General features: G+C 54.4%; 50 protein-coding genes and 1 riboswitch (1 of these 51 running past the window's edge). Of the genes, 18 read left to right on the top strand and 32 right to left on the bottom strand.

Features of this window, described 5'->3' with window-relative positions:
* Positions 1–4681 carry the 3' portion of a deaminase domain-containing protein gene (locus tag QN378_RS20535; RefSeq protein WP_323548870.1) on the top strand. Its footprint begins 74 nt before the window's first position, so only the last 4681 of its 4755 coding nucleotides appear in the window; its start codon lies off the left edge, out of view; its stop codon occupies positions 4679–4681.
* A gap of 35 nt (positions 4682–4716) precedes the next feature.
* Here QN378_RS20535 and pssA read toward each other — a convergent pair whose 3' ends face one another.
* Positions 4717–6060: a CDP-diacylglycerol--serine O-phosphatidyltransferase gene (pssA, locus tag QN378_RS20530; protein WP_323548869.1), complete on the bottom strand. Its 1344-nt coding sequence runs from the start codon at positions 6058–6060 to the stop codon at positions 4717–4719.
* Between the two features lie 266 nt (positions 6061–6326).
* On the opposite strand from pssA, the gene QN378_RS20525 reads away from it, so the two are divergent.
* Both QN378_RS20525 and QN378_RS20520 read left to right on the top strand, forming a co-directional pair.
* The gene (locus QN378_RS20525; RefSeq protein WP_322202029.1) at positions 6327–7868 is read left to right on the top strand and encodes a sensor domain-containing diguanylate cyclase; all 1542 of its coding nucleotides are present in this window, start codon (positions 6327–6329) and stop codon (positions 7866–7868) included.
* 101 nt (positions 7869–7969) lie between these two features.
* Positions 7970–9043, top strand: a complete 1074-nt coding sequence (locus QN378_RS20520; protein WP_323548868.1) for a diguanylate cyclase — start codon at positions 7970–7972, stop codon at positions 9041–9043.
* 7 nt (positions 9044–9050) lie between these two features.
* Here the strand turns inward: QN378_RS20520 and QN378_RS20515 are convergent, their stop codons facing one another.
* The 5 genes from QN378_RS20515 to QN378_RS20495 all read right to left on the bottom strand — a co-directional run bounded on the left by QN378_RS20515 (position 9051) and on the right by QN378_RS20495 (position 15317).
* Positions 9051–10184 carry a glycerophosphodiester phosphodiesterase gene (locus QN378_RS20515; RefSeq protein ID WP_323548866.1) on the bottom strand — a complete coding sequence of 378 codons (1134 nt, stop codon included), beginning with the start codon at positions 10182–10184 and terminating at the stop codon, positions 9051–9053.
* A gap of 91 nt (positions 10185–10275) precedes the next feature.
* Entirely contained in the window at positions 10276–10845 is a 570-nt protein-coding gene (locus tag QN378_RS20510) for a DedA family protein (RefSeq protein WP_322202035.1), read from the bottom strand.
* Between the two features lie 250 nt (positions 10846–11095).
* Entirely contained in the window at positions 11096–12796 is a 1701-nt protein-coding gene (locus tag QN378_RS20505; protein WP_322202037.1) for a TrkA C-terminal domain-containing protein, read from the bottom strand.
* Between the two features lie 74 nt (positions 12797–12870).
* A complete protein-coding gene (locus QN378_RS20500) occupies positions 12871–14286 on the bottom strand; it encodes a glutamate decarboxylase (RefSeq protein ID WP_322202039.1) in 1416 nt (471 codons plus the stop codon).
* A 308-nt stretch (positions 14287–14594) separates the two neighbouring features.
* Positions 14595–15317, bottom strand: a complete 723-nt coding sequence (locus QN378_RS20495) for a phospholipase (RefSeq protein ID WP_322202041.1) — start codon at positions 15315–15317, stop codon at positions 14595–14597.
* Between the two features lie 160 nt (positions 15318–15477).
* Here QN378_RS20495 and QN378_RS20490 point away from each other — a divergent pair, with 160 nt between their 5' ends.
* On the top strand, positions 15478–15993 hold the full coding sequence (locus tag QN378_RS20490; protein ID WP_322202043.1) for an N-acetyltransferase family protein: 516 nt from the start codon (positions 15478–15480) through the stop codon (positions 15991–15993).
* Positions 15994–16004: 11 nt separating this feature from the next.
* Here QN378_RS20490 and QN378_RS20485 read toward each other — a convergent pair whose 3' ends face one another.
* Positions 16005–16577 carry a histidine phosphatase family protein gene (locus QN378_RS20485; RefSeq protein WP_323548864.1) on the bottom strand — a complete coding sequence of 191 codons (573 nt, stop codon included), beginning with the start codon at positions 16575–16577 and terminating at the stop codon, positions 16005–16007.
* Between the two features lie 14 nt (positions 16578–16591).
* Positions 16592–16733: riboswitch (cobalamin riboswitch) on the top strand.
* A gap of 30 nt (positions 16734–16763) precedes the next feature.
* Here QN378_RS20485 and QN378_RS20480 point away from each other — a divergent pair.
* The 5 genes from QN378_RS20480 to QN378_RS20460 all read left to right on the top strand — a co-directional run bounded on the left by QN378_RS20480 (position 16764) and on the right by QN378_RS20460 (position 19988).
* Positions 16764–16976, top strand: a complete 213-nt coding sequence (locus QN378_RS20480) for a CbtB domain-containing protein (RefSeq protein ID WP_322202047.1) — start codon at positions 16764–16766, stop codon at positions 16974–16976.
* A 15-nt stretch (positions 16977–16991) separates the two neighbouring features.
* Complete coding sequence (locus tag QN378_RS20475; protein ID WP_322202049.1) at positions 16992–17735, top strand: CbtA family protein; 744 nt, start codon at positions 16992–16994, stop codon at positions 17733–17735.
* Between the two features lie 84 nt (positions 17736–17819).
* On the top strand, positions 17820–18761 hold the full coding sequence (locus QN378_RS20470; protein WP_323548862.1) for a 2-hydroxyacid dehydrogenase: 942 nt from the start codon (positions 17820–17822) through the stop codon (positions 18759–18761).
* A 161-nt stretch (positions 18762–18922) separates the two neighbouring features.
* A complete protein-coding gene (locus tag QN378_RS20465; RefSeq protein WP_323548861.1) occupies positions 18923–19654 on the top strand; it encodes a CTP synthase in 732 nt (243 codons plus the stop codon).
* 4 nt (positions 19655–19658) lie between these two features.
* The gene (locus tag QN378_RS20460) at positions 19659–19988 is read left to right on the top strand and encodes an antibiotic biosynthesis monooxygenase (protein ID WP_323548860.1); all 330 of its coding nucleotides are present in this window, start codon (positions 19659–19661) and stop codon (positions 19986–19988) included.
* A gap of 18 nt (positions 19989–20006) precedes the next feature.
* Here the strand turns inward: QN378_RS20460 and QN378_RS20455 are convergent, their stop codons facing one another.
* Entirely contained in the window at positions 20007–21572 is a 1566-nt protein-coding gene (locus QN378_RS20455) for an MFS transporter (protein WP_323548858.1), read from the bottom strand.
* 172 nt (positions 21573–21744) lie between these two features.
* Between QN378_RS20455 and QN378_RS20450 the strand changes: the two genes are divergently transcribed.
* A complete protein-coding gene (locus QN378_RS20450; RefSeq protein WP_322202059.1) occupies positions 21745–22227 on the top strand; it encodes a MarR family winged helix-turn-helix transcriptional regulator in 483 nt (160 codons plus the stop codon).
* Between the two features lie 24 nt (positions 22228–22251).
* Here the strand turns inward: QN378_RS20450 and QN378_RS20445 are convergent, their stop codons facing one another.
* Positions 22252–23187 carry a DMT family transporter gene (locus tag QN378_RS20445; RefSeq protein ID WP_322202061.1) on the bottom strand — a complete coding sequence of 312 codons (936 nt, stop codon included), beginning with the start codon at positions 23185–23187 and terminating at the stop codon, positions 22252–22254.
* A 103-nt stretch (positions 23188–23290) separates the two neighbouring features.
* On the opposite strand from QN378_RS20445, the gene QN378_RS20440 reads away from it, so the two are divergent.
* The gene (locus QN378_RS20440) at positions 23291–24184 is read left to right on the top strand and encodes a LysR substrate-binding domain-containing protein (protein ID WP_322202063.1); all 894 of its coding nucleotides are present in this window, start codon (positions 23291–23293) and stop codon (positions 24182–24184) included.
* Between the two features lie 16 nt (positions 24185–24200).
* Here QN378_RS20440 and QN378_RS20435 read toward each other — a convergent pair whose 3' ends face one another.
* The 3 genes from QN378_RS20435 to QN378_RS20425 form a co-directional block, all read right to left on the bottom strand.
* Entirely contained in the window at positions 24201–25619 is a 1419-nt protein-coding gene (locus tag QN378_RS20435) for a short-chain fatty acid transporter (RefSeq protein WP_322202065.1), read from the bottom strand.
* 251 nt (positions 25620–25870) lie between these two features.
* Positions 25871–26527, bottom strand: a complete 657-nt coding sequence (locus tag QN378_RS20430) for a CoA transferase subunit B (protein ID WP_322202067.1) — start codon at positions 26525–26527, stop codon at positions 25871–25873.
* A 59-nt stretch (positions 26528–26586) separates the two neighbouring features.
* Positions 26587–27288: a CoA transferase subunit A gene (locus tag QN378_RS20425; protein ID WP_322202069.1), complete on the bottom strand. Its 702-nt coding sequence runs from the start codon at positions 27286–27288 to the stop codon at positions 26587–26589.
* A gap of 127 nt (positions 27289–27415) precedes the next feature.
* On the opposite strand from QN378_RS20425, the gene QN378_RS20420 reads away from it, so the two are divergent.
* From QN378_RS20420 to QN378_RS20405, 4 genes are all read left to right on the top strand, one after another.
* Entirely contained in the window at positions 27416–28318 is a 903-nt protein-coding gene (locus QN378_RS20420; RefSeq protein ID WP_322202071.1) for a LysR family transcriptional regulator, read from the top strand.
* A 178-nt stretch (positions 28319–28496) separates the two neighbouring features.
* Positions 28497–29843, top strand: coding sequence for a gluconate:H+ symporter (locus QN378_RS20415; protein WP_407074060.1), 1347 nt, complete (start codon positions 28497–28499; stop codon positions 29841–29843).
* Positions 29844–30166: 323 nt separating this feature from the next.
* Positions 30167–30580: a DUF4398 domain-containing protein gene (locus tag QN378_RS20410; protein ID WP_322202076.1), complete on the top strand. Its 414-nt coding sequence runs from the start codon at positions 30167–30169 to the stop codon at positions 30578–30580.
* Between the two features lie 10 nt (positions 30581–30590).
* Positions 30591–31364, top strand: coding sequence for an OmpA family protein (locus tag QN378_RS20405; protein ID WP_322202078.1), 774 nt, complete (start codon positions 30591–30593; stop codon positions 31362–31364).
* 247 nt (positions 31365–31611) lie between these two features.
* Here the strand turns inward: QN378_RS20405 and QN378_RS20400 are convergent, their stop codons facing one another.
* From QN378_RS20400 to QN378_RS20330, 15 genes are all read right to left on the bottom strand, one after another.
* The gene (locus QN378_RS20400) at positions 31612–32691 is read right to left on the bottom strand and encodes a polysaccharide biosynthesis/export family protein (RefSeq protein ID WP_322202080.1); all 1080 of its coding nucleotides are present in this window, start codon (positions 32689–32691) and stop codon (positions 31612–31614) included.
* Positions 32692–32825: 134 nt separating this feature from the next.
* Complete coding sequence (locus QN378_RS20395) at positions 32826–34235, bottom strand: undecaprenyl-phosphate glucose phosphotransferase (protein ID WP_322202082.1); 1410 nt, start codon at positions 34233–34235, stop codon at positions 32826–32828.
* 13 nt (positions 34236–34248) lie between these two features.
* Positions 34249–35472: a glycosyltransferase family 4 protein gene (locus QN378_RS20390; protein ID WP_322202084.1), complete on the bottom strand. Its 1224-nt coding sequence runs from the start codon at positions 35470–35472 to the stop codon at positions 34249–34251.
* A gap of 96 nt (positions 35473–35568) precedes the next feature.
* Positions 35569–36711 (bottom strand): glycosyltransferase family 1 protein, encoded by a 1143-nt coding sequence (locus QN378_RS20385; RefSeq protein WP_323548856.1) that lies wholly within the window; start codon positions 36709–36711, stop codon positions 35569–35571.
* 94 nt (positions 36712–36805) lie between these two features.
* Complete coding sequence (locus QN378_RS20380; RefSeq protein WP_323548854.1) at positions 36806–38119, bottom strand: hypothetical protein; 1314 nt, start codon at positions 38117–38119, stop codon at positions 36806–36808.
* Between the two features lie 111 nt (positions 38120–38230).
* Positions 38231–39478, bottom strand: coding sequence for a glycosyltransferase family 4 protein (locus QN378_RS20375; protein ID WP_323548853.1), 1248 nt, complete (start codon positions 39476–39478; stop codon positions 38231–38233).
* Positions 39475–40476: a glycosyltransferase gene (locus tag QN378_RS20370; protein ID WP_322202091.1), complete on the bottom strand. Its 1002-nt coding sequence runs from the start codon at positions 40474–40476 to the stop codon at positions 39475–39477. The genes QN378_RS20375 and QN378_RS20370 overlap by 4 nt, the downstream gene beginning before the upstream one ends.
* 77 nt (positions 40477–40553) lie before the next feature.
* Positions 40554–41069, bottom strand: coding sequence for a transcription/translation regulatory transformer protein RfaH (gene rfaH / locus QN378_RS20365; protein WP_322202093.1), 516 nt, complete (start codon positions 41067–41069; stop codon positions 40554–40556).
* A 43-nt stretch (positions 41070–41112) separates the two neighbouring features.
* Entirely contained in the window at positions 41113–41865 is a 753-nt protein-coding gene (locus QN378_RS20360; protein WP_323548852.1) for a WbqC family protein, read from the bottom strand.
* 31 nt (positions 41866–41896) lie between these two features.
* Complete coding sequence (locus QN378_RS20355; protein WP_322202097.1) at positions 41897–44101, bottom strand: polysaccharide biosynthesis tyrosine autokinase; 2205 nt, start codon at positions 44099–44101, stop codon at positions 41897–41899.
* Positions 44102–44554 (bottom strand): low molecular weight protein-tyrosine-phosphatase, encoded by a 453-nt coding sequence (locus QN378_RS20350; RefSeq protein ID WP_322202099.1) that lies wholly within the window; start codon positions 44552–44554, stop codon positions 44102–44104.
* Entirely contained in the window at positions 44544–45497 is a 954-nt protein-coding gene (locus QN378_RS20345; protein ID WP_407074054.1) for a glycosyltransferase family 2 protein, read from the bottom strand. Before QN378_RS20345 ends, QN378_RS20350 begins: the two co-directional genes overlap by 11 nt.
* Positions 45498–45500: 3 nt before the next feature.
* A complete protein-coding gene (locus QN378_RS20340; protein ID WP_322202103.1) occupies positions 45501–47015 on the bottom strand; it encodes a lipopolysaccharide biosynthesis protein in 1515 nt (504 codons plus the stop codon).
* A 5-nt stretch (positions 47016–47020) separates the two neighbouring features.
* Positions 47021–48142: a DegT/DnrJ/EryC1/StrS family aminotransferase gene (locus tag QN378_RS20335; RefSeq protein ID WP_322202105.1), complete on the bottom strand. Its 1122-nt coding sequence runs from the start codon at positions 48140–48142 to the stop codon at positions 47021–47023.
* A 51-nt stretch (positions 48143–48193) separates the two neighbouring features.
* The gene (locus QN378_RS20330; RefSeq protein WP_322202107.1) at positions 48194–48979 is read right to left on the bottom strand and encodes a hypothetical protein; all 786 of its coding nucleotides are present in this window, start codon (positions 48977–48979) and stop codon (positions 48194–48196) included.
* Between the two features lie 1108 nt (positions 48980–50087).
* Here QN378_RS20330 and QN378_RS20325 point away from each other — a divergent pair.
* A complete protein-coding gene (locus tag QN378_RS20325; protein WP_322202109.1) occupies positions 50088–51896 on the top strand; it encodes an aminopeptidase P family protein in 1809 nt (602 codons plus the stop codon).
* A 35-nt stretch (positions 51897–51931) separates the two neighbouring features.
* Here QN378_RS20325 and QN378_RS20320 read toward each other — a convergent pair whose 3' ends face one another.
* A complete protein-coding gene (locus QN378_RS20320; protein ID WP_322202111.1) occupies positions 51932–52813 on the bottom strand; it encodes a LysR family transcriptional regulator in 882 nt (293 codons plus the stop codon).
* 123 nt (positions 52814–52936) lie between these two features.
* On the opposite strand from QN378_RS20320, the gene QN378_RS20315 reads away from it, so the two are divergent.
* Positions 52937–53935 (top strand): zinc-dependent alcohol dehydrogenase family protein, encoded by a 999-nt coding sequence (locus QN378_RS20315; protein ID WP_323548851.1) that lies wholly within the window; start codon positions 52937–52939, stop codon positions 53933–53935.
* Here QN378_RS20315 and QN378_RS20310 read toward each other — a convergent pair.
* Together QN378_RS20310 and QN378_RS20305 are read right to left on the bottom strand one after the other, a co-directional pair.
* Complete coding sequence (locus tag QN378_RS20310; RefSeq protein ID WP_322202115.1) at positions 53932–54525, bottom strand: 2-hydroxychromene-2-carboxylate isomerase; 594 nt, start codon at positions 54523–54525, stop codon at positions 53932–53934. The two genes, QN378_RS20315 and QN378_RS20310, sit on opposite strands and share 4 nt — an antisense overlap.
* Before the next feature lie 36 nt (positions 54526–54561).
* Positions 54562–55302 (bottom strand): SDR family oxidoreductase, encoded by a 741-nt coding sequence (locus QN378_RS20305; RefSeq protein ID WP_323548850.1) that lies wholly within the window; start codon positions 55300–55302, stop codon positions 54562–54564.
* Between the two features lie 91 nt (positions 55303–55393).
* On the opposite strand from QN378_RS20305, the gene QN378_RS20300 reads away from it, so the two are divergent.
* A complete protein-coding gene (locus QN378_RS20300) occupies positions 55394–55966 on the top strand; it encodes a TetR/AcrR family transcriptional regulator (RefSeq protein ID WP_322202119.1) in 573 nt (190 codons plus the stop codon).
* A gap of 3 nt (positions 55967–55969) precedes the next feature.
* On the opposite strand, the gene QN378_RS20295 is transcribed toward QN378_RS20300, so the two are convergent.
* Together QN378_RS20295 and rhtA are read right to left on the bottom strand one after the other, a co-directional pair.
* Positions 55970–56248 (bottom strand): hypothetical protein, encoded by a 279-nt coding sequence (locus QN378_RS20295; protein ID WP_322202121.1) that lies wholly within the window; start codon positions 56246–56248, stop codon positions 55970–55972.
* A gap of 175 nt (positions 56249–56423) precedes the next feature.
* A complete protein-coding gene (rhtA, locus tag QN378_RS20290; protein WP_322202123.1) occupies positions 56424–57311 on the bottom strand; it encodes a threonine/homoserine exporter RhtA in 888 nt (295 codons plus the stop codon).
* Positions 57312–57671: the final 360 nt, after the last annotated feature.

Raw genomic sequence — 57671 nt, 5'->3', positions numbered from 1 at the left:
CAGCGCCTACGACACCTCATCCATCGTCGAATGGATTTCGTCGGCGTCGGGTAGCACGCTGTATAAAGGGTTAGCCGCGAGGACAGAGGGCGAATCACCTTTTCAAACGATTGTTTCTACCATGTTTCCCGCCCATGACGATTATCAAGACAAGGCGTTGTTGAACTCGTTGACTCAACAACTTGATTCACTCAGCGTGTTGTTATTGATCATTGAGAGCCTGAATGCGATACCGGCGTCGGAAACTGACAGCGCTGTGCTGCCGGTTGATCTGGCGACGCCCTTATCTACCGCTACTCGGCAACTGTACTTTCACAAAATCGCTGAATACGCAATGAACCCTGAAAGCCTGCCGTGGCTGAGCCAGGCCATCAGTAGTGCTCAGGCAATGCCGTCAATGCGGGCATTGTCGCTGGCCACTCGGTTGCTTCAAGAACGCTCCACTATCACTTCAGCATTCGCCCTGCGTACTGCCTCGTTATTAGTACCCCCGGCTGAGCCTGTTGAATCCACATCGCTCCAGGATGCTCCCGATCTTCAGGCGCTATTAAGCGATTACTCGGTACTCAACCGATGGAACCCAGGGCGCGGGGCGGATGAACTGTTCCTGGACGTGGGTATAGACCTGCTCAGTACCTCCGACGGATCGGGGCGCAAATTGCGTTTGTCGGCCCACGAAACATGGGAGGCTCTGGCACACACCGTCGCATTCAAAACTCTGTTTGCGCCGCTGCTCGCTGACATGGGCTGGTACGGCGCACAGGTAAATGAACACGCTTCTCCCAAGGTCACCCAAGCGTTGGCGGGTCACGCCATCGTCGCGTTCTTTTTGCTGGCCACAGAATCCGACGGTAACCCGATCGAACGTTTTTTCTACAGTGAACAGGCGGGCCAATACAGCCACGTTGGGCTAATTGAGCAATTGCGCAAAGAGGTTATCAAGCGCCAACCAACCGCCTCGCCGGCCGCCGTTAGCGTGTTGATGTACCTGTTGTTGCGTGAGATGGCCCCGGAACTGTTGGTGCAAAACCTGCCGGACTCCCTCAATTACGGCCGTTCGCTACAAAGCGTTTCGTTTTTGCAGGGTGTCTGTCTGTTGGAGGCGTTGGCCCCCGGCACCGCCCAGAGCAGCCGGTTCGACGAGGTGGTTTTAGTCAGCGTGCAAACGGTTAACTCCGACAATCCTCGGATTCGTGAGTTGTGGGCCAAGGCACGGGTCGTTCCCGCCTTGCGTTACGCCATTGCCCACAACGCAGTTGTATGGACCGAGGGTCGCGACATTCGCCAGGCGTCACCTGCGCAGGTCACGCAAGCGTTGACGTTCCTAAAGGAACAACAAGATTTGCACGCAAAAGCGTTGCACAACTTGCTGACCCTCAAGGTGCCCGACCGAGAACAGATAGCGCGTCACCAGTTGGGTGAGGCTGGAGTCAATCCCAGTATCTGGGGCGCAGGACCGAGGGGAGAGGAGGTATTTACCTATTTGGAAGGGCGGGGCTTTTATCGGGCACCCGGTTATGAGTGGTCACGGTTAACGGCCACAGGTGATGAATTGGGTCTTGGCAAGCAGGCGACGGTGCTTGAGCTGGTCATGATGGGTGAGTTGAAAGCCGTCGATAAACCCAGAGTGCCCGAAGTTTATAAGCAAGCGTTCGCGGCGTTTCACCAGGCAATGACGCAGGCCGAAACCGTAATTATCAGACGGTTGTTGGATGAGATGCCCTTAGCGCAGCGCACGCTACTGGCGACCTCTACCTGTGAAATCAGTCGCCTGCAATTTCAAGGAGGTGAAGGCGAGCAAGGTGTCTTCATCCGCTGTCAGCCGGGAGATCATCGTCACGACTACCACCGGCATACCGTGAACGAAGAAACATTCTTTGAAATTATTCCCGCTGCCGGCGTCGCCCGCCAGGTGTCTCAAGGGTTTGATTATCACGTGCCGGAACCCGACTACACGTGGGACATCGTCACGAACGGACAGAAAGAGCAACTCTGGCATCAGGCGCAGGCATTGGCGAAAGTGACACCGCTAAACCCTGTCGACAGTGATGCTTATTTGCTCGGATCAGTTTCTCGTTCCACGGTGCGGCCAGCTCATCCGCTGAAGGCGACGCTAATTCCTGCGCCTACATTGGTTTTTTTACCGGCTGCCAGCGAAGCCTTGGCGTTGGATGCCGTTGCCGCCGCGGTCGCTGAGCATTTGCTGACCGCAACCATGGCCTCCCTCAAGCAGCTTCACACCCATGAAACCGGCTGGGAGCAAATCTGGAGCGTCGAGAAAAAAATTGCTGACTTCACCGCTCGCTTCATCATTCCCTTTTACGGCTGCATCAAAGACCTGGCTGCCGGTGACAAGTCTGCGGGCACCGCGATTGGTTGCACGATGGATATTCTCTTTGCCTTAATCCCCCTCGGCGAGTTTGCAGGTTCCACAGCACGGCTTGTCATGCGCGCGGGGGAGCTGAGCGTCTTTTCCATCACTGAACAAATGTCTAAGGAAATGGCGCAGCTGGCGCTGAGTCTGGTCGAGCAAAGCGGCATTTTTCTCATTCGCGATGTGCCAAAACTGCTCTGGAAACTGTCGAATCCTGCTTGGAAAACTCTGCTCGAACAGGTTCCGGCACTGGCCAAGGTATTTTCTGACCGTGAGAGCGCAACGGGAGCCGCAATGTTGAAATCAGGGATGTACCTGTTACCCGAGCGCCTGGAAGACGTTTGGATTCCGGGCATTGAAGGAACGGATCAGCGTGCCGTGGTTGATGGCATCAACCCGGTGGCGGTTCGTAACCTGGGCACAACCGAGTCTCCAGTTTTCAGGCTGCTCGACCCTTACACGGAGAAGGCGTTCGGGCCAGCGCTTGCCGTTATTTCCACGGGGGAAGCGCTTGAACTGACGCGTCTGTCGGCGTCCGACGGACTGTCAGTCGGTCACTACCCTAAGGTTATTCCGGTGACCGTTGCGGAGCAGGGTGGTATTGAAATGCGGGTCGCGGGGGGCTGTGAAACGTCAACGATAGAACGCGAATCCGGGGTGTTCGACATCACCGTTGATGGGCACGCCTATCGCCTCGACAGCAACCAGACCGACCCGGCTTTACGCGCACTAGAGGTTGAGAAACTGTCTGCTCGGTCGGGGCAATTGGAAGAATTACCGACGTTGTGCCGAGCGGTCCGTGATCTCATCCCAGGTGCGCCGTGTGCCGACTACGTGAAGCTGGTCTTGCCGGCCATCGAAGTCCCGCTGGAAGTTGCAGGTGTGCCCGCAACGCTGGGACAGCATTCCAGCTCGGCTTTTTCCGCACGCGAATACCAGCTGGCCCGTATTACCCTCCCCCACGGCACCGTTGATGTGCTGACGCACGAAGGCAAGTTCTGTAAGTGGGATCATCAGGTTATTCCAGCAAAAGGCCGGCGTGTTGCTCAACTGTCGGCGGATAAAAAACTGATTCCGCTCACCCTCCAGGAAAAGTCCACACTGGGTTTTTCCGAACAACCGGTGTATCAGGATCGCGTTAGCGGCCGACTGTCACCACTCCAGCATTTGGGTGTGCCACCTGAGGTGGATGAGGGTTATGTGCAACTGATCATTCAGGCACTGCCTGCGGTTGAGCTTGATGGCATTGCACAGGGCGTTGCCGATAAACGCAGTTTGCGCGCTGTGCCCCTGGAAATCGGCGGCAGACATTATGTGGTCGTTGAGGCGGATGTTGGTGTGTTCTATCAGGCGCCGAAGACTTCCACGGGCCAATACGCATTCGTGCGGGTGACGGAAAAAACGGTGATTAACCAGTATTTATCCATCTCAGAGCAGTACCGATTGGTGGCGGAGCGCACGAATATTTTGCAGGATCGAGAAAACATTGCTCGGTTATTGTTTGAGCTGGAAAAGAACACCCCAGCGTTTGAGCAGCAAGTTTTGCTTGGCAAGACAGCCACATATGAGGCCTATAAAAATGCCTGTGAGCAGCATTCGCTTGAGAATGAGCTTTACGGTTACGCTCAGAAGTTGCTGACCGGCGAGGTCGCGCAGACTCGGTTTTTCGCCATGGCCAAGTCGAGCATTGCTGACTTCAAGCGCTTGGGTGAAAGGAGTCTTTTGGGAAAGGAGCATCACGTCAAGGTGCTCAACACATTATTGCCACTGCAGTCACGGGCAAAGGATTGGGTGCCATTGACCGTCGGCAGTATCGCCTTGGCACAGACAGCTGAAAAGTTGTCTGTTGATGTTCAGGGCGCCAATTTCGCCTACGCCATGGTTGAAACTGCCGAGGGGCAACGTTCGGTTTATTACGCGTTTTCCGGGGGTCAGAAAGCCAAGAATTTCAAGTTCAAACTGCACATACCGGACAGCGACACTCAGGTAATCGAAGGTGTTACTTACATCGATGCCGGGATTCGTATGCGCGGTCAAGCGCCTGATCCAGCATTCACCAGCTTGCCGGTGCTGCGCGATGCCGATCATTTGAATATCACGGAAATGCTGCGCTACCTGGACTCAGAGCGTTTGATTGCGACCATCCTCAAACAAGACCTGCAGGGGGGTGCACTGCGCGATATTCACTTCTTTACCTTGATGGACACCTGTAGGTCTTGCGGTGGTGTGATATTGCCGCAAACCCGGCTGATGTTTCCGGGGGTGAACTTCTCCGTCAGTTACCTGAAGAACTACAACCGAGTGTAATCAAGCCTGCATCAGCGTTGGCTACTTTCGATCGACTAAAGGATGCGGTACAGCAAGCGCTCAATTCGCACCCGGCTGACCCGGCGCAGGAAGGTGCGTACCGCAACCGGGTAATCGTTGAGGGTGTCGAGCTCATCGTACTTGCCCACGCGTAAGGTATTGCGCATCAGTTGGGTCAATTCAGTGTTGCGGGGTGCAGTCCATTGGCCCTGGGGATCGTCGATCAACAGGGCGTTTTCCAGGTCCAGTTGAAAGGCGCGTGGATTGAGGTTGTTGCCGGTCAGCAACGTGTATTGGTCATCTGCCCACAAACCTTTGAGGTGGAACGTGTTGTCGCCGTCCTTCCACAGGTACAGATTCAACTGATGTTTGGCAATGGGCTGCTGATGCTTGCGGGCAAATTTGCGCAGGCTGATTTCATAGAGATACGGCAGCGCGGCGATGACTTTGAACGGCTCGTCGGCAGGAATGAAGAAGTCGTTGGCAGTCTTGTCGCCAATGATGATGTCGATTTTTACCCCACGCTTAAGGGCGCGGTTGATTGCTCGGGTTACCACCAGCGGCAGGTTGAAATACGGCGTGCACAGGGTCAATTGTGTTTGGCTGGTGGCGATCAATTCGCAGATTGTGCGGCTAAGCGGGTTTTTGTTGCCCACACCCAATAGCGGGATGATCCTTAGCCCGCCGGTATCTCCGATGCCGGCGGTAGTGTCGTAAGCTGCTCGCTTGAGGTGATTGCGGAACCCGCGGATTTCGCCGCGCAAGCTGCGCGAGGTGGGCGGTGAGGGCAGGTCCAGACGGTGTACGGCGTTTGATGTCAGTACGTCCCGCTGCACCAGATTCTGCATTGAATCGGCCAATGCCTTGTTTTGCAGCAAGTGATAACGGTCGAGACGGTATTTGTCGAATTTATGCAGATAAACGTTGTTGATACTGGCGCCGCTGTAGATCACGCAATCGTCGATCACGATGCCCTTGAGGTGCAATACACCGAACAGTTCGCGGGTTTGCACTGGCACGCCGTAGATTGGCACTTCCACGTCGTGTTCAAGGTTCTGCGCCTGATACCACGTTGAATTGCCCGGCTGCTTGCCGGCCCCGATCAAGCCCCGCTGTGCCCGGAACCAGTCCACCAACACCACCACATCCAGCTCCGGCCGTGCTGCTTTGGCTGCGTACAATGCATTGAGAATGTCCTGGCCAGCTTCATCTTGCTGCAGATATAGCGCAACTATGTAGATGCGCTGCAAGGCCGAGGCGATTTTTTCCAGAAGGCAGCGTCGATAGTCGGCGGCGCTTGGCAGCAACGTTATGGCCTCAGCTGAGGAGGCAAAACCACGAAGTGTAGGAACAACGGAGCGTCTGAACGTGGAGCGCATAAGCCTCTCGAAGTAATAACCGGACAACTCGCAAGCTTACACCAGTGCTGGGTCAGGTGGATGACAACATCAATGTCTCCCCTGTCTCTTAGGCATCAATTCGATGGGGTAAGTTTTCATACACTATAAGAACGTTTTTTTGCAAGAGGGTTGTAGTTGTTTTTTTGACGTAATAAATGGCGTTTATAGGCTCAGATCAAACAGCATCAAGTGTTATCCAAGTTTGGTTGGTGTACGCTAGTCACGTCTAGAAAAGGATGAAGTTGTTGAGTTTTCACGATGACGATAACAGCGTAGATCTGCTGCAACCGATTAAAAGAGCGCCAGTGCTATGGTTGGCAGTCATTGCGATTTTTTTGGTGTGTGTATCTATTGTCACGTTTAACGTGTGGCAGCTTGAGCACGCAAAAAATCATGAGCTTAATCAAGCTGAAATTGCCACCTCAAATCTTTCTAAATCCCTGGCTCAACAAGCCGAAGATACCTTCGACGAAGCTGATGTCATTTTGGTCGACTTGGAAGAGCGGATGGAAGTCGATGGGCGAGGGCCAGCACAAGTCAGCCGAATCGAACGCCTTCTGGCGCGGCATGTTTTTCAAACGCATCAACTGCAGGGTGTGTTTTACTTTGACCGCACAGGCCGATGGGTTATTAGCTCGTTCGGCATCAAGCCGCCAGATGCTAATAATGCGGATCGGGAATATTTCCTGTTCCACAAGCAAAACGCCAGTCTTGGACCTCACATAAGCAAGGCGGTGCGTAGCCGAACCACGAACGATTGGATCATCCCCGTTAGCAGACGCGTGAATGACAAAAATGGAAACTTCGATGGCGTGGTATTGGCCACATTAAACATGAAGTATTTTGACCAGTTTTTCGACAGTTTCAATATGGACAATAAGGGTGCGATCTTCTTGTCCATGACGGATGGCACGGTGTTGGCCAGACGTCCTTTTACTGATGATGTAATCGGTACGTCTCTCGCCAAAGGCCGGGTCTTCAGCGACTATTTATCCAAGTCCACATCGGGTACCGCAATGGTGACTTCGATTGTTGACAATGTAACCAGATTGTATGGTTACCGGCAGCTGGAGAAGTACCCACTAGTGGTAGCAGCGGCGGTTTCCGAAGAGTCGTTGTTGGATGAGTGGCGGCAGAACGCGTTTAAATCAATCATCATTATTGTCAGTGCCGTGATGGCCAACATTTTATTCGGAGTTCTGTTGATTCAGCAGATTAGATTTGGTCTGCAAGCGGAAGCGAAGATGCGTATCGCCCAAAGTTCGTTAGAAAAGCTCGCATTGCAGGACAGCTTGACCGGCTTAGCTAACCGTCGCCATTTTGAGCGAGTGCTTGATGTTGAATTTCGCCGAAGTGAGCGAAAAAAGGCGCCTTTAAGCTTGATCATGTTGGATATCGATTTTTTTAAAAGTTTTAACGATACCTATGGTCATTACGCCGGTGATCATTGCATCGTTGCAGTCGCGGATACCTTACGGACTTGCCTGAATCGTGCGGGCGATTTGGCGGTTCGCTATGGCGGAGAGGAGATGGCTATTTTCTTGCCAGAAAATGACGCGGCGGGTGCGTTTGCCTTGGCGGAAAAAATACGTTCCGCTGTGGTTGCCAAACAGATACTCCACGCCGATAACCCTCTGGGTATCGTCACGGTGAGCATGGGGTGTTATACCTGCGTACCTGGCGAACAAAATACGATTGGGAAGTTGATACAAAATGCGGATGCCGCGCTGTATAGCGCTAAAAAAGGCGGGAGAAATCGCTGCGTGACTTTTGGAGGGGATGCTTAAGAAGGTAAGGTTCAATTTGAAGTACTACGCTTGATCGGCTGGCGCGAGCAACCCCGCGCCGAATTGCCCATAGATTGTTATCCCACCCTGGACAGCCATTTATGCAGAATATCGGAGGAAAGGGACTTCCGATCACCAAGCGTTTGTTCAAGTCGCGAGCGATAGGTTCGGCGCTCGGCTTTCTTTGTATTGCGGTCGCTACCTTCCCTTTACGCCCTCCCGACTGGGTATGGGCGTTGATGATTCTCAATGGATTTATCTGGCCAGCAGCTGCGTTTCAATGGTCGCGTCACTCCACCTTTGCGCTAAAAACCGAGCAACGCAATTTGCTGTTGGATTCGTTTTTCTGTGGTTTTTGGGTAGGAACGATGCAGTTCAACCTGTTACCCAGTGTGACGAGTCTGTCGATGATGGGAATGAACAACATCGCTTTGGGCGGCGTGCGTCTTCTGCTCGCAGGTTGGCTGGCCCAGGCCTTAGGCCTCGCAGTGTCAATGCTAGTGCTCCCCTTTGCATTTCAGCCTGAGACCAGCACAGTGCAGATGTACGCCTGCGTGCCATTGCTGGCTATTTACCCATTGATGCTTGGCAGGATTGCCTATCAACAAAATCATCTGTTGAAAAGCCATAAACGCGCATTGTTGGCGCTTAGCCAGACTGACAGCTTGTCCGGGCTATTAAACCATGGGGCCTGGAAGGCTCATCTAGACCTAGAGTTTCAGCGTTGCACGCGAGCCCAGCAAGGCGGCACCATTGCTTTGATAGATATTGATCATTTCAAAGTAATCAACGATACGTACGGGCATGTGGTCGGTGACATCGTTCTGCGGCAACTGAGCAGAGTCCTCAACGAGAACTTGCGCTGTGCAGACTTGGCGGGTCGGTACGGCGGTGACGAATTTTGTGTAATCCTGCCCGACACCTCGTTGGCGACTGCAACTGAAATAATGGATCGCCTGCGCGACACCTTCAGTGCGACTCACTACGAGTTTGAACCGATGATGAAAGTCAGCCTCAGTATCGGCCTCGCGCCTTTTAGCCTGTCACATGTGGACGCAACCTACTGGTTAAGCGAGGCTGACAAGGCCTTGTATGGGGCGAAAAGCAACGGTCGCAACCGAGTCAGTTGCAGGGTAGATGGCGCTTTCCATCCAATTCTGATTGACCCGGCCTAGCCGCGTTTCAATAGCCGTTGCGGCGCAACAGTGTGTCAATACTATCCTTTGATGGGCGTCCGTAAAACTTCAGCAACTGCGCTGCACGGTTAGTGAAGAAACCGTCGGCGCCACGCATGCTCAGCGCTTTGAAATCTTCGGCAGCATCGACGGTGTAAGGGTGAATCAATAGACCCCGGTCATGGGCCATTTTGGTCATCCACGGCTTGACCATGTCCATGTAACTCTGATCCCCACCGTGCTTGAGCACTGAGGCGGGACCAATCCCCGAGGCGCCGTGGGCTTTAGCCCAATCCATCCAAGCGGCAAACTCTGCTTCTGACTTTACCTCGCGTTTTGCGTAGAAGGCCGCTTTGTCCTTGGCGCCAGAGGCTTTGAAATCCACCGTCGAGCTAGCTTCCATGTAGCCGTCGCCGATCCACAGCAACAGTACTTTAGGCACTTGTGGCATGTTTTTTTGCAACAGTTCCAGGCTAGGCCTTTCGAAAGTCTGCAAAATCACGCGGCCCGGTGTATTGGCGACATTTACGTGGCCCTTGGCTGCCGCGGGGCGTTGGTCGAGCCAGCCGCGTTTGGCCAATAGTTTCTGCAAATCCTCTTCTACACCTGGAAACTGTGCCGGTAATTTGGTTTCGACATACAGCCCCGGCTTGTTCTCACCCTCTTCAGCGATGTTGATAACTTCATTGAGTGTCAGAATCTTCAAGCCGACATAGCTACTGCGCGCCCTGGCGGGGAAGGCTGCGTTAAACCAAGAACCGGCATCGAGGCGCTTGAGTTCTTCCAGAGTGAAAGTGCTGATGGGATCGTTAACCCGCTCGGGATAGACCTGCGCGATGTTGGTGGTGCGCCCGAGGGTATTGTCGTGCAGCGCAATCAGTACTCCATCTTTGGTGCGCTGAATATCCATCTCTAAATAGTCGGCACCCAGATCGCGAGCCAATGCATACGAGGGGATGGTCTCTTCAGGTGCATCGAATGAGGCGCCCCGATGGCCAATGACCGCTGGCCAGGGAACGCCAATTTTTTCTGCAAGCGCTTTGCCGGGATGTTCCACGGCTAAGCTTGTTTCGCTCAAAAAGAGGGCGCTGACTAGCAGTGTTAGAAGCCCGAGTTTTTTTGGAATTTGATTTAGCATCATTGGACCTTCCTTATCAGTCATCAGACAGTGGCGGTTGCACTGTAGCAAGTCATGCATGACGGATTGGCGAAGGATCGCGCCGCGACGCTATTTAACGTGGCAATGCTTTCAGGCGCCGGCGCACAAAGCGCAATAATGCAAGCATCAACCCCACCACAATGATTGCCAAAAGCGCATCTTGTTCGTAGCGCTTGATGTCCGCGAACAACCACTCCAGGGATTGACCGAATAGGAAACCGATCCCGGCTATCAGCGGTGCCCAAATGGCGGCCCCGATCAGATTAAGCAGGATGAAGCGCGAAGCCGGAACATTGCTCATGCCAATGGTGATGGGCCCCGCGATACGTAAGCCATACATAAACCGTACGCAGATGATCAGCCCGGTTTGATAGCGCTCTAGCAGGAGGCTAACCCGCCGGGCGCTGGGTTGCAGTTTCGGGAAGCGCTCCAACAGCCGACTGCCGTAGCGGCGCCCGATCATGAAGAACAACATGTCGCTTAATGCTCCACCGCACATTGCGATAAGCGCCAGTACCGGGAACGACAAATAACCTTCATGAGCCGCAAAGCCGGCAATTATCAGGACTGTTTCCCCTTCCAGGGCCGCTCCAATAAAAACGGCCAGATAGCCGTATTCAGCAATTACCTGTGTCAGCGTCATACGCCATCCTTATGAAGTAGGGCCATGCGCCTGAATTGACTGATCGCCGTGGCGGTTTGTTCCGTTGGCTGGCTGGCTGGTTCGAACTGCCAATTGCAGCCTTCGGCAGCGCCACAGAAGATCTGGTCCCCTGACCAATCGTCTTCTTCGGCAGGCCAACTCCCACAGAACCTGAGTCTGGCACGATTCTGGGAGCAGGCTTGCCTGCGAACGTTACGGGGCGGTGTGCACTGGCTCCAGGCGCAGCGGTTTATCGCGCCAAGACCATCGCGAAGTAGCCGAACACAGTCAGCAGAATCCCCGACACGGCATACGCCACGGGAAAGCCAATCCACGGCACGGTGCTGTCGATTTCTTTTGCTGCTTCGCGTGCGGGGCCTGAGTGGCTGCGGGCACCGGCGACGCCGCCCATGAGGATGGCCGGGTTGATCTTGAACACGTGGAAGCCGATGGCCCAGACGATAAACGGTGGAATGGTGCAGGCCACGAAGCCCAAACCGAATATCTTCAGAGCAATGATCGCGCTCAGTTGCGACACTAGGCTGGCCCCGGCATTGACGCCGACGATGGCGACGAAAAAGATCAGGCCCATGTCTTCCAGGATGTTCCGTGCAGCGTTCGGGGTGTTGCCGAAGAAGCGCACCCGCGATACCAGCGACGAAACGATAATGCCCGAGACCAACAGGCCGCCAGCGTTACCCAGACCCACCGAAGCGCCGAACGCTGGCACTTGCACCAGACCAATCAACAGCCCCAGCACCATGCCCAGCGACAGGGTGAGCAGGTCAGTCGCCGTGCTTGGACGTGCGACTTTGCCGAGGAGTGCGGCGGCTTTGTCGATCGCACTGCGCAGACCGATCAAGTGCAGCACGTCCATCCGCTGCAAGCGTGTTTCCAGACCGATAGGCAGCGGCGCGCCTCCTCGTTCGATGCCCAGCAACTGCACCTGGCCGGCAATTGGTGAAGTGCTGAATTCCTTGAGCGCCTTACCAATGGCGTCATGGTGGGTCACCAGAATCTCTGCTTCGTCTAACGGAATGTTCAGCGCACGGGCGTCTGGCACTTCAGGCCCGATCAGGCCCATATGGTCAGTCAGCACATCAAGGCTACCGCCCAAGGCGATGACGTCACCCAGTTGCAACACCAGGCTCGGGTCGGCACCGAGCAATTGGGTGCCGCGCTCGACGTTCTCGATCTGATATTGAGCAAAGTGCTCGCGAAACTGGCTGATGGTTTTGCCTTCGTACTCAGGATTGACCAGTCGATACGCCCGTAAGTCAAAGGGGCGATAACCGCTCAGGCCCGCATCATCGACGTTCGGAACGCCGTGTTCGATCTCATATTCCTTGGCCGCCTTGCGCGCATCCACGCCCCACCAACGTGGCAGGTATTTGCAGATCAGGATGATCCCCACCGTGCCCCATATGTAGGTGATGCCATACGATAAGGCAATCATCGCGGTGGCGGCTGCTGCCGTGGTGCCGGGTGGCAACGGCACAACCCCGGAAGTAATTGCCTGTTCCGCCGAGCCGATGGCTGCCGACATGGTTTGAGAACCGGCGAGAATCCCGCCCGCAGCACCAACCGGCAGCGACAACAGTTTCGTGCCCGCCACCACAATCCCCAACCCAAGGAACGACGACAAAACTGCCAGAAAGGTGAACTTCAGCCCGTCACCTTTCAAGCTGTTGATGAACGACGGACCCACACGAAGGCCGACGCCATACATAAACAGGTAATAAAACAGACTTTTGGTGAAGCTATTGAGCTCCAGGTGGATGCCATACGCGGCGGCCCAAGAGGCTATCGCGCAACCAATGACGATGGCGGCCGCCACTGGACCGAGGCCGTAGCCTTTAATACTGCCACGACCAACCCACACCGACAGACCAACCACCACGAACAGCAAAATGTACGGGTTGCTCTGTAAAAATGTCAGAAATGCAATCACTGTGACCTCGCGCTCTGCGATGAAACGCTATAAACACCGGGCAAACGCTTTGCCCGGTGGGGTTCAAGGTCGAACTAAGCCGCGTCGATTGGAGTGGCAGCGACAGCACCATGGTTGAAGCTCGGGCCGGCCTCAGACGCCAATACCGGATTCTTTTGCAGGAAGGCGATGGCCTTGCGCAAGTCATCCAGCAGCAAGCCAATCAGGTCGCGGCTGACACCATGCCGTACCAATACCCGCTGGACGACAATGTCCTGGCGGTCAGAGGGCAGTGGGTACGACGCAATCTGCCAGCCGCGCATCCGTACCCGTTCCGACAAGTCATACAGGCTAAACCCGTGGTCGATGCCGTCCTTGAGCTTGTAACAAACCGCTGGCAAACCGTCTTTGCCGTCGTAGACTAATTCCAATGGGCCGAGCTTGGTAATTTCACCCGCCAGCCACTGCGCAGTGTCCGAACAGGCTTGCTGGATGCGGGTGTAGCCGTCCCGGCCCAAACGCAGAAAGTTGTAATACTGCGCGATGATTTCACCGCCTGGGCGACTGAAGTTCAGGGCAAAAGTCGCCATGTTGCCGCCCAGATAATCGACGTAGAAAATCAGCTCTTCTGGCAGATCGGTTTTCGAGCTCCAAATGATCCAGCCCACGCCCAGTGGCGCGAGGCCATATTTGTGACCGGAGGCATTGATCGATTTGACCCGCTCGATCTGGAAGTCCCACTTCAATTCTTGCTGAATGAACGGGGCGATAAAGCCGCCGCTGGCCGCGTCCACGTGGATCGGGATATTCAGCCCGAGGTCACGCTGCATGGCGTCCAATTCGGCTGCCAACGCCGCAACGGGTTCGTAGATACCGGTAAAGGTCACGCCCAGCGTGGCAACCACACCGATGGTGTTTTCGTCGCAATATGCACGCAGGTCGGCTGGCTCCAGGCCCAACGCATTACCACGCAACGGTACTTCACGAATTTCCACATCGAAATAACGGGCAAACTTCTTCCAGCAAATCTGCACCGGACCGCACACGAAGTTGGGTTTGTCGGTGGTCAGACCGGCTTCTTCGCGGAGTTTTTTCCAGGTCCATTTCAACGCCAAGCCGCCGAGCATAGCCGCTTCGCTGGAACCGGTGGTCGAACAACCCACGGTTTGCCAGGACTTCGGCGCATGCCACAGATCGGCAATGATGTGCACGCAACGGTTCTCGATCTCGGCCGTTTGCGGATATTCGTCTTTGTCGATCATGTTCTTGTCGAGGGCGTCAGCCATCAACTTCTGCACTTCGGGTTCGACCCAAGTGGTACAGAACGTCGCTAGGTTTTGCCGGGAATTACCGTCCAGCAACAGCTCGTCGCGGACCAGGTTGTAAGCCGCCGATGGCGCAGTCGAATGATCAGGCAGCCGATACTTGGGCAGGCGTCGTTGCGACGTGCCACTGGAGTAAACATCTTCGATAGCGTCGTCGCGGGTTTCAACGGTTTGATGGAGTGCCATGGAATCCTACTCTGCAGAAATGAGGGAAAGGCGATAGCCCTGGCCGCGATGTACAGCAGATCCAGCCGCGTCAAAGCGTGCTGCAAAAACGTGAACCTAGAACAGACAAACGTTTGGACGATACGTGCGGCGAGAACTTTTACCGGCTCGGGGGGCGGCGTGTTCGGGGAAATGTAGTCAAATTCGATGCGTAACTAACCCCTGTAACCCTACGCTGAATAGGGTGGGTCTTTATTGATCCAGATCAGTTATTCAGAAGGGTCAGGTTTTTGTTCAAACCACGTTCTGTGAACTGACCCGAGAGTGGTTTAAATGTGATTGATCTCCTTCAACCAACTATCCAAGTCCATGATTTCGTTATCGCTGATGGTATGGCCAATCCCCAGATACGCATGGGATTCAGGCGTAATGCCCAATTCTTTCAACCAGGTTTCAGCGTCGGTTGCGCCAACATAGGGAACTCTCTGGTCGGCGGTGCCGTGACCGATAAACACGTCAAGCGCCTTGAAACCCGGTAGCGGCTGCAACTCGGATTTCAACATCGGCAAGATCTTGCCGCTCAACGCGGCAAATCCACGGAGGATGTCCGGGTGCCGCAGAGCTACCTCATAGGACATGATTGCGCCCTGACTAAACCCGATCAAAAACACCTTATCCGGCTGGGTGTGGTACTTCTCGGTGGCTTTGGCCACAAAGTCTGAAATCAACGCTTCACTGTTTCTCAGGTCGTCGGTCTCGCCATCGTAGGGGCCGTCGCCGGGTTTTTTGTTAAACCACTGATAGCTGCCGGGTCCGACCTCGAGCGGTGCTCGCGCCGATAAAAAAGTGTACTCGGTGGGCAGTTGATCCTTGATGTCGAACAGGTCGGCTTCATTGGCGCCGGAGCCATGCAGGAAAATAATCAGCGGCTTGTTTCGGGATTGTCCGTCAGTCTGTTCGAGGTAACTCAGGGGCAGGTCGGTCAGGAGGGGGGATTGAGCGTGAACGGCGGATGACGCGAGGATCAACAATGCAGCGAGGAATCTGATCATATGCCTGCCTTTCACAGCCTGTCCGGATCGAGGACGGAGCTTAGCATCTTGGGTTACTGCTATTTGTTATCGCGCATTGAACGCAAGTCTCCGGCTTCTCTTGCGCATCAGTGCACGGCATTATTGCGACCCACTCGAGAGCCACTGGAGCAGAAGATATATGGACACCCGCGATACCCCAGTCTTACGCGATGCCACGGACGACGACCTGCCCGGTGTGCAATCCATTTACGCGGCGCATGTGCTCGGGGGGATTGCCAGCTTTGAACTGGACGCGCCCAGCGTGGCCGACATGGTGAGTCGGCGGTCCGATATTCTTTCCAAAGGATTGCCCTATCTGGTCGCGGAGCTGGCGGGCGAGGTGGTGGGTTATGGTTACGCGACCCTTTACCGACCGCGTGCGGGTTACCGCTTTACGGTAGAGGATTCGGTCTATGTGCGTGACGGCATGGGCGGGAAGGGTATTGGCCAGGCGCTGCTCGGCGCAATCATTGAGCGCTGTACCCATGGTGGTTCGCGGCAAATGATCGCGATCATTGGCAACAGCGAAAACTACGCGTCGATCCGGCTGCACGAACGCCTCGGTTTTCGTCGCGTGGGGGTGTTTGAGTCGGTGGGTTTCAAGCACGGGCGCTGGGTGGACACAGTCCTGATGCAGCGGGCGTTAGGTGACTAAGTGGCGCATTCCTACAAGGGCTTGGGTTTTGCTGTGCGCTCCATCCTGAGTCGCCAGCGCCCGTTAAAACTAAGCTCGGTCATCGACAGCGGTTCGATGTCGATGGCGTTGACCGCAGTCGTCGGGCACTGCAGCGCATGGACGATAGCTGCCCGGATGACGAAGGGATGAGTGATCGCGACAACATGGCCTGGGGTGCGCAAGGTCTCGAGCCACGCGCTGACGCGGGCGCAAACGTCGGCAACGGACTCGCCACCGTGGGGGGCGCTCATGCTGTCGGTAAGCCAAGCGTTAAGGGCTTCGGGTTCATGGGCCTGGAGGTCGTCGATGCGGTGCCCTTGCCAGCGTCCGAAATCGCAGTCGCGCAGAGCGGGCGCGATGTCCATCTCGGTTCCGAACAGCAGGGCGGTCTGCCGCGTGCGGGCTTCCGGTGCGCTCAGTAGCTGAGCCAAGGTTTTGAAGTGTCCCGACAACGATCCTGCTGACGATTGCCACGCCATCTCTATGGGTTCGTCTTGCGGAAAACGGCCGAGCTTTTGCGCCACGGTTCGGGCGTGGCAGATCAACGTCAGACGGGTTGCCATGGCGGTCCACACTGGTTTTACAAGTCGAGAAGAGTACACTGCCCGAGCATTTGCATCATCTTGCAAAGCAGGAAGCCGGTTTGAATCCGGCGCGGTCGCGCCACTGTGTTCGGTCAATGCCGTAAGCCAGACCTTGTTTTGTCCATCCTGTTATCCGTTTTGGGACGCGAGTTCCCTGGAGACACCATGACTTTTAATACGACCACTCATACCGATACTTCGCTGCCGATTATCCCGCTTGGCGAGATTCTGCCGTGGGCGGTGTTTGTTGGTTTGCTGTTGATGCTTGCGCTGTATTTCGTTGGCGCAGAACAAGGCGCAACATCGATGTTCTCCGGTATGTATGTCCATGAGTTTGTGCATGACGGTCGCCACTTGCTGGGCTTCCCTTGCCACTAACTTCGGGTACATGACATGACTGGGCAATTATTGGTAAGGGGAATGCTGGTGGGATTACTTGCCGGCCTTCTTGCGTTTGGCTTTGCAAGAGTTTTTGGCGAGCCACAGATCGACCGGGCCATTGCCTTCGAAGAGCTGCACCTGTCGGCGACGCACGACGGCGCACAAGAAGAAGAGTTGGTCAGCCGCCAAGTACAAAGTACCCTCGGCTTGTTCACCGGCATCATTGCGTATAGCGTCTCGCTAGGCGGCATCTTCGCCTTGGTGTTTGCTTATACTTTGGGCCGGGCTGGTAACGTCGGCCCGCGTGGGCTTGCGGCATTGTTGGCGCTTGCGGCCTTCGTTGCGATTATTTTGGTGCCGGGTTTGAAGTACCCCGCCAATCCGCCCTCGATTGGCGATCCTGCAACCATCGGCAAACGCACCAAGCTGTTCTTCTTGATGATGCTGCTCTCCGTGGCGGCGATGGTCATTGCGATCAACGCCGCACGTAAGCTAATTGCCACTCGCGGTATCTGGAACGGCGCGTTGTTGGCTGTAGGGTTATATGCCGTGATCATGATTTTAGCGGCGGCGATGTTTCCTACCGTCAATGAAGTACCGGACGGTTTTTCTGCCGTGTTGCTCTGGAAATTTCGTACCGCGGCGCTGGGCATTCAGATCGTACTGTGGACCACCGTTGGCCTGGCCTTTGGCTGGCTGGCAGAGCGCAATCTCAATCCACTGAACTCACCGCCTCGGGCGAAGCTTCAATCCTGAGAAGAGGCCCGCCGCGTGCGGGCCTTTTACTGTCTATCATCCTTCGTGGTTTAACGCTGTCTGACTCCGTTACGAGAGGGAAGTATGACGACTGTTCTAGTGCTGGTAGAAACCATCAATGACTACCTGCCGATTATTGAAGACAGTGGCTTTACCCTGATTCTTGCGCCGACCCCAGCGGAGCGCGCCAAGGCTATTGCCACCCACGGCGAGCAGATCAATGCGGTGTTGACCCGAGGTCCGCTGGGTTTCTACGCCGACGAAATCGCCGCGCTTCCGCATTTGGAGATCATCTGCGTGATTGGCGCCGGTTATGAACATGTGGATCTTAATGCCGCCCGGGCTCGGGGTGTTGTGGTAACCAACGGAGCAGGGGTCAACGCGCCGTCGGTGGCCGATCACGCCATGGCCTTGTTGCTGTCGCTGGTGCGGGATATTTCACGGGCTGACGCCTCGGTTCGACGCGGTGAATGGAACAAAATCATGCGGCCTTCATTGGCCGGCAAACGCCTTGGGATTCTCGGTATGGGCTCTGTGGGCATGGCTATCGCCAAACGTGCTCTGGGATTCGACATGTCAGTCAGCTACCACAATCGTCGCCCGCGCAGCGACGTGCCCTACGCTTATTGCGCCACGCCGGAGGCGCTGGCGAGTGCGTCGGACTTCTTCATCGTCGCCACGCCGGGTGGGGCTGGCACCCATCAGTTGGTAGACAAGGCCGTGCTTGAAGCGCTGGGTCCAGACGGTTTTATCGTCAATATTGCCCGTGCCAGCGTGATCGCGACGGCGGACCTGATCGATGCCCTGGAACACAAACGCATCGCAGGCGCCGCGCTGGATGTGTTCGATGACGAACCGCGAGTGTCCGATACGCTGAAAGCTTTGAGCAATGTGGTATTGACTCCGCATGTCGCCGGTCTGTCACCGCAAGCGTCCCAAGGAACCGTGCAATTGGTGGCGGATAACCTATTGGCGTATTTTTCCGGAAAGCCCGTGCTGACGCCGGTTCCGCTCCCGGGGAGTTGAAGCTTAAACTGCATCGGACCTACCCTAACGCAGCCAACCTACAGCGACTTAAGTAAGCGGGGCGCTTGATGGTGTATGTTTCTTGGCGGTTCGCAGCGCCACCAAAGGCTAGCTGCCAGAGGAGTTTCGGCGCCAGCGCGAGTTAACTCAGGAGAGAATGGATGGGTAGCGAAAAAATACGTATTGCGCTAGTCGGTGATTACGATTCAACCGTAACGGCCCATCAGGCGATTCCTTTGGCGCTGGACCGGGTAGCTAATGACGAAGGATTGTCAGTTGCCTTTGACTGGTTACCCACGTCCGAGGCCCATGACAACCTTGCGTTGGCTCGGTTTGACGGGCTGTGGTGCGTTCCGGCCAGTCCTTATCAAGACCCCGAGGGAGCGTTTAATGCCATCCGTTTTGCCCGCGAGCAGCAGGTGCCGTTTCTCGGCACTTGCGGCGGGTTCCAGCACGCGGTGATTGAATACGCGCGCAATGTGTTGGGGTGGGAGGACGCGGAACATGCCGAAACCTCGCCCGAGGCGCAGCGCGCCGTTATCGCGCCGTTGAGTTGCGCATTGGTCGAAAAGGCAGACGCTATCGAACTCGTTCCAGGCTCACTGATCGCCAACGCCTATGGCGCGCTGAACACTACGCAAACCTACCGCTGCCGATTTGGCCTCAATACCGCGTTTGCGCAGGCGCTGCTGACGGGGCCTTTGACAGGTACGGGTCATGACCAGACCGGCGACATTCGGGTGGTAGAACTGGCAGGTCATCCGTTTTTTGTCGCCACTTTGTTCCAGCCGGAAAGGGCTGCACTAGTGGGGGTGACGCCACCGTTGGTGGCAGCCTTTATTCGGGCGTGTTTTCTGCGTCGGGCCAGTGTGACAACTTCAATCAGGGGCTGAGACGATGATTGCCAAAACACCTGCAGCACCTTACTACGCTGTGGTTTTCACCTCGCTGCGTATTGCCAATGACAACGACGGCTATGCCGAGGCAGCCGACCGAATGGTCGAGTTGGCCCGACAACAACCCGGTTTTCTTGGCGTTGAGTCGGCCCGTGGAGAGGATGGGCTGGGGATCACCGTGTCGTATTGGTCCAGCGAAGCCGCCATCCTTTCATGGAAGCATCACCCTGAACATGCCGCCATCAGAGAACAAGGCCGCGCCACCTGGTATCGAGCCTGCACCACCCGAGTCAGCAAGGTTGAACGGGCGTATTCGTTTGAGGTGGGGTGAAGGGTCCACCTCCAAGCTCTACAGGTTGTTTGTTGTCGTACTGGTGGGTCGTATCACCGGCGCATGGCTGTGGTGTACGTTTGGTGCGGTGTCGGCGGTACGTACCAGCAGCCAGGTGGCCAGCGCCGAGATGATTGCCACTGTCGCCGCAACAAACAGAATCGCTTGGTAGCCTGCGCCAAAGCTGCTCGTGGCCAATGAATTCAAGCCTGGCGCACCTCCGGTCAAATCTCCTGCAGCGATACTGCGAGTCAGGGCGTAGGCGTCGGCCGCCGTTGCGTTGGGAAGTCCACCGATTACCGAAGCTGCGATGCGATGGAACAAAACGGCACCCAGCGCGGCGAAACCGATCACTATGCCGCTGAAGCGCACAGTTCCGGAGATGCCCGAGGCCATGCCCGCTCGTTCAGGCGCGATGGTCGACATCGCAACCTTCGCCGTTTCTCCATTCAAAATCCCCGCTCCTGCCCCAGCGAGCAAAAGACCACCCAGCATCGAAACGTAATCCAAACGCGTGACTTCCAGGCCGAGCCAGAACAACCCGACGCTAATCGTCGCTAGTCCGAAGGTCAGCAAGGTGCGGCCACTAAACCGGTGCGTCAGGTAGGCGGCGGTCACGCGCGGCACGATGAACAGCGGCACGGCAATGGGTAGCATCATCAGACCGGCGGTTTGTGGGCTGTAACCCAAGCCGCTCTGAAAATAGATCGGCAGGTAGGTCAGCATGGTCAGCAGCGAGGCCGCGTAAGCCAGGCCCGCGATTATGGCACCGACGTAGGTGTGCCGACGGAAAACTGCCAAGTCCATCATTGGGCGTTCTTGTCGAGTTTCGACCAGTAAAAACAAGGCGAACAGCAGGGCCGCGCTGGCCAGTTCGAGCATTACGCGCAGACTGCCCCAGCCTTCATGGTTGCCGGAGATCAACGCCAGGGTGATCAAGAACAGGCTGCTGCTGAAGGTCACCACACCGAGGTAGTCAATGGTGTTGGCCTGGGGATCACGGGATTCTTTCAACGTGCGCATCACCAGTACAATCATCGCCACCCCGACCGGAACGTTGATGTAGAACGCCCATACCCAGCCAAAATGCTCGGTGATATAACCGCCGACCACGGGGCCCAGGGAAATCGCGATACCGATTACCGAACCCCAAAACGCGAAGGCCTTGGCTCGGTCAGCGCCGCGAAACGAATGTGACAACGTCGCCAGTGCCGCGCTTAGCAACAGCGCGGCGCCCACCCCTTGCAGGGCACGGGCGGCGTTGAGCGCGGTGACATTGGGCGCGGCGCCACAAATAAATGAAGCCAGGGTAAAAATGGCCAGACCGATGATCAGCACACGCTTACGGCCGTAACGATCCGCCAAGGCACCGGCCGGCATGACCAGCGAGGCAAAGGTTAGGGTATAAGCGCTGATCACCCATTCGATGTCGGCAAAGTCAGCGTTGAACGACTGCGCAATGGACGACAGCGACACCGCGACTATATTGGAGTCCAAATTGATCATGAACGACGGAATAGAGACGCACAGCAAGATGAGGAATCGTTGCAAGCCATCGATGGGGCTATGGGTTTCGGTGCTCATGCGTGGCGGTCTCGGGTCGATGGATGAGCATTTGAACAGCGATTCGTTTGTGCAGCAAAACGAATGAGGGTATATGCTCCTATTGCAATTTGCGGGTATATGCCTGTAATCGTCAAGTGTTTCTTTTAGGTCCAATGCCCACAAGGGCCAGACACACAGGAACAAGCAGTCTATGAACAGTTCTTCCAGCAACCTCCGGGCACCTATTCAACTGAGCGGCGGTTTCGTGGTGCCCGAGCAAGTCCTTTGCCATGCCACCAGCTTGCGCAAAGCGACCCGGCGCATTTCGCAGATGTACGACGTGGTGTTGGCCCCCTGCGGACTGCGCTCAACCCAGCGCTCGATTCTGATGCAGATCGCCCGCAGCCAAGTGCCGTCGATGAGCGAGCTGGCAGCGGCACTGGTGCTTGATCGCTCCGCGCTTGCGCATACCCTAAAACCGTTGGAGCGCGATGGGTTTGTATCGGTGGAGATCGATCCGAAAGACCGGCGCAGCCGCCTGGTCAAGCTGACGCCAGTGGGGGAGGCCAAGCTGATTGAATCCCAGGCGTTGTGGCTGCAAGCGCAAGCCTGTTTCGAATCGGTCTTGGGTACCGAAAAGGCCAGCGAACTGCGCGCAGCTCTCACGTCCATCGCGTCAGGCGATTACCTGTAGGCGGTCGCGGCAGACTGAACCGGATCAGCTGGCTTCGCGCACTTGGGAGGGCGCGATGACCAATGCCGCTTGGCGTGCGGCTTTGGCGCGGCCGGTCTGGACGATGTATACCCCAGCAAGAATCGCGGCGACCGCTAGCAAATCCATCGGATGAACCGGCTCTTGAGCCACAAAGAAGCCAATCAATAGCGCCACCACTGGCGGGATGTACGTGACGGATGCTGCTGCCAACGCGCCCAGACGCTGGACGATGAAGTAATAAAGAATGTAGGCGACGCCAGTACCCAACAGACCCAGCCCCAGGGACACACCGAGAAACGCACGCTGGTCGACGAGCAGGTGATCGACGCCGTGCAGGTCGGTGACGGCGGCGATCACCATCAGCGCAAGGCCGATTTGATAGGTCGACAACGCCACCGCCGAGATCCCCAGCCCGGACACAAACCGTTTGGCGTAGACGAACGAGCAACCGAGGCTGAGCGAACCCGCCACCATGTACAGAACACCCTCAAGCGAAATGCCACCGGCGCCGGTGGCCCACGGCCGGGCAATCAGCAGTACACCGACAAACCCCAACGCGACGCCCATGCCGACGCGACGGGTCAGCGGTTCCTGGCGTAGAAACAAAAATGCGCAGGCGAAGGTAAACAGTGGAATCGCACCGCTCAGCATCCCGGCCACGCTGGACAGCAGCATCGAGGTGCCCTTTGCGAAGGCGTAGTAATAAATGTCAGTGGCCAGCAGCGCCATCACTAAAAAGTGATGGGCATGCCGTAAGTGGCTCCAACGCAACGCGCGGGTCGCCAAGGCAAAGATCAGGATGGGCAAGAAGCCAAACAGAACCCGCAGCAGCACGATTTGCGAAGGTGTGATCAGGGCCGCGGCCCATTTCATGTAGATAAAATTGGTGCCCCAGATCACGCCAAGTAAGGCAAAGGCTATGTAGGCGATATTTTTCATGGGGGGTACCTGTGAGGTGAGGCGGTGAAAAACCGATTGTGCTCCGTCCGTTGGATCGGCTACAAATCATCATCTGTGCTGAATGGAATAGAAAATCTTCACCATGAAAAATTCACCGCCCTTAAAATCGCTGATTTACTTCGAATCGGCCATGCGGCTCAATAGTTTTTCTCTGGCTGCGGCTGAGCTGTTTGTCACCCCGGGCGCAGTCGGTCAGCAGATTCGCAGCCTTGAACAGTGGCTCGGTGTCGCGCTATTTACTCGGCACATTCGCCAAGTCAGGCCAACCGAAGATGGCTTGGCCTATTGGGCTCGGATTCAACCGGCGTTGGCGCAAATCAACGAGGCCAGCCACACGTTGCGCGACCGACAAAGCAACAGCGTATGGCTGACGATGCCACCAGGCTTGGCGGCCAAATGGTTTGCGCGACGCATGTCCGGTTTCCTTCGGCAGCATCCAGAGATTGCCCTGCACCTCAGTTCCTCTGTGGCGCTGGTGGATTTCGCTAACGAGCGGGTGGACTTGGCGATCCGCCATTTCGATGGGCATGCTCCCGAACTCGATACGCATTTGCTCTATCAGGATCAGGCGCGGCTGTATTGCAGCCCGAGTTACGCCGCCCGTTTTGGACTGAAAACGCCTGAAGATTTGCGCCAGACGACGTTGTTGCACAGCACCCTGCACCCGCATTGGAACGATTGGCTGACGCGCTTCACGGCGATACCGACGGGGCAGGTGGTGCAAATGGCGGGGATTCATTTCGATCAGTCACTGATGGCCATCGAGGCTGCGCGGCATGATCAAGGCGTGGTATTGACCAGCCCGATGTTGACCGAAGAGGAGGTGAGCAGTGGCGCATTGATTGAGCCCTTCAGCCAGCGATTGCCGCTGGCCAAAGGTTTTTACGTGGTTCAACCGCGGCTATCGATCTCGCGCCCGGCAGTGCAGGCGCTAAGGGATTGGCTGATCGCCGAAGCGGCGACGCCACCTCCGTAGCGCCCTCTGCAAGTGTTTAAGGCATGACCGGCGGGAGGTACGCCAGTGTGGTGCCAAGAAACCACAGCAGGAACAGCACCAGCGGGGTGTGAATCAGGAATTGTACGAACGAGAAACCGATGAGGTCCCGCGCCTTCAGGCCCAGTACACCCAGCAGCGGCAGCATGTAGAACGGGTTGATCAGGTTTGGTAACGCTTCGGCTGCGTTGTAGATCTGAACCGCCCAGCCCAGGTGATACTTCAGGTCATTGGCGACTTGCATCACGTACGGCGCTTCGATAATCCACTTACCACCGCCCGACGGAATGAAGAAACCGAGTACCGCCGAGTACACGCCCATCAACAGCGCGTAGGTGTCATGGGAAGCGATGTGGGTAAAGAAGGTTGAAATGTGGTGCGCCAAGGTCTGCGCATCACTGCCTTTGACCGTGGTCATCAGCGCCGCGATTGAGCCGTAGAGTGGGAACTGGATCAGCACGCCGGTGGTGGTCGGGACCGCACGGGTCACCGCATCGAGAAAGCTGCGCGGACGCCAGTGCAGCAGGGCGCCGACCATGATGAACAGAAAGTTGTAGGTGTTCAGACCCGAAATGGCCGTGATCGCCGGTTTGGTCGAGAACTCATGAAACAACCAACCCGCCGCCAGCAACACTAACAGGATGATCAGGATCGGGCTGTATTCAAGCCACTCACCCGGACGCGAACGCTTCGGGATGGTGGGGATACTGAAGCTTGGATCGACACCGCAGGCTGCGGCATCGCGAGCACTGGCCGGGCCTGGCGCGGTGACGTAAGCGATGATCAGCGAGACAGCGATCAGCACCGCCAGCATGACCCCGGACTGCCACAAAAAAATGGTTTGGGTGAACGGAATCATACCGGTGATGGCGAGAATCGAAGGGGGTAGACTTCCGGGGTTGGCTTGCAACTGAGCGGCCGAGGACGAAAGCCCCAACGCCCACACCGCGCCCAAGCCCAGATACGCTGCAGCGCCGGCAGCACGGTAATCCATGCGCAGTTCGGTGCGGCGCGCCAGGGCGCGAACCAATAACCCGCCAAATACCAGCGACAGGCCCCAGTTCAACAACGACGCAACCATCGCGATCAAGGCGACCCATGCCACCGCTGAACGACCGTTTTTCGGAATCTGCGCCAAGCGGTCAATCAGGCGAACGGCGGGCGGTGAACTGGCCACCACGTAACCGCCAATTACCACGAAGGCCATTTGCATGGTGAACGGAATCAGCGTCCAGAAGCCGTCGCCAAAGGCGTTGGCGACTTCGGTTGGTTTAGCGCCCATCGCCATGGTAGCAACCGCGACAATAACCACGGCCAATACAGCAAACACCCAGGAATCGGGAAACCAGCGTTCCGCCCAATTGGCACAACGCAGGGCAAAGCGGGCATAGCGGCTGTCTTCGATTTCGGCGGCCATGGGTCCTACCTTTATTAAAATTATTATTGAGTGGCCAAGTATTTGGCCCATTGTTTGTGTGTAGCAAAGCTATGAAGCTGGAAGGATGGCACACCGTGATGGCATCTGGGTGCCACATCTTGAATGGCATTCATAAAACCTGTGGGAGCAGGCTGGACTGCGAATGTTTCAATGCGGTCTGTCTGAAGGGCCGCGTCGTCTAATTCGCAGGCCAGCCTGCTCCCACTGTGTATCGGGATCTATATATTGATTTAAAACGTCATTTCAACCACGTCATCCGGCACGATCAATTTGCCTGCGGTCTTGGCGATGATTTCTTCGATGCTGACCCCCGGCGCGCGCTCGCGCAGGATGAAGGCGCCGTCAGCGATTTCGAGATAGGCCAGATCGGTCAGCACCTTGCGAATGCAACCGGCGCCGGTCAACGGCAGGCTGCAGCGTGACAGCAGTTTCGACTCGCCGTCTTTGGAGGCGTGGGTCATGGTCACGATGATGTTATCGGCACCTGCTACCAGGTCCATCGCGCCGCCCATGCCTTTAACCAGCTTGCCGGGGATCATCCAGGACGCGATGTTGCCTTCAACGTCGACTTCGAACGCACCGAGAACGGTGAGATCTACATGGCCGCCACGGATCATCGCGAACGACTGAGCCGAGTCGAAAATAGATGCCCCTATGCGTGCGGTCACCGTTTGCTTGCCGGCATTGATCATGTCGGCATCAATATTCTCCTCGGTAGGAAACTCACCCATGCCGAGCAAGCCGTTCTCCGATTGCAACATTACGTCGATGTCAGTCGGTACATAGTTGGCCACCAAGGTCGGGATGCCGATACCCAGGTTTACGTAAAAACCGTCTTTGAGTTCACGGGCAACGCGCTGTGCCATTTGTTCGCGGGAGAGTGCCATAGTCAGAATCTCTTGTTGTTCTGGAAAAAGATCGTACAAGTAAGAGGTTAAGAGCGGCCTCAGGCTTTCTTCACCGTGCGCTGTTCAATGCGCTTCTCGAAAGTTCCCAGAATGACGCGATCGACATAGATGCCTGGGGTGTGGATTTCACTAGGTAACAGCACCCCAGGTTCAACAATTTCTTCGACTTCGACCACGGTGATACGGCCAGCAGTGGCGACCACCGGGTTAAAATTTTGCGCGGTATGGCGATAAATGACGTTGCCAAAATGGTCGGCTTTCCAGCCTTTTACGATTGCGAAATCGCCAGTGATCGCTTCTTCAAGAATCACGTTTCGTCCATTGAACTGACGGGTTTCCTTGCCGTCCGCAACGGGCGTGCCATAGCCGGTCGCGGTGTAGAACGCTGGAATACCCGCGCCGCCAGCACGCATTTTTTCGGCCAAGGTGCCTTGGGGGGTAAGTTCGACTTCGAGTTCGCCGCTCAACAGCTGGCGTTCGAACAGCGCATTTTCGCCCACATAAGAGGCAACCATTTTGCGGATCTGCCGGTCCTCGAGCAGCACGCCCAGACCAAAGCCATCGACGCCACAGTTGTTGGAAACCACAGTCAAACCTTTAACGCCACGGCGTTTGATTTCAGCAATCAGGTTTTCCGGGATGCCGCACAAACCGAAGCCACCGGACAACACAGTCATGTTATCGGTGAGACCATCGAGGGCTTCTTCGTACGTTGATACTCGTTTGTCGAGTCCAGCCATGGTAGATCCGCCTTTTGTAGTTGTTGTTCGACAAACGGATTGCCGAATCGCGTTCAGAACATCTTCTCTTGCCAGCAATGATTTGTTAATTTTGTTTTTCTGATGGATTGATAAAAAAAGCAAATATATGAACGTTAAACAGCTTCGCGCTTTTCTCGCCGTGGCCCAGTGCCTTAGCTTCGCTCAAGCAGGGGAGCGTTTGCACCTGTCGCAACCCGCGCTGAGCTTGACGGTAAAGAGTCTAGAAGATGAATTGGGCGGCAAGCTGCTGAGCCGCACTACCCGCAGCGTCAGCCTGACGCCAGAGGGCGAAATCTTATTGCCCTTGGCGCGCCAGTTGCTGACCGATTGGGACAATACCGAAGAGTTGTTGCGGCAGCGCTTCACCCTGCAACTGGGTAAAGTTTCCATTGCTGCAATGCCGTCCTACGCGGGAAATTTGCTGCCGGGGGCGCTCAAAGTGTTTCGCGGCCGCTATCCACGGGTCAACGTCGCGGTGCATGACGTTATCAACGAACAGGTTCTGGAAATGGTACGCCATCGGCGGGTGGAGCTGGGTATCGGCTTCGAGCCGGAGTCCAGCAATTCGTTGGTGTTCACGCCATTTTATATGGACCGCTTTGTGGCGGTGGTACCAAAAGGCTCACCGCTGGCTGAGCGCGAGGAATTGACCTGGAGCGAGCTGCTACGCGAGGATTTTATTGCCCTGCAACGTCCGTCCGCAGTGCGCCTGCTACTCGAGCAGGACCTGCACACCCAGCACGGAAAACTGTCCGTCGCGTTTGAGAGCCATCAACTGTCCACTATTGGCCGCATGGTCGCCAATGGTTTAGGGGTGAGCGCGGTGCCGTCGTTATGCATCCAGCAAATGCGTGAATTGGGCGCCCAATGTGTGGCGTTGTCCGAGCCACGCATTGAGCGGCGTATTGGTTTGATGATGCTTGCCGACCACAAACTGTCGGCTGCGGCGCAGGCGTTGCGTGATGTGTTGATCGAATGTGCTCAGAAACAGGGACAGGAAATGCTCTAAACAGGCCGACTTATTAGCGGAGGACGGCGCTCCGAGGCAGGAAGTTGAGGTATGGTTGCGCGCAATTGAAACTGGATGTTACTGAATCGGATTTCAACGCTGCCTTGCGAACCCCTGCTTACCCATAATAGCCCTGCTAATAAGGAGCACTGCTTTGGATTTTTCATCTGTTGCCTGGATGGCTCATGACACACGCCTCATGGTGTGTTGTCTCGTGGCAATTGCCATCATCATCGTATTGATCAGTGCAACCAAGCTGCCACCTTTTCTGTCGATTTTGATCGGCACGTTCATCGCCGGAGTCGGAGCGGGCTTACCGCCGGAAGACGTCGCGAAAGCCTTTAGCAAAGGGGCGGGCGGTATTCTTGGCGAAGCCGGGATCATTATCGCGCTGGGCGCGATGCTCGGTGCGCTCATGGCTGAATCCGGCGCTGCCGACCGAATTGCCACGACCTTGCTTGGTCTAGGCAAAGGCCGCTCGCTGCCGTGGGTCATGGCACTGGTGGCAATGGTCATCGGGTTACCACTGTTTTTTGAAGTTGGCTTGGTGATGATGGTGCCGATCATCTTCGTGATGGCGCGCCGCTCCGGGCAACCGCTGCTGAGAATCGCCATCCCCGCGTTGGCGGGCATGACCACCTTGCACGCACTGATGCCGCCGCACCCCGGACCGCTGATTGCGGTCAGCGCGCTCCATGCAGACTTGGGTCTGACCATGTTGCTGGGCATCATCATTGCTGTTCCAGCGGTGATCCTTGCCGGTCCGATCTACGGCAACTGGTTGTCAAAACGCATGCACGTTGGCGAGCCTGCCGACATCGGCGCACTGTTTACCGCCAAACCGACGGCGACCCGCCAGCCAAGCTTTGGTGTTTCGTTGTTGATTATTTTGATGCCGGTTATCTTGATGCTCGGCAGCACGTTGGCCAAGGTGGCAATGACCCCGCAAAGCAATCTTGCGCTGACCTTGAAGTTTCTCGGCGAGCCCCTGGTTGCTTTGGGTTTGGCAGTGATTGCCGCAGTGATCTGTCTGGGGTGGGCCAATGGCATTTCCCGGGAACACGTGGGTAATACGCTGCGTAAAGCCTTGGCGCCTATTGCGGTACTGTTGCTGACCATCGGTGCTGGCGGCGGCTTGAAGCAAACGCTGCTGGACGCCGGGGTGAGCCATACCATCAGTAAATTCGCAGAAGGCGCACACATGCCGTATCTGCTACTGGCGTGGGTGATCGCAGTCCTACTACGGCAAGCAACCGGTTCAGCGACCGTAGCCACCACCACCACCGCAGGGATTCTGGCGCCGTTGATGGCGGGCCTCGCTGCGACGCAAAGCTCTCTGATTGCGCTGGCGATTGGTGCAGGGTCGGTGTTTTTTTGCCATGTGAACGACGCTGGTTTCTGGATGGTTCGCGAATATTTTGGCTTGGAACTGAAGCAAACCATTTGGGTATGGTCAGTGCTGCAAACTATCGTCTCGGTGGTGGGACTGATTGGCACGTTCCTATTATGGGAATGGTTTGTGTAGCGATTAAGCTGCGCACTGCACTCCCCCCCCGCCTTCGGATCTGTAGAGCCAACGTGCGCGATAGACTCAACGCGGCGCCGAAGACGGGGCCGCATCTGCTCCAGATATTCAATCCTCCACGCCTCTATGCTTCTTTATCTAGCGCCATTTCCCTTCGTAGACTCAGAATCGTCCTACATAACTCCCATTGCGCTTCAGATAGTCTGCGGCCCGTCCGGACAGCACCTGTTTTTCAGGTCGCTAGTGATGGCTTGCATGACAAAAGTTAGAACGTGGGAACCCTGATGTTGAAGGTTTCTAAATTTAATTTTCTGGAGCGTTTGATGAGTCTTCAACGTGCGTATAACCGTGCCCGTGTATCTGTCCTGTTGTTAGCTGTTGGAACATTGGCTGCTTGTGCCAGTGCGCCGCTGCCGGAAGAGCAGATCACCTTGTCTAAAAGCGCTGTAAACCGTGCTGTGTCTGCAGAAGCGACCCAGTACGCGCCGCTGGAAATGAAGTCGGCACAGGACAAATTATTGCTACTCGAGCGCGCCATTGGTGAGCGAGATGTCGCCCAATCCCGGCTGTTGGCCGAACAGGTCGAGGTGGATGCCAACCTGGCCGAGCGTAAAGCCCACGCGGTCAAGTGGCAGCAACAATTGGAAGCGTCCCGCAGCGGTATTCAAGTGCTGAGGCAGGAAATGCTTCAAGCGCCGGATGCCGGTCTCAATTCGTCTTCCGACGACTCTTTGTAAGGATTAGCATATGCGTACTTCATTGATGCTTCCCGTGGCTGCGGTTGCCAGTCTGTTGCTGGCGGGTTGCGCCGTTACACCGGAAAATGCCGACCTTTTGCAAGCCCGTAGCCAGTTTTCCGCGCTGCAGGCCAAGCCGCAATCGAGCACCTTGGCCGCCCTTGAAACCAAGGACGCGTTCATGGCTTTGGGCAAGGCGGATAAGCTTTCCAGCCAAAACCGCAAAGCACCCGCGATCGAGCAGTTGGCCTACGTTGCCAGTCAGAAAATCGCACTTGCCGAGCAGACGATTCTGGGGCGCGAAGCCGAAGCTGGTTTGAAAAGGATCGACGCTGAACGCACTCAAGTCCGTCTGGATGTGCGTACGGCACAATTGCGAGCATTGCAGGCGATGAAAGCGAAAACCACCGAGCGTGGTCAAGTAATCACGTTCGGTGACGTGCTGTTCGATACCGGTAAGGCCGAACTTAAATACGGCAGCCAGCGTAACTTTCAGCAATTGGCTGAGTTTCTGCGGGCTAACCCTGAGCGCAAAGTGCGAATCGAAGGGTTTACCGACAGCACTGGCGGAAATGATTACAACCAGCAATTGTCCGAGCGCCGGGCATTTGCCGTGGTGCGAGCCTTGGCAAAGCTGGGCGTTGGCACGGAGCGCATGACCGGTATTGGTTATGGCGCTGAACACCCCATAGCCGACAACGCCAGTGAGCATTCACGGCAACTTAACCGTCGGGTCGAAGTGATCGTTTCCAACGACGCCACGGTGGTTGAGACACGCCTTTAACAATTTTCCACATTGATCGATAGGACGCTAATGGAGCTGGCCTCACGCAATTCTTTTGCGTGGGCTAGCTTTTTGGTGAATCGCCAATGCGCCGCGAGGACGGGCAGGTCGATACAAAGTCGGCAAGTGTTTTCCTATAAAACAGTTATCGGTTAATGCGGTGTTTCAAATAAGCCATGATTCTCCATACTCAAAACAAAAAAATCCCCGCGTTTTGCAAGGCGGGGATTTTGGTGAGCGGTGAGGTTTAGTTCTTGAACGCAGCGCCTGTAGCGACGACGCTGGCCGATGGTAGCAAGTTGCTAATGTAACGATTCCAACGAGTGATGTTGGCGGGGCCGACAAACACCACGTCCTGCGCCTCAAGCGTGAACTGTCGCGCCAGAATGAAGGCAGTCGGTTTTTCCGCGTTCAGGTGGTAGACCGTAGCCGTCTGGCCATTAACATCGCCTGAGCGGATAACGTAGACTGCGTTTCCGTCGGCGGAATCAGGGGCGAGGCCACCGGAGTTGCCCAGCGCTTCCATCAGGGTCAATGATGTCGTACCAAACGAAATCACTTGCGGACGCACCACTTCGCCTAATACATACACCTTGTTGGGCGAGTTGCTGTTCAAGTGCAGGTAGTCACCGTCCTTAAGAAAAATCTTGCTGAGCTGCGAGTCTTTGCGGTTAAGCGCATCGACGTCGAGCACATATTCCTTACCGTCACGCTTGAGGGTCAGTCCTGCAAGGTTGGCGTCTGTCAGGTCCAGTCCTGCCGTACTGATGGCTTGCACCAAGCTCAATGGGATGTTGGTAATTGATTGCGAACCCGGGTTTTTGAACGCGCCCGACAGCAAGATACGCTGACTGTTGTAACGCAACACTTTTACGTCGACCTTGACCTCTGTGTATTGCGGTGCCAAACCCATTCGAAGTTGTTCGCGAACTTGCGCAACAGTTCTGTGAGCCGCTTGGATTTTTCCTACGTATGGGAAAAATACAGTTCCGTCGCTCAGCACTTCCCGGCTGTTAGCGTCCAGTTGAGCCTGCGAGCCGGGAGCCGTTAACTCCGGGTGTTCAAACACTGTAACCAATAATGTGTCGCCGGGACCGATGAGGTATTCGGGGGTCTTATAACCCAGCAGTTCCGTAGGCAATGGCTTGGGTTTGCGCCAGTTATTGGTTTGCAGCACGCTGGCAGTTGTAATGGCAACAAGTGTCACCTTGGGAGCGCCTGGCGTATTCTCTTCTACCTCATCTGGAGTCATATGCTGCCCGGGAGCAAAGGCACAGCCCTGTAAAATAAGGCTGAATAGCAGCACAACGGCTAGGGTTCGCTTCATAGAGTTTTTCCTTTCAAAAGTGCGTGACGCACCGCAGTGATTTCATTGCATCCCTTTCCAACACCGTTACAACTTCATCATCCACACAGGGGCGTGTCTCCTGATCGAGCCGGTTGCGTGGATAGATGAGTTACTTAAAAGGCGTTCTTGTTAAGAAAGCCTTTGAACAGAGTCAGCAGGATGATTTTTATGTCCAGCCAAACTGACCAATGCTCAATGTATTCCAAGTCGAATTCGACGCGTTTTTGCATCTTGTCCAGCGTGTCGGTTTCACCACGCCAGCCATTTATCTGCGCCCATCCAGTGATCCCTGGTTTAACTTTGTGCCGCAGCATGTAGCCGCTGACTTGAGTACGGTATTGCTCGTTGTGCGCCACCGCATGAGGGCGTGGTCCGACGATCGACATATCGCCGCGCAGTACGTTAAAGAACTGCGGCAACTCGTCGAGCGAGGTGCGCCGCAGAAAGGCCCCAAGCGGGGTAATTCGTGCGTCGTTGCGGGTGGCTTGGCGAACGACATCGCCGTTTTCCTGCACGGTCATGCTACGAAATTTGTAAACCATGATGGGTCGACCGTCCAGTCCGTAGCGGCGTTGCCGAAACAGCACCGGACCGTGCGAGGTGCACTTGATGGCGATGGCAATCAACAGCAACGGCAACGCGATCATTAACAGGATGAGACTGGACAAGACAACGTCTTCGAGTCGTTTAACCACACTCCAGGCGCCGTCCATGGGTGAGTCAAAAATGCTGATGCTTGTCAGGCCGTTAATGCTTTCGCTACGCGCATGAAGCAGCTCGAACATGAACATATCAGGAATCAAGTACACGGAGGCGGTGGTGTCACTCAAGCGTTTGACCAGCTCGCGCAAACATTCTCCCTCAAGGGTGGAGGTGACGTAGATCTTATCGATGTGGCCGTTACGGGCATCCTCGACCAACGCGTTAAGGCCGCCTCGAACCGGCACACGTCGGCCGATGGCCATAAGGTCCATCTGCTGCGGCTTTTCGTCGTAGAAACCCAGCAAGTCCAGCCCCATCCAGGGAGCAGCGGTGATAGACATGGCCAAGCGCTCGCCGCATTGTCCGGTACCGACGATCGCCACCCGACGAGTGTTAAAGCCTCGGCGCCGCAAGCCTTGCAGGGCAGTGCGGATCAACAAGCGGTAACCACACAGCACCGTCAACACCAAGGCATACCAAGCCATTTGGCCGTTGTTGGGCAAGTGTGTGCCGTGCAATAACAGGTAGTCTGCGGACAACAGTATTACGAACGTTAATGCCCAATAATTGAAGACCTTGATCAGTTCGCGAAGAATCTTTTCGCCGCGCCAGGACCCGTACAGCTGGTGGTATTCGCCGAGCCAGTGGAAGACCAGTACAGAGAGCATGATCAGCAACCAGAGCTCTGCACCTGTCGACTTGCCTTCAAGCCGGTTGACCCAATAGCCGCACAGCACGATAACGGCCAGATCAAGCAATCGGTGGGCCACGGACAGTAGCGATTGATGAGCGTGAAGAATGCCGCGAAATTGAGTGCTCATGGCCGGTACTCGCTCAAACAGATTTGATAGGGACGACCCGCCCGCTGTGCTCGGAATGGGTCACCGGTTCAGGTGCTGCGACGGGAACAGCGGCGGGCAAAGGGCGCCGGTGTGCTGTGCGAGCAACTGCCAATCGAGAGTCGACGAAGGTTTTGATTTCTCGCTCAAAACGTTCTGCGCTAAAGCGTTCGGCGTTAAGGCGACAGGCCAGGGCGCTAATGCATGACCTGGCATTCTCAAATTCGGTCACCGCTGCCGTTAGTGCTTTTGCAGTCTGCTCGTAGTAAAAGACCCCCGTTGGTACCGGTTGGTCCAGACCATGAATGGTTTCTAATACGCCTCCCTTGGCGAAAGCGATGACGGGAGTACCGCAGGCTTGAGCTTCCACGGGGCTGATGCCGAAATCTTCCTCGGCGGCGAAAACAAAGGCCTTGGCATTGCGCATGTACTCAAGTAGTGAGGCGAAGGGCTGGTGGCCGAGTAGGGTTACGTTGGATGCCGAAATTGCTCGGCACTTGCCCATCTCTGGACCCTCTCCGATAACGATCAGGTGTTTGTCCGGCATTGCCGCAAAAGCTTCGACGATCATTGGAATGCGTTTGTAAGGCACCATGCGCGAGGCCGTCAGGTAGAACTCTTGCTTTGTTTCCTGCAGGGTGAAACCTACGGTATCTACAGGGGGATAAATGACCTTTGATTCGCGGCGATAAGTTTTGGCGATGCGGGCGCCAATGAAATGCGAGTTGGCGATGAAATCGTCCACGCCCGCCGCCGTTCGCTGATCCCACATACGGATGTAATGCAGAACCATCCGGGCGACTCGGCTCTTGAACCCCCGGTCTAAACCTGCTTCATGCAAATATTGGTGCTGCAAATCCCAGGCATAACGGATAGGCGAGTGCACATAGCTGATGTGCACCTGATCCGGTCCGCTAAGTACCCCTTTAGCCACAGCATGGCTGCTGGAGATGATCAGGTCATACCCCGACAGGTCTAGCTGCTCGATAGCGAGGGGCATCAGCGGCAAGTATTTTTGATAGCGGGTTTTGGCTTTCGGCAAGTTCTGGATAAATGTGGTTTTGGCTTTTTTCCCGCCCAGATGGACGCGGTCCTGATCGCTGAAAAAATCGATCACTGAAAACAGATCGGCGTTAGGCCAGACCTTTATCAAGGCGGCGAGCACGCGCTCAGCGCCGGCGTAAGTCACGAGCCAGTCATGGACGATTGCAATTTTCATGGCGTTGGGTTCCGTAAGTGCATGCTATAGAACGATCGCGGGCGTGGCGCGACAGGGCACGATTATTAAGCAGTTAGCGGGACGGGAGGCTTGCTCTCACGGTTTGCCCGAGGACGACTCAGCTGGAAATTTTTTGTTCACTACGTCTTGGGATGCCAGTGGCTTGACCGATGCGTGCCTCGTCTCGCCGATTAGCGTGTCGATACGTTGGGAGACCCGCAGTGCCGAGTCTTCCCAAGAAAATCGGGCTACGTTGTTAAGGCCGCGACGACGCAGCGATTGGCGCAACGGTAAATCGATCAATACCCGCTCTATGGCAGCAGCAATATGCTCTACATCCATGGGGTCGAAATACAGTGCGCTGGCTTGTAATACTTCTGGGATTGAAGCTGAGTTGGCGGCTATCACGGGGCAACCACACGCCTGAGCTTCTAGCGGAGGAATGCCAAACCCTTCATACAGCGAAGGAAAAATGAAGGCTGTTGCACCTTGGTACTGGGCTATTAGCTCGGCATCGGTGAGCCGACCCAAAAAATGTATGCGCGGATCGCTAGCAGCCAACCGATGCAGACTGGGATCAGAAAATATCTCGCTGGCGGCGCCAACAATATGCAGTTGTAACGCCTCTTGGTTACGCAACGTCAGAAACGCTTCGATCATTCGCTTGAAGTTTTTGTGGGCGCTGGGTGAAGACACGGCCAATAAATAGGCCTGATTGTCGTCTAGCGGCGGTCCCGGCTGGAAAGCGTCGCTGACGGCATTGGGCACAACGAAAATCTTGTTCTCCGGATAATGGTAAAACTGCGAAATTTCGCCCTTGGAAAAACTGCTGACGGTCAACAATGCTTTGATGTGCGCCAGCAGTATTGGCGTCATTACCCGATACAACGTGCGAAATGCTCGCGTGTAACTTTCCGGATGACGCACGTATGTGATGTCGTGATGGGTGGCGATCTGGTTGCCGTAGAACAGGGGAGCGGTGCTGCACAAGGAGACTAGCAAGGGATTGCCTAGTCGCCGCAGGTGCAGCGGCAGATCAAGTTGTTCCCACACGTGGCCACTGTTACGGCCGATACATTGGACATCAAGCGCTTTAGCGCTTTCGTGCATCTTGATGCCCGAAGGGGCGACGAATACCAAGTCGCTCCGGATCTGCTTGAGCGCCAAACACGTCTGTTCAGCAAATCGTTGTACCCCGCGCAATTCTTGGGTAAGAAAGCGAGCATTGATCACTATCATCGGAGGCGACCTGAAGAGAATAAAACGCTAAATCAAGGGGCTTCGTGCGCTTTCGCTCGCTACGGTTTTACACAGCTTTTATGGAGTAAACCGGTTACTGAGCAAAAAGTGGCGGACGCGTTCCCAAGCTGATTATTTTCGGAAATTCGTAGATTGGAACCTCGGCGGAGCACCTGCTGTCATCACACTTCCAAGGGCTTCCACTGTCAACGCGGTCTTTTTCCGGCTCGCCTGTATCAATCAACTGCACATTACCGCGCTGAATGCTGCTGGCCTCAACGTGTGCTGTTTGTCGACCGGTGACACTCCAAGCAACCAATATTTGTTCTGAGCCTTTAGAGAAACGCAGCAGATAGTGAGAGTCGGTCTCTCTACTTTTGTCGGCTTCGTAATGAAACTCACGCACGGTCGGGCTAATTGCTTTAAGTGTCAGATAGGCCAGTTTCGGGTCCAGGTTTTGCCCCAACAAACCGAAGTTCTGCTTTATATCGCGGCGGTCATTGCCATCGTTGACCAAGTCATACCACCACATACCCTTGATGTCGGGCAGCGTGCGAGCGAGGAAGAAACTGCGTGCCAAGTAGGCTGCTTGGGTGCGTTCATCTACCCCACATTTGCCGTCATTACTGGGCCAGCCCATTTCGGTGAGATACAACGGTACTGGTTTATTGGAGATTGACTTGAGGTCCGCATCGACATCCCGAAGCCACGCAATCCAGTGTTCGGGGGTATGACGTTCCGGGTTGCGGCAGTACACCGATGGGTGTAGCGATAAGCCGTCTACTTTTGACAATACGTCGGCTTCGATCAAGCGATTAGCGAATCCCAGATCAATACCCTTGCTGGTCACGGCACCTGCAAGGATCTTCACGTGGTTATTCTGCGTGCGAATGCGTTGCGCCGTTTCGGTTACCAGGGTTGTGTAGTCGGCGGACGATGCTGTATCACCGGGGTTTTCGCCGTCCCATTCGTTCCATATCTCGTAATACCCCACCGCATTGCCCAGCCTGCGGCTGACAAACTTGGCGTAGCGGGTGAAAGCCCTTCTGATTTGCGGGTCTCGGGGTTTCGAGGTGTCGTCATAAAGCGGGTTGCCGTAGCCCAGGACCAGCAGCGGGCTAATAAGGCGCGTTCTGGTTTCACTTAAATAATTGAGCCAGACCGAGTCGATATGCAACTGGCCCCGCTTGGGCTCGACGGTAGACCATAGGGCATCGTCACGTACTGAGGTTATTCCGGCATCAGTGATTAGCTTCATGACATCGGTCAGCGAGCCCTTCTTATTCAATAACTGAGTACCGACACCGATGATGAACGGCTCGTCGGCCATGACCGGGAAACTTAAAAGTAGGCCTATCAAAAAAAGCATCAGGTACGGGCGCGACCTGGTCCGGTTCGAAGTGAACATATTGGTCTCATTAGGTGGCCGCAGACCGTAGCGTTTGCTTAGGGTCGTGGGCCGAGCAAAGACGGGCATCGGGTGCGCAATCAGCTGAAACGGTTACCCCGCGTGTGCCTGTCAACCTGCTTGTATCGGATACGGCACGGGATGATCCTTGCGTCGCATGATTTTCCCTTGGAGCGTCTCGGTGAAAATTCGTAAATAGTGGTCGAGCATTAAATCCTCGTCGAGCAGCGAAGCGACGCTGCTGCGCGCCTGAGCGCTGAGACGGGCGAGTAAGGCTGGCTGCTCGTACAAACTCAACATCGCTTGGCCTAGCGAGTCCGGTTCACAAGGGCTGCACAACAAACCGTTTACTTGGTCCTGAATAATTTCGGGCAATCCCCCCATTCGTCCGGCGATCACCGGCAGGGAATGAGCGCAGGCCTCGACGGCGACCATACCGAACGGTTCACTCCAGATCGACGGAACAACGGCCACGTCCACCTGACTGTAAAAAGCTTCCGGTTTCTGATAACCAACAAAACTGATGTTCGGCGATGTCACCATCGCTTTAAGCAGGGTTTCGTCGTTGAGCTGGCCGCGGCCAGCAATCTGGAGGGTGGCGTCGAATGGCAGTTTTTGAAACTGTTCAATCAACCAGCGAACACCTTTGGCTTCAGACAATGTGCCCATATAACCGAATCGCAGCGGTTTGACGGTATTCACTTCATGCACCGCCGATGCCGGAGTAGCCGCGAATGGGCTGCTGTTATGCACGACGTGGGCCTGCGCCCCTTTGAAGTAGCCTTGGCCCTGGAGGGTTTCGAGCAAGAAGCGGCTAACTCCGATCACGCTGGCGACTTGCGCGGAGCGCGCGTCATAACCTTTACGAAACTGTTTGCAGCTGGCGCATACCTGCTCACAACATTTGCCGTTCTTGAACATCGTGCTGCTCGGGCAGAGCAAGTACATATCGTGCAGCACTTGTACGATCGGTATGCCAGCGGCAGTAATTTCATCCCAAGCGGACACCGACCACCCACTAAGGTTATGGCAGACCACAATGTCCGGGCGCTCGGCCCTGATTACTTCCCGAACGTACTCGCGCATACCACTGTTGTAGCGGTCGCGTATGTGCCAACCGATCCGGCTCAGGCGCCCCGGACGCTGGGCGGTGTAATGCCAGTAGAAGTTTCGCAGGCCAGCTCGATACACTTTGACTCGGTTCAGGCAATCGCTGGAAAGTCCGGTCTCGGGCCCCGTCGCGAGTACAACTACATGGCAACCGCGCCTATTCAGACCCTCTGCCGTCCGTTGCAGAATAATTTCCGCCCCGCCGCCAATGTGGGGGGGGTACAAGCTATTAATGAATAGTATTTTCATAACGGGTAGGACTGATTAAGACCCAAAACGCCTGACTCTCCGTCGTGGATTGCTTTTTCGATCAAGTTCAAGCGTTGCTCGGCACCCCGGCGTTTGGCGATCACGCGTAATAAACAAAAAAATACCCAGCGGTTGAGGCTGTAAACCCAAGATGAGGTAGCCCAAATATTTTTGTCGAACCAGGCCTGGTTCCGGGCACCGTAATAGGCACGTAGGTCCGAGCCGCCAAGCAGGAAACTTTCATAGATGTTGTTGGTTTTGGCTTTGATGTTCCACGACTCTTCAAGGTCATCGAGCAGGGCATCGGGCACCAAGAATATACGCCCGCCACCGGCAGTGATTCGCCAGGTGTATTCACTGTCATCGGCATACAGCAACAGCGCGTCCAATGGCAGACCAATGCGTTGATATAAGCTCCGATGGGCGAGAAGGCCGCCGTAGGTTGCAAAGGGTAATTGAACCATCGGCTGCTGATTTTGCTTCGCTTTGGGGTGGCCCCAGGGCAAGCGACGCCAAATCTTGTACGGCAGCTGCGCAATGTGAAAACCAAAGAAACTGGAGCGCCGCTGGATGGCGAAGCGCGTGGGGACACCGGCCGCAATATCGGCCTGATGAGTAGGGCGAAAACCCAGCACAGCGGCTTTGTCCCGACCATCAATACGCTCACGTTGGTATAGGCAATGGTGCAATGTGGCGATGGCATTGACGGTTGGCGCGTTGTCATCGTCCATCAGCCAGATGTATTCGGCACCCGCATCTATTGCTGCTTGAATGCCCACGGAATAGCCTTTGGCCGAACCGGTATTGTGTTGTAGATAAATCACCTGAACCTGCCCTGGCCATTTGCGTGTCAACGACTCAAGGGGGGCCACCGATGCATTACTGACAATTATCACCCGTTCGATTTGTGAGCTTGCTAGCGAGCGGCTGACTAGAGTTTGCAGGTAGGGCAGTCGGTCACCGTACGTCAGTGTCACCAGCGTTGTTTTATAAGTCATCGTGCGCTTCCAGACAATTTAGAAAAGTGGAGATGGCGCCTCGCGAACACGTTCGCTCTGAAAAAGTGATCCTGACCTCAGACTAGAGCTTCCATCCGTGCCAGGCTGCTTATAGGCAACGTGACCTTATGTTCGCGTTGCAGCAGATTTAGCAAAATGATGGCGCGCTCCTCCCCGTCGGCGGCGAGGAAAATAGCTTCAAGATCACAAAAGCTGCCGGTCTTGATTCTTACGTGTTCGCCTTGCTGAAATTCGGCTTTTGGCGGCGGTGAGGACAACCGTTGGCGAATTTGTTGGATCAAGTCATCGTGAACCGGCACCGGGTGTGAGCCGAAGGTAACGATACGCGCGACACCTCGAGTTGAGCGGATCGGATACCAATTGTCGTGGACCTGATCCATGCGAATGAACAGGTAACCTGGAAAAAGCTCCTCTTGGACGGCTGCACGCGAGTTGCGTTTTTTCGTGGCCCCGGCTTTTAGTGGCCGATAGCACTCGAATTGCTGACGCTGCAAATGTTCTTCGGCACGGGCTTCCTGGCGTGGTTTGGTTTGAATCAGGTACCAGCGCGCGGGATTTTCCATATGAGTCATAGGTACGCTCCATTGCAATCCAACTGTGACTGGGTAAGCACGGTCATCCCGTAGCTGTCATCCGTTTCACAGGCTCCTGCTTCGCGCCGCTAAAGACGCAATAGCAATTCAAGAGCTCTTGTACATGCTCGACACAGTTGAACATCAGGACATCAATAATCGACAGATTGCCCACAAAGGGTCGTTTGAATTGGCGGTACTCAATAGAGTCCATCTTGAAAAACTGCAAAAAAATACCGTTTTGAGCGAAGTATTCAGGGTCGTACAGTTCTATTCCGCCAATAGGATTGAGATAGCGATCACAGGAAAAAGTTTGCACGATTCGCAGCACTCGATCTTGTTTATCAGTGGGTGTGCCGATCTGCAAATCGGAGCTGCGCAAAATCGGCGTTCCTATGTGCAGGTAAGTGCAAATTTCCCTAATCGAGTGTTCGATGTAGAGCGCCAGGTTTTTAACTGGAAACTTGAGCAGTCGTTCCAGTAGCGGCATGACCTGAGCGAAGTAGGGCGCTTTGGCGTAACTTTGTGTAATCACGGCAATCAGGCAGTGCGCTTCTTCGTCAAATGTGTCACCCAACTGGCGCTGATTGATGGGCATGTCAAACCGGTCACGCTTCAGCGGAAACGTAACCAAGGTTGCCTCGTCATGGGTAAGAATTCGATTGCGATTAACCCACCCAGAGCGGATGTACTGCAAGTCGTCACCCAAGACGAATACATCCGCGGCAGCAATAAGTTGAAAGTAGCCCAAGTAAGGAAACAGGTACGGCTGCATTATGGCGATGGTCCGGACCATAGCTATCTCCGAGTGGGGGTAATAACGTCCGTCACTTTCGAGTCGGGCTGTAATCGTAGCCGTAGGCTGCGCAGTCATATGAGGCAGTTGAAGCCTTGCGCAGCACGCCGTTGAAAATGGCGCCTTTGATGACCACGCCATTTTGGCCAAGTCGGCGCTTGCAGGCTTCGATTTCCTTGACCGAGGTCAGACCAAAGCGGGTTACCAACAGCGTTGTGCCAGCCTGACGTCCGACCAGTGTCGCATCAGTGACCGCTAGAATCGGCGGCGTATCGACTATCACTAGGTCATACAGTGGAGCGAGGTCGGCAAGCAGTTTGTTGAAGTTGTCATGCATCAATAGCTCGGATGGATTCGGCGCAGCAAAGCCGCAGGAGATCAAATCCAGATTAGGTACTTCAGTCGCGTTGATCACGTCTTTACTGGTCAAACGCGCAGCTAGTGTGTCGGACAGTCCGTGCTTTGGTTGCAAACCGAATATTTTATGCAGGTAGCCTTTGCGCATATCCGCATCAATCAGCAATACCCGTTTACCGGTTTGAGCGATGATCACTGCCAGATTGCTCGATACAAACGACTTGCCCGATGCTGGCGTCGGGCTGGAAATCATCAACACATTGTTGCGCGCTTCAAGCATCGCGAAGTGCAGACTGGTACGAAGGCTGCGCAGCGATTCGACGGCGAGTTCGGTAGGCTCGGACACGCTTAGCAGTTTTGCAGCGCGACTTTGATTGTTCTTCTCCAGACGCTCTTGTTGGCGCGAATACGGCAACGAGGCGTACACCGGCATACCCAAGTTTTCGATGATTTCCGGATTGTCGACACCGCGATAAAAAGCTTGGCGCAAAAACACTACGATGACCGCTACCAGAACACCGAGTAAGGTTGCGAGGGCCACGATCAGCTTGCGCATAGGCTTTGCAGGCTCTTCAACATTAGCATCAGCGTTGTCGATAATGCGCACATTACCGATGCTGCCAGCGCGAAGAATGTCCTGCTCCTGGCTCTTGTTCAGCAGAAGCGTGTAGGTCTGTGTAGTTACTTGCATGTCACGAGTCAGGCGTAGCAGTTCTTGCTGGGTAACGGGTAGTGCCTGAATTTTTTTCAGTAAGGCTTGTTTCTGAGATTCAAGTTGGCCCATCTGCGTCATTAGCGCTCGATAGGTTGGGTGTTCAGGGGTATACAGGCGTTCAATTTCGACACGTTTTAGTTTCAGCTCAGACAGCATAGAGTCCAGATTGACGACTTGATCAAGCACCGACTTTGTTTCAATGCTCAGGTCCACCGACTTGGCGCTGGCCTGGAAAGCGTTCAAAGCTTGTTCTGACTGCTCTAACTGTTTGCGAACCAGCGGCAATTGCGAGCGCAAAAATTCCAGGCGCTGAGCGGCTTCCGCCGAACTGCGTTCGACGTTCTGGCGAACATACAGGTGACTGACTTCGTCAAGAATCGTTTTAGCCTGAACCGGGTCCGGGTCCTGGATCGACAAGTAGATGATCCCTGAATCTTTACCCGCTTCGGTGATGGTCAGGCGTGACTGATAGTCCAACGCGCTGGTCAATGTACGTTGCTTAATCAGGGTGAACTCTGTACCTGGTCGGGCCTTGAGCGTGGCGATCTGTATTTTTACGCCATTGCCTTCGACGGTCTGATTGGTTTGTCCGTTGAGCAGCACGCCACCGTCTTTGTCAAACAGCGAAAACGCATCGGCGCCGTTGGCAACAAGGGTCAGCTTTTGGCCAAGTAAGGCATCCGAAACTTCCAATTGAAAGACATCAATGTGCTCACCGCCCCAGGCGTAGTTACGCAGACCAAATACCGGTTCTGCCAAAGCACCCGGCATGTCGGGTTTGAACGTGCGGGCCATGTAGGCGCCGAACACAGGAAAGTAGTTAGGCCTTTGAATAATATTGAGCTTGAGGTCTTCAACTACTTTGCCCAACACCGCTCGGGACTTGATCAATTCGATTTCGGTGGTGGCTTGGGAGACTGACAACGGTTTGTTATTGACCTCAGGGGTACCTTCTATGCCAATTTTTTTCGGCTCGATCTGAATCATTGCATTGCCCTGGTAGATGGGCGTCGCCAATAAAGCGTATGCCAAGCCAACCAGCAGAAAGACGCTAACAATCGACGCAATTAGACCCTTGTGATCAAACAAGGTACGCAAGACGGTCGCCAAATCGATCTTGGTGTCTTGGTAATAGTCCAGCGCAGGGCGGTTCATGACGGTCATTTATCGGATTACTCCTGACTGTAGATAAGGAAGCCAGTCATCGACACAACGCGACAGGTGCTCGAAGGTCTGTTCGAAGGCTAATTTCGGGCGCCGGTAGGGGTCGTCTATTTCCAGTTCGTGTTGCCATTTGCCAATTAAAAACGTCTTGCCACGTACCTCAGGGGCCAGTTTCAAGATGTTTTGTAGTTGCTCGTTCTCCATCGACAAAATGAGTTCGGCGTCATGTAGCATCTTTCGATCAACCTGCCGGGCTCTATGCTTGTGCGCTGTAATGTGATGTTTTTTCAACACCTCCCGGGCCAGCGGGTCCATGGGCGAGGCGAGCATTGCGTGTATACCCGCCGATGATATCTGGACATCGGGCGATGATAGGCGCTGGCGGAACATCGCTTCAGCCATCGGGCTGCGGCAAATGTTGCCGACGCAAATAACCAGCAAATTATTGAACATGACCTTTTCTAACCGACAGCATGAGCCGCTTGCTGAGATTAACGCTGATGTTACGAGCGACTAACAGCAGCGCTTGTAACTTATGCAGTGGAGAAATAGCCGAAATCGATAGGCTAAACACTTGAATCAAGAAGTACTCGTACATTGCCTGATTGCCGATACGGTTGTAGTAGTTGGCAAGGCTTGAGCACGTCTGCAGGCTCATGTGTAATTTTCGTTGGTGTGAGCGCATCGAGAAGACGCCGCCAAGGTGTATGCGGTACATGGCTGGCTTGATCTCTTCGAGAAACTTTCCCTTGCCATGCGCACCCAGCAGCGACCACCAACATAGGTCATTGAGCGGCGCTAACCACAGTTCTGGCGGTAGTTCATGAAAGACGTTTCGAAAACATGTCGTGAGTGTCGAGATTTCTCTGGCTCTTTGCAGTTCGACAGCGGTGGCATCGGCGCGAAGATTGCCTAGTAGCTGGATACCACGCTCGCCTTCGCTGTCGAAAGACATTGCGTCGTGATAGGTCAGCACGTAATCAGGATGGCTCTCAAGGAAGTCCACCTGAACCTGCAACTTGCGCGTGTCAGTCCAGTAATCATCGCCTTCGCAGTATGCGATGTACTTGCCTCGAGCCTCTTTAAACAGCCCGGGCGTGCACAAGTTGCCTTTTGAGTATTGGTTCACCCGGTGGTAGAACGCCCGGATGATCGTCGGATACCTGGCGGCATATTGTTCTACGATTTGTGTGGTGCCATCAGTCGAAGCGTCATCGTTTATCAAAATTTCGATCGGGAAATTAGTTTTTTGCGCCAGAAAACTCTCTATCGTTTGAGTGATGAACCCGACTTGATTGTAGGTGGGACAAACGATGCTTAGCAGCGGCACAACGGGCGGCTGTTCAGACAGCGCTTTGGGTAGTTCAGAGGTTGAAGTGTTCACAGTGGCATCCATGGCTTATGTACTCGGTTTACTTAGCAAGACATAAAGTTTTACGGCTAACGGTTTGTAACTCATGGTTACTAACATCAGGGTGATGAAGCCGCTGACAGCCAAGCCCAGTAACGTGGTGAAACGGTCTTCTCCAGCGATCATGCGCAACAGCGGTTCGCTGACCGCTATACCGATGGCGGTCATCAGGGTGATACGCACGATGTCATGCACCCAGAGACCGTGAACCCCAGGGGCAAAACGGTTGTGAACAATCGACGGCCACACGAAGAAAGAGACCAGGCGTAGACCGAACCATGCCAGTGCAGCACCGTATGCACCTTGATAGTGGATCGCCAGAACCATTGCTGGCACGGTGACAATTGCCGACACCACGCTGTACCAGACATGTAGGTGGAGCTTGGCGTAGGCATACTGTAAGTAGAACTGAAACGAACTAGCCGCCATGATCGCGCTGCCCAGTGCGTACCAGAGCAATATGGAACGGCTCCAATGTGCGGCGACTGGATCACCTGTCCACGCAAAAATTAACGATTCAGCATGAAACCCAATCACCGCAGCCAATGGAAACAGCAGGGTGCAAACAAAGCGGCTGGCGCCTAAAAACAACGTGTGCATGTCGCCTTCACGACCTTCTGCCACCAGTACCGTTAAGCGCGGTAACAATGTCTGCGCCAGCGGGTTGGCCAGCATCAGGATGCCGGTTGTAATAAGCGCTACCAGCGAGAAATATCCATATTCTTTGAGCAACAACATCTCGGACAGCAGCACCTTGTCCATTTGCGTCAATACGATCCACAACACGGTGGTCAACGACATACTCGCGGCGAAAGGAATAATCGGTTTGACCAGTGACCAATTAAAGCCACTGAAAAAATGAGGGGCGGGTATCTGCTGATATGCACGAGCGCCGAAGATCAATGCTTCTATCAGGCCTACCATGATTTGAAATTCGAAGAAGTCCCGCGGATCTTGAGACAGGGTGCTCACCAGCACCAAGCCGCCAAAATACCGCAGAGTGGCAATAATGACGTTGGCGATGTTTAACCAAGCATGTTGTTCCAAGCCCTGAATGCCGCTTTTATAAAGCGTCGCATACAAGCGCAGCGCAATAATCACGCCCATCATGCTGATGCAGCTGATAAGAGTTTCTAGGTCCAACGTCTGCGCGTTTAACCACTTTGCGGCGATCCAAGGGCTGGCAGCGTAAATAGCGGAGGTGCAGATCACTGCCATAGGCAAAAACATGATTTCGAATGAGCGCAATAAGTGACCTGCACTATGCTCTTGATTCGCCAGCCCTTGCTGGTGGGCAACCGCACGTACCAAGCTGGGCGATAAGCCTGCATCGAGCAATTGCAGCCACGCTTGCATGACCGAGAAAAACCCGATTAGGCCATAGGCTTCAGCCCCAAGATGGCCGAGGTAAAAAGGCATGATCAGAATACCCACCAATAACGCATACGCCTGTCCGACGTAACTTAATGTGGTGTTTCTGATGACGGAAAGTGTTCTTGGCATGGCGTTTAAATAACCTGGGCGAGAGCGGGATCGTCATAGCTGACCCGACTCTGACTGCATTCTGTAATCACGGTGTCGATCACCTTGTCTTGGTCTTCCACGGCCAATCCTGGGTAGATTGGTAAACAAAGAACGCGTTGAGCCAAAGACCGTGAATTGCTCTGGGCGGCCTGCGGTTGCAGATAGTCGAGGGTATCCAGAGAGGGGTAGAAGTAACGCCGAGGATTGATGCCTTTGTCGTTAAGGGCCCCGCGCACCCGAAGCAATTGTTGCTCTCCCGTCAGTGCGACGGGGAAGTAACTATGGTTAAGCTCGCTGTCGGGTTCAGGACGTTGCAAGTCTAGGTAATCGCCCAGGTGTGACTGATAGCGGTGGGCAATTTCAGCACGCCTTTCGAGAATTTTTTCCATGTCATCTAGAATGCACAGACCCATTGCAGCGGAGAATTCATTCATCTTGGCGTTGATGCCGATCCCTTCTATCGTATCGACGCCAGCAATACCGAAATTGCATAGTAAATAAACCTGACGGGCCAGGTCGTCATCATTAGTGATGATTGCTCCGCCTTCAATGGTATGAAACAGCTTGGTTGCGTGAAAACTCAAAGTGCTGATATCGCCCCAGTTAAGTACTGACTTCCCTGCATGGCGTACTGCGAAAGCGTGCGCACCGTCATATACGACTTTGAGTTTATGTTTGAGCGCGATCTGTTCGATGCGCTCGACCGCGCAAGGATTACCAAACACGTGAGTGCCAACGATGGCCGTTGTATCGGAATCGATCCGGCTTTCGATATGTTCCGGAGAGATATTCCACGTGAATTCGTCTATATCGGCAAAGATCGGCCGGATGCCTTCCCATTGCAATGAGCTGCTGGTAGCGACGAAGCTGAAAGGGGTGGTCACCGCGCTTCCGCTTAACCCTAGCGCACGATAAGCGACTTGCAGCGCTAATGTCCCGTTATTAGTCAGTAGCACATGCTTTACACCCAAGTAATCCTTAAGCCGTTGCTCAAGCTCAGTCACTAACGGTCCATGATTAGTCAACCAGCCACGCGCGTAGATCCCGTCCACGTACGTTTTGAATTTGTTGATATCGCCCAAATAGGCCTTAGTCACATTAATCATCGAAGCCTCCATGTCTGACGTTGAACGCTGATTTCCCACATAAAAGCCCTGTTAGCCGGGCGTTGACTGAGTGGGTGGGCTTCCGGTTTTTTTGCTAATCAAGCGCGCACGGCGTTGATTGAATTTAAGAATCAATTGGGTTGCTAGACTTCCAGTGTGCGGATCACCGAAATGAAAGATGGCGGTAGCGCGTTTCAAGTTTGGACTGACAGGACGATTGGCATGCAGTGAACGATAACCCCAGAAAAAATAGATATTGCCGGGCTCAAGTTGCAGCGTTTTAGCTTTGAACCAGCCGCGATCAAGCGCCATGCAAATTAGCCTTCGACTGAACCGGTTTTGCACTAAGGCTTTTTCAATTACGTTAAACAGTACCCATGAACGCACCGTGCGCACGTTAGGGAATAGCATCAAATCCCCGCGTTCCGGACCGTGCTCAGGGATGAAAATGGGGACCAGTGCGGTTACCAGGCTTGCATCGAAATGGAAACTGTTTGATTCGCGTCGCCCCTGGTTTCCCTGAACGCAGCGCAATACCGGAAAAATTTGATCGCTAGGCGCCTGACCGCCCGAAGCCTGCCGGTATAAGCGGGCCAAAAGGGATTTGAATCCTGGATCGGCCCAGAGGGTAAACAATAGGCTTCCGGCTAACGACTTCTCTCCATGGTAGGCAAAATATTCGCCAGGATGGAGGCCCGCATGAAATTCAGTAAAGGTGCGCAACTGCGCAAGCTCGTCTTCGCCCACCGCACCGCTTAACGTGGCAAAGCCGTTACTGTTGATTTCATTGGCCAGCTGTTTTACTTGCTGTTCATCAATGTCAAAAGATAAAGGCATCTCATTGGGCTCTCTTGGAAGTGATGAAGCACGGTGTCATTCGGTGCAGGGCGTATTATAAAAAGTAACCCTTCGCAAAACGGTATCTATAATAGTTATGCAGTTGCTGCGTCTTCCCCCACGCTACCGCCCGAATCTGCTGACCCATTCGTTCATAAGAATGTTAATAGACGTTGTTTTACGTGCTCCTCCACCGATTCGAAAGGTGGCGAATTACTTACGATCAGGCAAAGCTACCGCACGACCGAGCATGCTCAGTAAAAATGAAGGTTCAGACAATCAATGTGACCCCACAGGTGCTGGAAAATCACACCTTCCCGCTAGTTAAAATCATGTGGGCAGAACTACAAGTCATGTTGATCAGACGTGGCGTACGCATTGCTCTTCGGCCGCTGCACTAGCGATAAATCGTCTGACAGGCATATATATCAATGGCGCGATCCTTCCTGTCAAATTATTTCGTCAACTAACTGTTAAATTTTTGATAAACGGCCTATTAGCCATCGTAACTTGTTGATTTTATTGAGCGTCAAAAAAACATTATGCGCACTGTCTTAGTGCGGCGGCGGTTTTTAGACGCCCCAAGTAAGTAGGTTTAGCAAAAAGTTCAATATTAAGTTTGGTATTTTTACAGCACGCTAAGTAAGCGAGTGTAGTTGGGTTTTATTAACGAAGTTAATGTGCAAATGAGTGTGTTGACGGGGTTGAGGTATTTGAACGAGTGTTTTTTGGAGGCGAACGTTAAGACGCATTGACTCGGGTTTTGCCTTGTAGGCATTAACGAAATGTGTTGATGGGTCTAACAACTGTTTATATGCAATTTAGTGATGCAAACCAATAAATTAATAATATTTAGATCTATACGATTTCGGCATCATTGCATTATCTAGCTTCAATTTTTCGCAGAGCTTTTGGTGTCTAATCTCTGCTCCTCAAAGAAAATATCCCAGAAAAATACCCCTCTGTATTTCAACCAGGCAGATGATCGGCTTCTCCCATTAACCCCGGCCATGGGCACAGGTCTGTCTTGCGGACAGTTGCTCGGGCGCAAATGCTGCTCCATTATCAAGGGCGGAACACGTCACTAATCGGTGTAGCGGGAGAATCAATGAGTACGCAGCTAAAAACCAATGGTGTAGTCGCAGAACGGTTGGCGCAGGTTCGCGCGTTGATGAGCCGGGAGCGCATTGACGCTTATCTGGTGCCGTCCGCAGACCCACACCTTTCTGAGTACTTGCCGGGGTATTGGCAGGGGCGGCAATGGCTTTCAGGTTTTCAGGGTTCGGTCGGTACCTTGATCGTGACCCAGTATTTCGCCGGTTTGTGGGTTGACAGTCGTTATTGGGAGCAAGCACATAAAGAGCTTGCAGGCACGGGCGTCGAGCTTATGAAATTGCTACCGGGCCAACCTACAGCGTTGGATTGGCTAGCTGAAAACGCCAGCGATCAAAGCATTGTTGCAGTGGACGGTGCGGTATTGGCTGTGGCCTCAGCCCGCACATTGGCGGCCAAGCTTTATGAACGCGGTGCGAGCCTACGCACCGACTTTGATTTACTCAGCGAGGTATGGCTGGATCGGCCAAGCTTGCCTACAAACGTTATTTATCAACACCTGCCACCCCACGCCAGTATCAGCCGAGCTGAAAAGCTTGCGAAAGTCCGTCAGGTGCTGCAAGAGCGTGGGGCAGATTGGCATTTTATTGCGACGCTGGATGATATCGCCTGGCTATTTAACTTGCGCGGAGCAGATGTTTCTTACAACCCGGTATTTGTTTCCTTCGCCTTGATCGGCCCGCTGCACATTAGTTTGTTTGTTGACTCCGCCAAAATGGATGCTGAACTTCGCCAGACGTTGGAAGGCGAAGGTATTACGCTGGTCGAATACACCAAAGTCGCTTCGGCGCTGCGTAACGTTCCGCTCGAGGCTAGGTTGTTGATTGACCCCGCTCGCGTTACCTGTGGCCTGCTTGATCACCTCAGCGCCGAGGTGACATTGATCGAAGGGCTGAATCCGACGACCTTGTTCAAGTCGCAAAAAAGTGAAACCGATGCACAGCATATTCGCCAGGCGATGGAGCAGGACGGTGCCGCGCTTTGTGAGTTTTTTGCTTGGCTTGAGTCAACTCTTGGCCATGAACCTGTCAGCGAATTATCCATCGATATTCATTTAGGTCAGGCGCGAGCACGTCGTCCCGGATACGTTTCGGCGAGCTTCGCCACCATTGCTGGTTTCAACGGCAATGGTGCAATGCCGCATTACCGCGCGACTGAGCAAGAGCATGCGCAAATCGAAGGTAATGGCCTATTGTTAATCGACTCGGGTGGCCAATATTTAGGCGGTACAACTGACATCACCCGCATGGTGCCCATTGGAATACCAAGCGCTGAGCAGAAACAAGATTGCACCCGCGTTCTCAAGGGGGTAATTGCGCTGTCTCGCGCTCATTTCCCTAGGGGTATCGCTTCACCACTGCTGGACTCTATCGCGCGCGCTCCAATCTGGGCCGAAGGGGTTAACTATGGCCACGGCACCGGTCATGGCGTCGGATATTTTCTCAACGTTCACGAGGGGCCGCAGGTCATTGCGTATCAGGTACCGGCCGCTGCGCACACAGCGATGCAGCCGGGAATGATTACTTCGATTGAACCAGGGACCTATCGTCCAGGCCGTTGGGGCGTGCGAATCGAAAACTTAGTATTAAATTGCGAGGCAGGAACAACTGAGTTTGGTGAGTTCCTCAAATTCGAGACCTTGACTCTGTGTCCGATTGACACACGCTGCCTTGAAGCATCGTTATTGACTAAAGAGGAGCGCGATTGGCTCAATAACTACCACGTGCAGGTGAAGGAGCGTTTGAGTCCTTTATTAAAAGGGCCTGGACTTGAGTGGTTGCGCACTCGAACTGCCGCGATTTGATGCCGTCATCATGTCGCTGGTTTAACCATGCAGTGTCAAGTTAGGACTTGGGCCATGTAATCGACTAACGCCCGAACGCGCGCTGATTGCCGACGGTTTGCAGGCGACAAGGCATAGATCGGCAAGGGTTCAGGCGTGTAGTCCTGCAAAATTACCACCACTCGGCCTGCGAGCAAGTCATCGCGAAACAGCCAGGTCGGCGACAGCGATATCCCTAATCCAGCCAGGACCATTTCCCTGATGGCTTCTGAGCTATTGCTCTGCGCATTGCCTTTAATTCGAACCGAATGCGACTGCTGGCCTTTTTTGTAGCGCCACTGATTTTGCGTTACGAGCAAGTTGAACAGTAGGCAATTGTGCTGACTCAATGCCTGGGGGGTTTGCGGCGTGCCATTGCGGGCGAGGTAATCGGGGGTTGCGACGGTAATCCGGTGCGTTGTACCCACTTGCCTAGCGATTAGGCCGCTGTCACTGAGGTCGCCCATTCGAAATGTTACGTCCAGTCCTTCAGCCACCAGATCTTGGTTTTGATCACTAAGTTGCAGATCTATTTGTAATTCAGGATATCGCTGCAGAAAATCCCCCAAACGTGATGCGATCTGCGTACGCCCAAAGCTGACAGACGATCCCACTCTAAGCAAGCCGGCAACTGTTTCGCGTCCGGTTTGAAAACTGTGCTCGGCAGCATCTATTGCGGCGAGGATCCGGCTGCAATGCTCATAATAACGTTGACCCTCATCGGTAAGAGATAATTGCCGCGTACTTCGGGCGATCAATTTACCGCCCAAGGCGACTTCCAAGGCACGGATCAATTTACTGATAGTCGGTTGTGTAGTCTGTAGCTCTTTGGCGACAGCCGTAAAGCTTCTGCGCTCAACTACACGAACAAAGACTGACATTGCGTTGAGCTTGTCCATTTTTCAGATTCATGCGGTTTTGGAATGATAACTATAGCTTTGTTGCGTCTTATCGGCATGAATCGATAGCGGCAAAATGGCGCTCCACAGCCATACTGGCCCCGCTCGATTGAGACTGTTCTTATGACCCCTCCACTGACTATGCAGGCTTTACTTGTAGATTTTTCCGATGCGCCCCTGCGATTGACCCAGTTGCCTATGCCCATTCCTGAAGCCGGTCAGGTATTGGTTCGGATCAAAGCGAGCGGGGTCAATCCACTAGACACCAAAATCAGAACGGGCAAAGCGGCGCACGCCCGGCAGCCATTGCCAGCAGTGCTGGGGATGGACCTTGCGGGGGTCGTCCACGCGCTAGGTCCTGGGGTTGACCGCTTTAAAGTGGGAGATGAGGTGTACGGCATGGCCAGTGGAGTTGGTGGCGTGCAGGGGTCGTTGGCTCAATTTGCAGCGGTAGATACCGAGCTGTTGGCGCTCAAGCCGAGCAACTTGAGTATGCGCGAGGCTGCCGCGTTACCTTTGGTGTTCATTACCGCATGGGAAGGGCTGATTGATCGCGCGGACTTACAAGCCAATCAGACTGTTCTCATCCAGGGAGGGGCGGGAGGAGTGGGGCATATTGCGGTCCAGATCGCCCGTGCAGTGGGTGCCAAGGTCTACGCTACAGGCTCGGCGGTGCAACAGGGGTTAATCAGCGCTTTGGGTGCAACGGCAATCGACTATCGCGATCAATCTGTTGACGAGTACGTCATGGCTCACACGGCGGGTGCCGGATTTGATGTGGTGTACGACACCGTCGGCGGGGCGACGCTGGATGCGTCGTTCGTCGCTGCTAGAATTTATGGCGGCCACGTAGTCAGTTGTCTTGGTTGGGGCACACATAGTTTGGCCGCGCTGTCTTTCCGGGCTGCAACTTACTCTGGCGTGTTTACTTTGCTGCCATTGTTGACGGGCAAAGGGCGCCGCCATCATGGCGATATTCTGCGGGAGGCGACTCGATTAATCGAGGCCGGACAAGTAAAGCCTCTGCTAGATGATAGGCGTTTCACCCTACAAACCGCACAGGCCGCCTATGATCTTATTGACGGTGGCACTGCACGGGGTCGCTTGGTGATCGACATTTAAGTCATGAGCGCTTCACGGACAAAATCCAACCGATCTTGACCAAAGAACAACTCATCTGCGACACAAATGCTCGGCGCGCCGAATACGCCGCGCTGCAGTGCAAGTTCTGTCGTGGTTTTGAGGCGTTCCTTGACCTCGGGATCGTTGACCCACCGCAGGATCAATTCCGGATCAAAGCTGTTCTCCGTTAAAACCCGGGCAACAACCTCCATGTCATTCAGATTGAGTCCGTCAATCCACAGGGCGGTGAACAGGCAGTCGATAAAAGTCTGAAAGCGCTCGGGCTGGTGCAATTGCATGCCCGCTGCTGCGCGCATCAGGTTGAGGGTGTTGATTGGGAAGTGCCGATTGAAATGCAGCGGTACGCCGTAGCGCTTGGCAAATCTGTCCATGTCTTTAAGCATGTACTGAGCTTTTGCAGGAACGGTAAGGGGCGACGCATTGCCGGTTGCTTTGAACACCCCGCCCAGCAGCATGGGCCTGTATACCAATTCGCTGCCGGTCTCTTCACAGATTTTTTTGAGTTGGGTGTAGGCCAAATAGCTGGTGGGACTGCCTACGTCGAAGAAAAAATCTACGGTTTTACTCATTGTTGATATCTCTTGTTGTTGTTTTTGTTTTGCGCGTCACCAGCGTTCGCTCCATGGCCGTAAATCCAGCTCGAAGGTCCAGGCGTCACGTGGCTGGCTGTGTAAGAACCAATAGTTATCGGCGATGTGCTCGGGATTTAGGATGCCATCCTCGTCTTTTAGCGCATAGCGATCTGGAAAATTAGTGCGTATGAAATCCGTGTCGATGGCGCCGTCCACTACTACATGGGCGACATGAACATTGAGTGGACCCAGCTCACGCGCCATGCTTTGCGCCAACGCACGGATACCGTGTTTTGCTCCGGCGAATGCTGCGAATCCTGCTGCGCCTCTCAATCCTGCTGTCGCTCCGGTGAAAAGGATGGTGCCTCTCTGGCGTTTCACCATGCGTTTTGCAACTTCGCGGCCATTCAGAAAACCGGAAAAACAGGCCATTTCCCAGATCTTGAAATACTTGCGCGCTGTTTCCTCAAGGATGCTGCAGGGCACGTTAGCGCCAATGTTAAAGACGAGTACTTCAATCGGACCAATTTCACTTTCAATCTGTTCAACTAACGCGAGGACGTCCTCCTCCTTACGAGCATCTGACGCAAAACCATAGGCTTGGCCGCCCTCGGCATTAATTGCGTTTACCAAAGGTTGTAGTCTATCCGCGCTGCGCCGAGTCACGCAGGCGATATAACCCTCGCGTGCAAATCGTTTGGCAATTGCGCCGCCGGTTGCATCTCCCGCGCCCACCACCAATATGACTTTTTTATTGTTTGAATCATCCGTCATGGTCTATCCTTTTTTGGTAAACGATCGTTTATCTAACGAACGTTATGCTACGATTTGGCTTGCGTCAAGTTGGTCATTTATTGGAGGTTATGTGCGTTATTCAGTCGTTCATAAAGAACAGATTCGAGAAAAATTGCTGCAAAGCAGCGGTGGACTGGCGAAAGAGCAAGGTTTTGCGGCAGTCGGCATCGATGGTTTTATGAGCGCTATAGGTTTGAGTGGCGGGGCGTTTTATGGTCATTTCTCGTCAAAAGACGAATTGTTCAGCGCTATTGTTGAAAGAGAACTGGGCAATAGCTTGCGGTTGTTGAGTACCGACGGCGAGCTAGACCGGCCGAAGCTGGAACGATGCCTGAAGCAATACCTGAACATGACTCATGTCGCTAATCCGCACAAAGGCTGCGTCTTGCCCGTATTGGGGGCAGAAATCGCGAGGGCTGATGTGGCTGTGCGTGAAAAGGCTGAGTACTGGCTTTCACGGTTGCAGCAAGCTTGGGCAGCTACTATGGGCTGTGAGCGCCTCGCCTGGGCAGCCTTGGCGCAGTGCATCGGGGCGTTGGTAGTAGCGAGAATGCTGTCCAGCCCCCCTCTTCAGCAGCAGGTCCTCGATGCCAGCTACAATTTGCTCGTCGGGCAAATCGACGCACATGAAGGTGGCGAATGACCGCTATTTGCAAATTACAATCATGCTGCGGCTAGTAAAACCTGCTGGATTGAGGCCAAACGGATAATCTCCCGGATCCTCCACCGCGTCGCCAGATTTGGCGATGACTCTGTAAGCATTGGCATCACAGGTGGTGGCCGCCATCTCGTAGCACTTTTCCCAAGAAGAGGTCAGGCCGGAACAATTGATATGTATTCCACGCTTACTGTGTCTGATGGGTTTACTTGTCGCTGCACAGCTGATGAGCGCCAGTGTTACGAGGATTATCAAAATGTATTTCATTACTATCCTTACCCTGGCGAACTGATTAACGCCAGTGCCCAGCTTGATTAGCCTGTCAACATGATACGGCTATGAAGTCCGAACCTGATGATTCCCTTAAATCTTCGGCTCGGGCCCAACATGGCTTAACCGGACTACAAATGCTAGCAACATCTATATCGATCCAGCACAGGCTTCAGTCTACCGGTAGGGGTGTAGGCGATTCAGAACGCATGGTCAGTGCCGCGCCTGCAGAGGCCACGATGATCGAGCCAATGGCTAGCCATTGGGTCAATGTCAGGTTCTCATGCAAAAAAATTAGGCCGGACAATGCGCCGAAGGCCGGTTCGATGCTCATCAAGGTGCTAAATGTACGGGCAGGCAAGCGCGTAAGTGCGACCATTTCCAGGCTGTAAGGCAGCGCCGTAGATAAGATCGCAACACCGATTGCAGTAGGAATAAGTGCTGGATTGAGTAAGGCAGAACCTGCGTACACGATTCCTACGGGGGCAATGAATATTGCTGCTATCAAAACCCCTAGCGCAGCTGTCTGAATACCGTTGTCTGCGCCCGCTTTCTGACCGAACAATATATACAAAGCCCAACAAGCCCCTGCGCCTAAAGCATAACCAATGCCCAGAAGTTCGATATTTCCGCTGCCTGCTCCCATTGGGATAAGGAGCAGCAAGCCGAGAATTGCTAAGGCGATCCAGACGAAGTCAATTGCTTTGCGTGATGAGATTAGCGCTACAGTTAGCGGGCCCGTAAATTCAAGAGCTACGGCAATGCCCAGTGGCACGGAACGCAGTGACATATAGAAGAGGAAGTTCATGCCGCCTAGGGCGACTCCGTAAACGAAAACGGTTCTTAGTGATTTGACGGTGAGCTGAGCGCGCCATGGCCGCAGGATTAATAGCAATATCAAACTGGCAAACGTCAGTCTTAATGTCGTGGTGCCTTGCGCACCTACCAGGGGAAAGAGGGACTTGGCCAAAGACGCTCCGGTTTGAATCGAAGCCATAGCGATAAGAAGCATGCTCACCGGGAATACTATAGAGGCGAGGTTGCGGGGTTGCTTGTTCATTGCGATTGATCATCCACGGTCATCTAGATGGGGGGCACCTGCGGCGGCACTATGATGCGTAATTGGCTTGATTTGAGCAATATATTGCTCAAATCAATGTTTCTTTATTATGCATGGACTGACTTCCACCTTATTTCATGCATTGGTTGTGTTTACCCTTGACATAACTTCTTCTGGGCCTATAATTCGCCCTCTTCCGGAGCAGACGAAACAAAAACTCCTTGGTAATCAATGAGTTAACCAGTTTTGTTAGCGAGGAAGAAGCTTCGGTCGCGGTGATCGGCAGCGGTGAGAATAGGCAGTTGACAGCGAGTTGAAACGCTGTAGAATTCGCCTCCCGCTGACGAGAGACGCGAAGTT

Source organism: Pseudomonas sp. 10S5 (assembly GCF_035019745.1).
GTDB lineage: Bacteria > Pseudomonadota > Gammaproteobacteria > Pseudomonadales > Pseudomonadaceae > Aquipseudomonas.
The sequence above is the reverse complement of the archived record's forward strand: the minus strand, read 5'-3'. Positions and strand labels throughout refer to the sequence as shown.

Excerpts from the sequence above, each read along its gene's own strand:
- pssA (WP_323548869.1), bottom strand. The coding sequence starts at position 6,060 with ATGCGCTCCACGTTCAGACGCTCCGTTGTTCCTACACTTCGTGGTTTT.
- QN378_RS20520 (WP_323548868.1), top strand. The coding sequence starts at position 7,970 with ATGCAGAATATCGGAGGAAAGGGACTTCCGATCACCAAGCGTTTGTTC.
- QN378_RS20515 (WP_323548866.1), bottom strand. The coding sequence starts at position 10,184 with ATGATGCTAAATCAAATTCCAAAAAAACTCGGGCTTCTAACACTGCTA.
- QN378_RS20510 (WP_322202035.1), bottom strand. The coding sequence starts at position 10,845 with ATGACGCTGACACAGGTAATTGCTGAATACGGCTATCTGGCCGTTTTT.
- QN378_RS20500 (WP_322202039.1), bottom strand. The coding sequence starts at position 14,286 with ATGGCACTCCATCAAACCGTTGAAACCCGCGACGACGCTATCGAAGAT.
- QN378_RS20495 (WP_322202041.1), bottom strand. The coding sequence starts at position 15,317 with ATGATCAGATTCCTCGCTGCATTGTTGATCCTCGCGTCATCCGCCGTT.
- QN378_RS20490 (WP_322202043.1), top strand. The coding sequence starts at position 15,478 with ATGGACACCCGCGATACCCCAGTCTTACGCGATGCCACGGACGACGAC.
- QN378_RS20485 (WP_323548864.1), bottom strand. The coding sequence starts at position 16,577 with ATGGCAACCCGTCTGACGTTGATCTGCCACGCCCGAACCGTGGCGCAA.
- QN378_RS20480 (WP_322202047.1), top strand. The coding sequence starts at position 16,764 with ATGACTTTTAATACGACCACTCATACCGATACTTCGCTGCCGATTATC.
- QN378_RS20475 (WP_322202049.1), top strand. The coding sequence starts at position 16,992 with ATGACTGGGCAATTATTGGTAAGGGGAATGCTGGTGGGATTACTTGCC.
- QN378_RS20470 (WP_323548862.1), top strand. The coding sequence starts at position 17,820 with ATGACGACTGTTCTAGTGCTGGTAGAAACCATCAATGACTACCTGCCG.
- QN378_RS20465 (WP_323548861.1), top strand. The coding sequence starts at position 18,923 with ATGGGTAGCGAAAAAATACGTATTGCGCTAGTCGGTGATTACGATTCA.
- QN378_RS20460 (WP_323548860.1), top strand. The coding sequence starts at position 19,659 with ATGATTGCCAAAACACCTGCAGCACCTTACTACGCTGTGGTTTTCACC.
- QN378_RS20455 (WP_323548858.1), bottom strand. The coding sequence starts at position 21,572 with ATGAGCACCGAAACCCATAGCCCCATCGATGGCTTGCAACGATTCCTC.
- QN378_RS20450 (WP_322202059.1), top strand. The coding sequence starts at position 21,745 with ATGAACAGTTCTTCCAGCAACCTCCGGGCACCTATTCAACTGAGCGGC.
- QN378_RS20445 (WP_322202061.1), bottom strand. The coding sequence starts at position 23,187 with ATGAAAAATATCGCCTACATAGCCTTTGCCTTACTTGGCGTGATCTGG.
- QN378_RS20440 (WP_322202063.1), top strand. The coding sequence starts at position 23,291 with ATGAAAAATTCACCGCCCTTAAAATCGCTGATTTACTTCGAATCGGCC.
- QN378_RS20435 (WP_322202065.1), bottom strand. The coding sequence starts at position 25,619 with ATGGCCGCCGAAATCGAAGACAGCCGCTATGCCCGCTTTGCCCTGCGT.
- QN378_RS20430 (WP_322202067.1), bottom strand. The coding sequence starts at position 26,527 with ATGGCACTCTCCCGCGAACAAATGGCACAGCGCGTTGCCCGTGAACTC.
- QN378_RS20425 (WP_322202069.1), bottom strand. The coding sequence starts at position 27,288 with ATGGCTGGACTCGACAAACGAGTATCAACGTACGAAGAAGCCCTCGAT.
- QN378_RS20420 (WP_322202071.1), top strand. The coding sequence starts at position 27,416 with ATGAACGTTAAACAGCTTCGCGCTTTTCTCGCCGTGGCCCAGTGCCTT.
- QN378_RS20415 (WP_407074060.1), top strand. The coding sequence starts at position 28,497 with ATGGCTCATGACACACGCCTCATGGTGTGTTGTCTCGTGGCAATTGCC.
- QN378_RS20410 (WP_322202076.1), top strand. The coding sequence starts at position 30,167 with ATGAGTCTTCAACGTGCGTATAACCGTGCCCGTGTATCTGTCCTGTTG.
- QN378_RS20405 (WP_322202078.1), top strand. The coding sequence starts at position 30,591 with ATGCGTACTTCATTGATGCTTCCCGTGGCTGCGGTTGCCAGTCTGTTG.
- QN378_RS20400 (WP_322202080.1), bottom strand. The coding sequence starts at position 32,691 with ATGAAGCGAACCCTAGCCGTTGTGCTGCTATTCAGCCTTATTTTACAG.
- QN378_RS20395 (WP_322202082.1), bottom strand. The coding sequence starts at position 34,235 with ATGAGCACTCAATTTCGCGGCATTCTTCACGCTCATCAATCGCTACTG.
- QN378_RS20390 (WP_322202084.1), bottom strand. The coding sequence starts at position 35,472 with ATGAAAATTGCAATCGTCCATGACTGGCTCGTGACTTACGCCGGCGCT.
- QN378_RS20385 (WP_323548856.1), bottom strand. The coding sequence starts at position 36,711 with ATGATAGTGATCAATGCTCGCTTTCTTACCCAAGAATTGCGCGGGGTA.
- QN378_RS20380 (WP_323548854.1), bottom strand. The coding sequence starts at position 38,119 with ATGTTCACTTCGAACCGGACCAGGTCGCGCCCGTACCTGATGCTTTTT.
- QN378_RS20375 (WP_323548853.1), bottom strand. The coding sequence starts at position 39,478 with ATGAAAATACTATTCATTAATAGCTTGTACCCCCCCCACATTGGCGGC.
- QN378_RS20370 (WP_322202091.1), bottom strand. The coding sequence starts at position 40,476 with ATGACTTATAAAACAACGCTGGTGACACTGACGTACGGTGACCGACTG.
- rfaH (WP_322202093.1), bottom strand. The coding sequence starts at position 41,069 with ATGACTCATATGGAAAATCCCGCGCGCTGGTACCTGATTCAAACCAAA.
- QN378_RS20360 (WP_323548852.1), bottom strand. The coding sequence starts at position 41,865 with ATGGTCCGGACCATCGCCATAATGCAGCCGTACCTGTTTCCTTACTTG.
- QN378_RS20355 (WP_322202097.1), bottom strand. The coding sequence starts at position 44,101 with ATGACCGTCATGAACCGCCCTGCGCTGGACTATTACCAAGACACCAAG.
- QN378_RS20350 (WP_322202099.1), bottom strand. The coding sequence starts at position 44,554 with ATGTTCAATAATTTGCTGGTTATTTGCGTCGGCAACATTTGCCGCAGC.
- QN378_RS20345 (WP_407074054.1), bottom strand. The coding sequence starts at position 45,497 with ATGGATGCCACTGTGAACACTTCAACCTCTGAACTACCCAAAGCGCTG.
- QN378_RS20340 (WP_322202103.1), bottom strand. The coding sequence starts at position 47,015 with ATGCCAAGAACACTTTCCGTCATCAGAAACACCACATTAAGTTACGTC.
- QN378_RS20335 (WP_322202105.1), bottom strand. The coding sequence starts at position 48,142 with ATGATTAATGTGACTAAGGCCTATTTGGGCGATATCAACAAATTCAAA.
- QN378_RS20330 (WP_322202107.1), bottom strand. The coding sequence starts at position 48,979 with ATGCCTTTATCTTTTGACATTGATGAACAGCAAGTAAAACAGCTGGCC.
- QN378_RS20325 (WP_322202109.1), top strand. The coding sequence starts at position 50,088 with ATGAGTACGCAGCTAAAAACCAATGGTGTAGTCGCAGAACGGTTGGCG.
- QN378_RS20320 (WP_322202111.1), bottom strand. The coding sequence starts at position 52,813 with ATGGACAAGCTCAACGCAATGTCAGTCTTTGTTCGTGTAGTTGAGCGC.
- QN378_RS20315 (WP_323548851.1), top strand. The coding sequence starts at position 52,937 with ATGACCCCTCCACTGACTATGCAGGCTTTACTTGTAGATTTTTCCGAT.
- QN378_RS20310 (WP_322202115.1), bottom strand. The coding sequence starts at position 54,525 with ATGAGTAAAACCGTAGATTTTTTCTTCGACGTAGGCAGTCCCACCAGC.
- QN378_RS20305 (WP_323548850.1), bottom strand. The coding sequence starts at position 55,302 with ATGACGGATGATTCAAACAATAAAAAAGTCATATTGGTGGTGGGCGCG.
- QN378_RS20295 (WP_322202121.1), bottom strand. The coding sequence starts at position 56,248 with ATGAAATACATTTTGATAATCCTCGTAACACTGGCGCTCATCAGCTGT.
- rhtA (WP_322202123.1), bottom strand. The coding sequence starts at position 57,311 with ATGAACAAGCAACCCCGCAACCTCGCCTCTATAGTATTCCCGGTGAGC.